This is a genomic window from Methanolobus profundi, assembly GCF_900114835.1.
GTDB lineage: Archaea > Halobacteriota > Methanosarcinia > Methanosarcinales > Methanosarcinaceae > Methanolobus > Methanolobus profundi.
On record NZ_FOUJ01000003.1, the window covers coordinates 1 to 57,671 of the forward strand.

Sequence of the window (57,671 nt, forward strand, 5' to 3'; positions counted from 1 at the left end):
GAGAATGAAGCATCCTCATCACGGATCTTTTCAACAGTATAATACTTCTGGGAGTTAGTTAGGTTATCGCTTCCAATCGTAGTTACACCAGTAAGAAGAGTCACAAGGTTTGTTGCTGCACTATCACCAAAGGAGCCCATAGCACCATTAGATTGACCTGCTTCAGAATAAGATTTTGTATTTCCTGCATATACAAGGTTGTTCGCTGTGGTACCATCAGTGATGGAAACAACTACCTGATTGACATCTACAGGAGAACTACCGACATTAAGTCCTACTTTAAGCTTAAGAAGGTCAATTGTGTCTGACATATTTGTTGCTGAGTTCTTGGCACGGACACCCTCGATGGTCTTTACCATCAGGTTGGATGATACTTCCTGTGTAGCCTGCTTACCGGTTGACTGTGCCTTCTGCTGAAGTGTACCGGAAGTCTGAATCAATACAGCAGCTGCAACTGCTGCTACAAGAACCATGGCGATGAATATGATAAGGGTACCAATACCCACCTGAGCCCTGGTGTCTTTTTTCATATGTAATACTTTGTTTGCTTTCATGTACGATCCTCCTCTTTATATCCTTCGATTTTTGGATATACTACTATTATAGTAGTGAATAATATATATACCATTTGGTTGGAAATATCAAACAACAAACTAGTCGCAATTGCACAATGAAAATATATAAATAAAATAAAACTAATGTGTGTATGATATAGAGATGAATCCAGGACTCCTGCTGAACGGCACCATCAGTTTTGCAATAACATTGTCGTCCTTTGCATTCGCCTGGGTCTTATCCAGGAACCAGGACCAATACAAAGAGAATAGCAAACCTGCTCTTTTTTCGCTAATCATATTCTGGACAATTGTAGCAATAACATACCTGCCTACTTCACTCAGGATGTTCGCTGCATATTTTGGGAACCAGGAAATGGATGCTATATTATACTTCATAGCAGCAGTCCCATTTGCTTTTATTTCAGTTCCGCTGGTCTTTTTCATAATATATGTGATCACAGGAAGTATGAAGATCGGAGAATATACATCACTGATATTCACATTCATAGGAGCAGCTTATCTGGCATTCCTTTACAATAGCGGAATAGTCGGACCTATAGTAACTGACTGGGGTTCAATCTTTATGATCAACAGTGATGCTGCCATCAATCTATATCTGATGGGACTCTTTGTAATACCCACTTCAATGATACTTGGGCTTTTGTTGCTCATATTGTTGCAAAGGATGCCAAAGAGAATACGCTATAGAACAGCACTCCCACTCGTTGCAATATCATTCGTTTTTGATTTCATGCTTACGGACATGATAGCAATAGTTGATGTGATGCAGATGTTTGCACGCCTGTTCGTTCTTATAGGCACAGTGCTTGCATACCTTGCTTACTTCCCCCCACACACCGTACAGGAGAAGTTAGGCATCCAGGAACAAATGAATAACACTCACATAAACCCCATTGACCATAACATCGAATTCTTTTTGAAGGATAGGAATTAGAGACCTTAATATCAGACCTGTGCATTAAAAATGAAACAAAATATTGTTTCATTTAAAAGGTACCGATATTTTTAAATACATTAACACTTATGTACATGTTTGTACATTAAAGAACATACGTGGTTATTCGATGCACTCGGTTATAAATGATATAGTCAATTCTACAGAAAAGAGGATCCTGCAAATTGATAACGGAGATACCCTGAAAAGAGATCCAGAAAAAAGAGATATTGTCAATGCGATCAGAACTAAGAGGTCACTGAACAAAGTTGCTGTCATCTCAGAAGTTAAACCAGCATCTCCTGGCAAGAAACTAAGAGACATATCCCCGGAAGATGCAAAGGAGATAGCAAGCGAGATGGAAAGGGCCGGAGCAATCGCAATATCCGTACTTACTGAACCTGAGTTCTTCCATGGATCCCTCGACAACCTGAAAGCTGTAAGAAGTAATGTGTCCATCCCGGTACTACGCAAGGACTTTATTGTTGATAAGATCCAATTTGAAGAGACACAAAGCGACCTTATTCTACTGATAGCCGGAATACTTGGAACGAAACTTGAGGAAATGGTGCAATTAGCGATTTCAAAAGGATTCGAGCCCCTGGTAGAAGTACATAATAAAGAGGAACTTGAAGAAGCCCTAAAAACAAAAGCAAGAGTTATAGGTATAAACAACAGGGACCTCAGTACACTGGAGATCGATCTGGATACTACTCTTGAACTTGTTCCAAGAATAAAAGAATTCGATAATGAGAACGGAACTGAGCACATTATAATAAGTGAAAGTGGTATGCATACCACAGACGATATCAGGAAGGTTATAGAAGCAGGTGCTGATGCAGTACTTGTAGGCACCTCGATAATCAAAAGTGGCAAGATATATACCAAGACAAAAGAACTGGTTGATGCACTTGATGAATAAGACAGATGGAGGAAGAATATGAAAAGATCGATGTATGGCAAGTTTGGGGGGCAATTCGTTCCTGAGGTACTTATGCCTGCACTTACAGAGCTTGAAGAAGCCTATGACAAATATAAAGAGGATCCTGAATTCCTTGCAGAACTTGACTATTATATGAAGGAGTTCGCAGGCAGAGAAACACCACTCTATTTTGCGAAGAACCTGAGTAAAAAATACGGCATCAAGATATACCTTAAGAGAGAGGATCTTGTACATGGTGGTGCCCATAAGCTGAACAACACACTGGGACAGGCACTTCTGGCCAAATATATGGGAAAGGAAAGGCTCATTGCTGAGACAGGTGCAGGGCAGCATGGAACTGCAACTGCAATGGCTGCAGCTAATATGGGATTCATTTCCGAAGTATACATGGGTGCAAAGGACGTGGAACGTCAGCACATGAATGTTTACAGAATGGAGCTGATGGGGTCCAGGGTAAATGCAGTCGAATCCGGTTCAAAGACACTGAAAGATGCCATCAATGAGGCACTGAGGGACTGGGTCACCAATGTTGAGAACACGCACTACCTGATAGGTTCTGTGGTAGGACCACACCCATATCCAATGATAGTACGTGATTTCCAGAGTGTGATCGGGAAGGAAGTAAAGGAACAGATCATGGAGAAGGAAGGACGTTATCCAGATTCCATTGTTGCATGTGCAGGCGGTGGAAGCAATGCAATGGGCATATTCCATCCATTTATAGAGGATAAAGAGGTCAAGCTCTTCCCTGTTGAAGCAGGTGGCAAAGAGATGAAGACCACCGAAAAGGAAGCATTGCACTCATCCTCGCTCTGTGCCGGTGAAGAAGGTATACTTCAAGGCGCACACACAATGATATTACAGGATAAGTACGGACAGATACTTGAATCAAGTTCTGTATCTGCTGGCCTTGATTACTCTGGCGTGGGACCTGAACTTGCATATCTGGCAGATATTGGCCGGGTAACACCATGCAATGTCAATGATGATGAAGCACTTGAAGCATTCTACGAGCTCAGTCGCCTTGAAGGTATTATCCCTGCTCTGGAATCATCACATGCAGTAGCATATGTCATGAAGATGGCAAAGACAGGAGAACTTGGAGATCTTGTGGTCATCAGCCTTTCTGGCAGAGGTGACAAAGACCTCGAGACAGTATTTAAACTAAAAGAAGAGGAAGAGGCAAAAGAAGGAAAGGAGGCCTCCCTGTGAGAATAGCAGAGAAATTCGCAGAACTTGAAAAGAAAAAAGAGAAGGTACTGATCACTTACGTATGTGCAGGTGATCCTTCTGCAGAAGCAACAAAGGACATTGTCCATGCACTTGTAAAAGGTGGCGCTGATATAGTAGAACTTGGACTTCCATTCTCTGACCCTGTTGCAGATGGACCTACAATACAGGCTGCAGCTACCAGAGCACTTGCAGCAGGTATGACCCCGGACATCTATTTTGAGATGGCTGCATCGATCAAAGAAGATGTTCCACTTGTATGCATGACATATTACAACCTGATATACAAGAGAGGGACGGAAAAGTTTGCAAAGGACTGTGCAGAATCAGGAATTACAGGAATAATCGTTCCCGATCTTCCTGCAGAAGAATCAGATGAACTGCACGATGCATGCAAAAAGAATGGTGTTGACCTTATTTTCCTGATAACCCCTGTGACCACAGAATCAAGGATGAAGAACACACTTGAAAAGACATCAGGTTTTGTCTACATAGTCTCAAGACTTGGAGTTACAGGTGAAAGAGTAGATGTGGCAGATTCCACCAAGAAGATACTTGGACGTATCCACACAGATGTTCCAAAAGCTGTCGGTTTTGGCATATCCAATCAAAAACAGGCTTCTGAAGTTATCAAAGCAGGAGCAGATGCAGTTATAGTAGGATCTGCTTTTGTCAGCATCATTGCTTCAGGCGATAATGTCAATGAGAGAGTAGAGAAACTTGCATCCGAACTAAAAGAAGGCTGCAAAGAATAATAGTTAGATATTGGGAATAAAATAAAAACAGAAAGGAGTGGGGACTCATTCTGCAAATAGCTGATCCACGAACCATTTGGGATCGAATTTGCGCAGGTCATCATATCCCTGCCCCATTCCTAAGAACAATATTGGTTTTCCGGTGATGTATGCAATTGATATTGCTGCGCCACCTTTAGAATCGGCATCTGTTTTCGTAAGGATAGAACCATTTATCGCAACAGCATCATTGAACTGAGCTGCCCTTTCAACCGCATCATTACCTGCAACTGCCTCATCAACAAATATGATGAGATCTGGCGGAGCCACACGGCATACTTTCTTCAATTGCTCCATAAGGTTGATGTTCGTATGCATTCTTCCGGCAGTGTCTGACAGGACAACATCAACATTATTTGCCTTTGCATGCTGTATAGCATCATATATCACAGCAGCAGGGTCACCCTGTTCCTGATGTTTGATTATCTTCACACCGATCTTGTCGGCATGTATAGCAAGCTGGTCTATAGCACCTGCCCTGAATGTATCACCTGCAGCTACTACTACTGACATACCCTGATCCTTGAAGCGCTTTGATAATTTGGCAATGGATGTTGTTTTACCGGTTCCGTTGATACCAATGAAAACAATGTGTACTGGCTTATCAGCATCTTTTACGTAGTCATCGAGGTCGAATACATTTGCACTCATCACATCATAGATAGCTTTTTTGAGAGCATCTTCAACGATATTCCCGGTGTTGCTTCCTATACGACGCCTTGTCCCTACAAGCTGATTCTTGACGGACTCCACAATAGCCTCTGATACGGAAAGAGCGATATCGCTTTCAAGAAGTGCCATCTCAAGGTCCCATAATGGTTCTTCGAGATCATCTTCTTCAAGGATGAATTCCCTTTCAAAAACAAGAGCCTTTGCTTTCTGAGCAAAACCAAATTTCTTAGCGCCAGAGGACTCATTTTTAACTGATCCCGCCTCCGAGACCGGTTCGGACACTGGTACGGCTTCCTCAACTTTGGACTCGACAGTTTCCTGTGCGGAAGGTACTGGAGTTGATGATGTAGGCTCTTCCTGAGGAGCATCTGCAACAGCTTCCGGTTCTATAGCAACTGCCTTCTCATCGATCTTGCTGCTGATCTTATCTTTGAAGCCAGTAAGTTTTGACTTAAGCTTATTGAACACGTGATACAACCCGTAAATTTGTTAAAAATAGAAAAAAAAGGTTCACTGGGAACCTGGCATTCCCTGAGCCTGCTGCTGCTGGCTAAGGAATGATTCAATAGCCTGCATCTGCTGACTTATCTGAAGCAGGGCATTGTTCATATTGTCGAGAGCTGTCGTGAGCCTTTCCTTACGGCGCTCAAGAATAACCTTTGCATCCGCAATTGGCCTTTCGACACTTATACCTGCCCCGACATCAACCACTACATTATCAGAGCGGCTGATATTGGCATATACAAATGAACCGGAACCGATCGGGAACATCATCTCAGAACCATCAGAAACATTGCTGAGTTCTTCAATGGTGCCCAGAGCACGATTGCAATCCTCCATGGAGATCTGGACCATGCCTACCTGTTGCTGTAACATCTCCGCTCGCTTCTGGAACTCGCGGTGCTGGTTCGCAAGGACCCTTGGGTCCTGTCCATTCATACCTGCCATAGAGATCATGCCTCTGTAATACTTTCGATCTTTATCATGTTCCTTTTAAGACCATGCTGACTGCCAAAGAGTGAATACGCTTTGTCAAGTGCATTCTTCTCGTTCTGGCTCTCAATGGTCTTTGCGAACTTTTCCCATGCTATTCCGGCCCTGAATGTGCCTTTGACCTGAAATGTCTTCATTTGAATCACCTGTAACTGTTATTAAATAAAGCCCAGTGCGTCCTCTATTCTTCCAAGTTCATGACCCGTGGTCTTTGAACCTGCAACGTATCCTTTGGAATTGGCCAACAAGCCTGAGCCCACCATCTGTGTGCCGTAATTTGATGTGCCGATATCCACCGGAAGTCCGAACAGTTCTTCAAGAACCTCCAGTTCCGAAGCGGTAGCCCTTGGATTTACAAGCAGACCTTTGTTAGTAGCAACAGCGGCCATTCCTACGGTCTTGGTGCCTCCGATCGTGCCACGCCTGACATCGACCTTCAGAGCCTTTCCTATAGCTTCAATGGACCTGTCGCTGAGCTCTGGATGTACCAATGCAGCTGAATCGTTAGCCAGGACTACATTTCCTATGGCATTCAATTTGCCAGGGATCTCAAAGACGGGTACATCCATCTTATCCTGCCCCCTCACATTGGAACCTCTAGAAACAAGCAATGCATTGGAGTTTCCACGACAAAGTGAACCCACAATAGTACCTCCATTGATGAGAGTCTCCACTACATTAACCTGTAACAACTGCCCAAGGGCGTTTCTGGTATTCTCTGAAGTGTTCGGTGGCACAAGTGCCATATCTTCAGTACACGTTGCAAAAGCCCCAATAATGGGGCTTTCCTGAATAGTTATAGTTCTTAACATTATATTACGATCTATAGACTGGACTTTTCATGAGGAGCGATCATGCAAGTTCTGCCTGAACTTCGCCATCCTCGAACTTTGCAGCTCTTATACGAATGGACAAAGGTGGCTTCTCAGCACCGCGTTCCCATATCTTTTCGTTGATCGTCTTGTCTATCTTGATCATATCAGGTTCTGCCTTCATATGCTTTGTAAGGTATGACCTGATAACTTTCAGAGCGTGTTTGGACCTCTTCCAGCGAGGAGCTTCCTTCACTTCACGGAGAGGAATTGTGTATATCTGCTCTTTTACTATGTCGTCTGCCATTATGATCACCTGCTTATTTCACATCGAGACTGCTTCTTCTCCAGTGTCTTCTCTTTGGATGGCTTACAACCTTACGGTTGGTCTTGATGATGACCCAGGTAGGAACCCTGTGGTTCTGCCTGTGTGCCTTAGCCAGCCTTGTTTTCTGTCCTTTTGTATTGTGGCTCACTTGTCTCACCTTATACTATGATTGATATTGTTAAATTGATAGATCTTGAACTTTTTAGTTCATGATCGCTTTTTTGCGTTCGATAATATGCGACTGCACATGTGTTGGGAAGATATCCCTGACCTTTTCCGAACCATTGCGCTGTTTGATAAGTTCCCGAAGTTCGGTCTCATAGTCCGCTTTCAGGACATTCTCGCTCAGACCTTCCTCGATAACCAGATGTTCCTTCACAAGTTCATTGACCGCAGCACGCCCGAACCCTTTAAGGGGACATACATAATGAACCCCAAAACGGTCCTCAATACTCCTTATCTGAGAATGTTCCAGCAAAGGAACACGATCATCGCGACGGATACCGTCTGCAATGAAAGAGGTATTCTCATCAGAAGCAAGATGCTCGATCACACTTTTGTGAATGAAATTTATGGCATTCTTTGGAAAACCATCCTGCATGATAATATCATATGCCTTTTCAAGGATCGATATGTCAGGCCTGATAACCCTGTGAGGAAAACCAAGCGTTTCTGCAGCCTCTGAAGCTACCTCCCCTACAGGAAGTAACGAAAAACTGCATGTGACCAGTTCGATCTCGAAGAACGGCTCCAGCAATATTGCAGAAAGGGAACTATCCTTTCCACCGCTGAATAGGACTGATACCTGCATGAGAATTCTCACATACGCTTAATGGTGGGTTCCCTCTTCTTAGGTTGCATCTGAACCAGAAGCTGTTTGAGTTTCTCGTCATCGATCATTGATTGAAGCCTGCCACTTTGTGCAAGCATGATCAACTGAGATTCAAGCTGCTCTACCAGTTCCTTTCGGGACATACGTAGATTGGTCAGCCTCTCACGTGCTTCCGGAGTGAGGATCTGACGCATCAGAGCCTGCTTCTTTGCTTCCATCTCAGCCTGCGCCTGCTCCTGCTGCATTGCTGCCTGCATATCGGCACCGCCCATCTGTTGTTGGGTCGCCTGTTGCTGCTGCATTTGCGCAAGCCTTCTTCTTCTTATTTCTTCAAGGTCGTCCGTCATGAAAGTCACCTGTGCTTTACAGAAATGTAAGCAATGATCCCTTATAGGAGTTATCGAACACGAATTCTGCGATCAGTACTTAGCAAGACCAGGAATTGTTTCCACGAGGTCCTGTTTAACCTGATATGCAACGTTGTCAAGCATGGACTGTCCCTGTGGGGACACTACACGACCGCTCTTAAGAGCACGTACGAAACCTGCTTCTTCAAGCTGCTGAAGAGCTGTTCTTGCAATAGAACCGCTTCCCTTTGCTTTAACACCAGGTGCAGCTCCTCTGTCCTTCTTTCCACCGTAGACGGATCTAAGTCTCTCGACACCGATAGGACCCTGTGTGTAAACGGTCCTGAGTACTGCGGCACACCTTGTGTACCACCAGTCTTTTTCGCTAGGTGGAAGCTCTTTGTGCACACCGGTCTTTGCGTAAATTGCCCACTCAGGCGGATTTACTTTATCATTCTCTTTCAACTTTTCTGCTACCTTTGTTATTAACTCGGCTGCAGGAACGTCATATACAGTTGTCATTAATTATTCTCCTGAATTATAATATCTGTTAAGATACCCACCTTCTGCAGGACTCAATTGCATCAGGTATAGTTCAGCTGGATTTGTGATGTTTAAACTATTGAGTAGTATATACGTGTTTCGGCAGTTTTTGCTTATCCGCCCTATTTTTTGAAGGTTTGTTCCCTTGCAGGACCAACTGAGACGTATTCAACAGATACACCCATCTTCTCTTCAAGATAGGTAATATAGTCCTGTGCTGCCTGTGGAAGGTCAGCAAACTCCTTCACACCAGTAAGATCATCATCCCACCCAGGAAGGTCCTCATAGACAGGCTTGCATCTTGCAAGTGCAGATGTATCCTCTGGAGGATAGTCAATGATCTGCCCGTCAAGTTCGTATGCAACACATACCCTTACAGGGTCAAGGTTGGACAGGACATCGATCTTAGTAAGAGCAATTGATGTGTACCCATTGAGATAGATAGCTTTCTTAAGGAGCGGAAGATCGAACCATCCACATCTTCTTGATCTGCCTGTGGTTGTTCCAACTTCGCCACCGACTTCCTGTATCTGTTTTCCGACATCATCGAAAAGCTCTGTTGGAAGTGGTCCTTCTCCTACACGAGTAATATATGCCTTGACTATAGCCAGCACATTGTCGACCCTTGTAGGACCTACTCCGATATTGGCACATGCTGAACCTGCAATTGTACAGGATGATGTAACGAACTTCTGTGTTCCGTGTATGACATCCAGGTGAGTACCCTGTGCACCTTCAGCAAGGACATTCTTGCCTTCATCGATCGCTTTGTTAACTTCATATGATACATCAGTGATATAAGATGCAAAACGTTCACCGAGTTTCACATACTTATCTATAAGTGCCTCGTCCCTTACAATAGAAGGATCACCACCAAGTTCCTTTATTGCTGCTTCCTTTGAAGGTGCTATCTCTTCAAGTCTATTCAGGAACCGTTCCTTGTTTGTAAGATCTGCCATGCGGATCTCATCCCTGGCAACCTTGTCAATGTATGCAAATCCAATACCACGTTTTGTTGTTCCGATCTTCTCGGTCCTCATGGCCTCCCTGAGACCATCAAGTTCAATGTGATATGGCATTATTACACTGGCCTTGGCATCAACACCAACCCTCTTTGCATCAAGCTCGATACCACCCTCTGCAAGCATATCGATCTCTTCTGCCAGAACCCCTGGGTCAACAACAGTACCCGGACCAATAAGTACCCTTGAATCTAAAAGAAAACCTGAAGGAATAAGATGGAGCTTGTATACATCCTCACCCACCTTTACGGTGTGTCCTGCATTGTTCCCGCCCTGGAAACGAACGACCAGATCATACTCACCGGACATGAGGTCAACTATCTTACCTTTACCTTCATCGCCAAATTGCGCACCTGTGATTATCGTAAACATGGGTGCAGGATTATTCTGTTGGCTTAATAAAGTTTTGATTGGCCCTCAAAGGTCCTCTTCGAACACCAGCATGCGAGCCCCTTCATCAAAGAATCCGGAGGAATCTGCTCTACGACATCTGAGTGCCTTGGTGATACCCATATCTACCAGAGTATCGATGAGTTTTTCAGCAACCGTAATACTTACATTGAATTCAGACTGGAGCATATAGATGGCATCAGGCCGCTTTACCGAGTAGAAGCAGGCACGTGATCTCTTGTCGGAACTGCAGTCCCCATAACCATCACATTTCATTACACGAGAACTGTTCTTGAAGTGGATAGCAAGTCCCTGCCAGGAATGAACGTTATGCATCCCCTTGATACCGTATATAGTGGCCTTTGTTCTTTCTTTAGGTCGTATCACAAACAAGTATTGTGGCTAATTATATAATTATATTACGTATTTTAATTTCTAACTAATTTGACTTGCGAGTAAATAAACTTAAAAGTTTGACAATATAAGTTCAGAAGGTTTTAATACCATTAGATTGTTCATTAATAACGAGTGGAGATCAAATGCTGACAAGCACAATAATAACCACAACAACCAGTACGATATCTTCAACTGCAGCAGGTATTGCGATGACAACATCACCAGGGCTGCCCGAATACGGTGTGCTGGCGGTCATTGCACTGATATTGTTGCTTTCGGCAAAAGAGATCTTATCTGCTTCCGAGAAGTGGAACAGATCCCTTGATTGTTCATTAAATATGACGATCATGCCGTTGTTGGTATCGTTTGTAGCAATAGTGATCTTTAAGATATCAGAGATAATCTGATATCTTTTTCTTTTTTGATATTCATTAGCTACTGCCATTTAAAATAAAAAAGAAGACAGGACAGACCCACATAGTGGGCCCACGGTTATAGATAATTCGTGAACTTACTTATACCGATTCTTTCTGTATCCGAGCAATATTGCACCAAGGCAGACCACACCAATGACCCCACCTACAATCCCAAGATCAGGTAGCTTACTTTCCACACCTGAGGCAGACTCGTTCAGAATATAACCTTCGTGTGTTTCTGAGTCAGCAGTGCTTTCAAGGCTTTCAGAACCATCATCAGAGGTTGATGCCTCACTTTCAATATCTTCACCAATGCCATCCGAATCGCCCGTATCCTCACCAAGTGATTCTGCCGGAACTATCTTCAACTCAGTACCAGTATGACTGCTACTGCTTTTCTTTGTACTTGAAGAAGATGAAGAGGAGGAAGAAGAAGAACTATCATCATCGGTCTCTTCTTCGATATCACCAAGAGAGAGCTGTCTACTCTGGCCACCGATATTTAGATCAAAAACTCCTTCCGGCATATTCTCTGTAGTATATGTATATTCAAAATCACCATTAGAATCTGCAGTTATGGTGGCCTGTGCACCAAAAGTAAAAGTCACTTCACTACCAGAAGACGTACCACTTAATTTGATGTTGTATGTTCCACTGTGGATCTTCCCCGTTCCAAATGTGGCCACATTATTGTTTATCGAGATATAATTCCCAGGAACAGATATTGGAATACCCAATAGGGAGATAGAGATATCAAGATCATCCACACCTTCCGCTCTCAGGCTAAATGAATCAGAACCATCAGGAATTGTAACCTTTCCAATATTATATTCATACTCTCCATCTGAAACTGTCTGCACATTACCAAAAGAAACTGAAGCAGATATCTCTTCATTAGGATCTGCCTTGCCTGTGACGGTCACAGTATCTCCAGGCTGAGGATCCTCAGGAGATATCGTGAGCTCTGTCACCTCCGCATAAACAGGAGAGACCAATAAACTAAGAACAATTGCCACGATATATGATATGAGTATCGTTCTTGAATAAACTTTTGAAAGATGGAAAGGAAAAATATTTTTTATCATTATAAATGCATCTCCATGGATGAACCTCTGAGAGGAACGGAATTATGTTGCAACGTTCCATATAAAGGCATGTATTTATTTAATGCTTACTGTAAATTTTTTAGTCATTATAAAAAATAATGAATAATAGACCGGACCATACCAACTCATGCATCAGTTCATCAGAGGTATGATCCCGAACAGGAAGATATTGACAAGACCGTGTGTCAGAGTGATAAGCGGAAAGCTATTGGTCCTCTGGAACATATAACCAAGCAGGAGCCCTGCAAAAGATGTAAAGAATATCTCATAGATAGTCCCATATCCGGAGTGCATCACACCGAAAAGGAAACTTGCAAGCAACAGTCCTTTGACAGGACCGAAAGAATCTGAAAGCCTTGTCTGCAACAGTGACCTGAAAACAAGCTCTTCTCCCAGACCTACAAAAAATATCATAACTATAGATATCTTCAAAATACTGTCAAGGGACAGATCAGGGATCAGATTCCCGGCATGTATAGTAAAATTCTCACCCTGTGCTATCAGGAATCCAACCAGTACAGCAAGTGGAAGAAGCTTGAGCATACCCTGAAAATGGAATCCCAGAGTATCTTTTTTGATAGACTGATGTTTTATAATGAAATAAGCTGGCAGTACCATTGGTGCATAAACGTAGACATAGAGATAAAGTGTCATCTCCGAGAACACAGGCATGGACATATTCAGAAGCCTCAATATAGGAAGCAGTGAAAGTACCTGAAGTGAACGGGAAACATGCGTGCCATCTATCCATACAGAAGAAATGGACAATGCAACAAGTGTAACTACATGTAACATTACGCCTGCCCGGATATTCCCAGAATACAAAAGGAGTTCTGCCAGAACTACCATTAACATTGCGATGCCAATGATATAACCATCAGTGAGCCCCGGAACCACAGAAGAACTTGTTTGTCCGATATCATGAGGATCTGAGCCCAGTTGTTCATGGTCTGTCATTGTGCCTCCGTAACGTTTATCCATAAATGAAGGTCTCTGTAGGGTTCTGTCATATTATCATCCCTGTAAAGCAAGTACTGCAACTTCATATCAGTACCTGTCACAGCAGGAACGAAAGATACAGGTCTTTCCCATGTTACATTATGAGCCAGAGCCACATGCTGTAAGTTTTCAGGAGTGTCCATAGTCTCATTGTCAAGCTTGATAACTATCGAATAATTGACCACATCATACTCATGGTTCACTACACCTACGATGACATCAACACTATTCCCTACAACCAGCTCCGTCCTGTAATTATCTGCCATACGCTCAGGTCCGAGTATATAGAACTCGGTGAACTTCTCCCCCTGTTTAGGAGTTACGACAACATATACAAGGGTCATCACCGATGCAAGTATAGATATCACCAGAATGATGGTCAGTATACGATCCAGTCTTGACTCCGGTCTCTCACTTATCTCTGCTTTGACCGAGTCGAACATTTCCCTGAAAGGAACGAAAAAGGCATCATCTCCAAGGGATTCTCTTCGGAAGATGGCGATCAGGGCCATGATAATAGTGAAATTTGTAAGGAATACAAGAATAGGTACAAGCCTGATCCCCCATGGAGTATAGTTCAATCCAAGACCTATAAGAGGGACCACAGCAATACTAAGCCCAAAGCTCAGTGCGATCCTTTCAATGCCATCAAGATCATCCTTTCCCGGGAACAGAGCAGCGATAAGAGCATAGCCGGGTAGGAAAAGGACCATCGGTAGACCCAGAACAGTACGTAATGGACTATCGCTAAGAAACGGGACAAGCACGAATATATCAGTGAGCAGCACAAGGGCTATCACCAATTTAATGTCAGCAGGGGTTTGTTTTTTATCCGGCATTTTATTCTCACATAGGTACAGTTTATAATATATTTAATGTTTTGGAGATCTTTATGCCTTAATTGACATAAAATATAGAAAATAAGCTTTCATCCATGGTACAACTAAACAGGATGCAATGACTTAAAAGATGTCGTACGCCAATTTATAATGCAATATTATATAAAGATAAGGATCATAAAATAAAGGTAGAACTGGAAAACTATTATCCTGAAGATCCTACCATGATCGAACAGATATTCTTCTAACAGACTGGACAAAAGAGGGCTTTATGTATATTCCTACATCAAATGTTCATGACATCATTAATGCCATAGAAGAGCTTAACGTTCCAAAAAATGAAACTGTATTCATTATGCTTGCTGAGCAAGAGCTACCTGACATCACACATCTGCTATCTGAACTTAACAAAAAAAAGATAGATTTTATTGGTGCTTTATTTCCGGGGCTTATCTACGGACCTAAAAAATACAAATCAGGAGCAATAATCTACCCACTTCCTGTAATGCAAAGACCAATTCTGATACAGGATCTGAGCAAATCCAATCTTGAACTGGAAAAGATGATACAGCAATTCAAACCAGATAAAAAAAAGAGTGCTACAGCCTTTATAGTAGTTGACTGCCAGTCATCGAATATTTCCTCGTTCCTTTCTTCATTCTTCAATCTCTTTGCAAATTCCATTGAATACATGGGATGTGGCGCGGGTTTTCTCGATGTGAGCTCCAGAAAATGCATATTCACCCCTGATGGCTTTTTTCAAGATTCTGCTGTTATTTCCTTCATTGATATGAAATGTAAATTAGGCGTACATCATGGATGGATCAGATCCATAGGTGCAGCAGTTGTAACAAAAAGTGAGGGCAACATTATTAAAGAACTGAACTGGAGAAATGCCCTTGAGGTCTACACAGAAATAGTCACTCCGGATATGGGGACAAAGTTCGATGATACTAATTTCTACAAAATTTCAAGGCGTTACCCATTTGGGATATATACTGAAGGACATGAGGACCTTATCAGAGAAGTTCTTATCGCAACTGATGAAGGATATCTTGTTTGTGCAGGAGATATGCCAGAGAATGCCATCCTGAATATTCTGAAAAGCGATAAGAGATCACAGATAAATTCAGCAGAAAAAGTATTGGATGATTGTTTTAAAGAAGATGACCTTGACGTTGAACATTGTCTTGTTCTGGATTGTATAGGAAGGGCACTTTATCTTCAGGAAGGTTTTGAAGAGGAACTCATCGCAATATCAAATGGATTGAAAAACCGGAATGTAAACATAATCCCCGAAGGAGTGATGTCACTTGGAGAGATCGCTTCAATGGGTGAAGATATGATCGAATTCCTGAATAAGACGATCGTAGTAGGGGTATTTCATGAATAAGCCCATGCAATACACAGACATATTCAATCAGGTATCTTTGCTATATGAACTGTCATTGTCCATTGGCAACTCACTTGATATCCATGAGAATTGTGATACGTTCCTAAAAAAGCTCATGGCCAGAAAACGAGCAAATTATGTGTCTGTTTGGATAATGGATGAATATCTCACATTTGAACAAAAGGATACTGCAAGCCTAGTATATGCCCATCCGGAATATTACATTCAGGAAACAGAGCTCAAACTGTCCCACCCCATCATTTCTATCATCTCCCATGATAGCCCACTTATTCTTAACTCCCGGGATAATGAACTAAATGACCATATAGCCGAGAAAAAGCTAACATCAGGCTCCTGTATACTTTTCCCACTAAAGGATATTGGGGTATTGAGCCTATACTGGATAAATGAGCTCAGTGATTCACAGACCATGGCCAACCAATTAAGCAAGGTCGTATCAAAATTCGCATTCTCACTTGAGGCATGTCTGCTTCATAAAAGGGCATTGTGGGAAATAGAAGAAAAGAACAGGGAATTCGAAGCAAGATTGCATGCAGAATCCTCGAACCGTGCCAAAAGCGAGTTCCTTGCCATCATGAGCCATGAGCTCCGCACCCCCCTCAATTCCATAATAGGATTCTCAGACCTGCTTACAGACGGACTTGCCGGAGAGCTAAATGAGAAGCAAGAGCATTATGCATCTAATATCTCAAACAGTGGGAAACATCTCCTTACTATAATAAATGATATTCTTGATCTGTCAAAGATCGAGGCTGGAGAGATGGAGCTCAACTATGAAGAGGTATTTGTGACCGATATCATCGACGAAGTTGTGATGAACATCAGCCCGCTATCATCACAGAACAATCTGTTGATAGACACATCAAATATAGATGACGTCATCATAACAGCAGACAGGAAGAAGATCAGACAGATACTTTTGAACCTTGTAGGGAACTCAGTTAAATTCACACCCTCAGGAGGAACTATAAAGATATTCACGTTCCTGAAGGATGAAATGATAAACATCTGTGTGCAAGATACAGGGATCGGCATTTCATCAGATGATCAGAAAAAGCTCTTTGAGCCATTCCAACAACTGGATTCTGCCCTCAGTAGAAAATATGACGGGACAGGACTTGGACTATCACTTGTCAAAAAGCTTACTGAAATGCACAATGGAACGGTTTCTGTTGAAAGTGAGCTCAACAAAGGCAGTACTTTTACAATTTCATTACCTATGGATCATCGGGAAAAGTACTGATAGATACAATAAGAACACGGCTTTATTTCTTCTTTTTTCTCTGTTTCTTTTCCTTCACCGGAAGTGAAAGAACGTAAGTATAAGAGATGTCAAGCCACTTTTGCATCTGTTCATCATCGTCATAAACAGACGGTGGAAGAAGAACATATTCCTTCATCCTGCGACCCATTGGTTCAAATGGGACTGCTTCATCATGTTCTGCAAAAAGGGTCTCCTGATCATCAGGTTCAAGGCGCAGCATGATGCTGTCCTGATGCACACCTACGAACATATTCCCCCGCACAAAATATACAGGGCTGCCGAACATTTTCCTGAACTCTACATCAAGATCTGCCACTGCACCTTCTAATAGGTGGGTCAGTTCTTCAGATGCTTTTTTCCATGCCATTTAATCTCTCCCCATTAATAGGTGTATACGAACATCTATTTTAGATCACTGCACCAGACAATGGAGATATACGGATAATTCCCCGATCATGAGAAGTGATCTCTTTCCACAGTACGATAACTATTTAAGTAATAATCTCAGAATGAAATTATATTATCTTTGAAAGAGATAATAAGGGAGTGATAGAAAATGTCAGCTATTATTGATAAGAGTACATGTACCGGATGCGAACAGTGTGTTGATACCTGCCCTGTAGATGCCATCACAATGGCCGAAGGAGATGTTGCATTAGTTGATGCAGATGCCTGTGTAGATTGTGGTGACTGTGTGGATATCTGCCCTGTAGAAGCAATAACAATGAAGTAAGTTCCTTTTCTATTTTCATTCTATACTACAGAGGGAAAAATGGTATTCCCTCTGAAATAATATCAAGCTGTTCAGGCATAGCCCCTTCATGATCCTATGTTGATCCAGAGTGAGCACTACATGTTATGCATTCCTGCAGTCTACCAGTTACCAGTCATTATACCGCCTGGTCCGCTTAATGGATATCACATTATAGAACAAGCTCACATCATCAAAATAAAAGAAGTAAGTGCCTTTCTAAAAGACACTTATCGAAGGATCATGTATTTACTTATCAAGTATCACTACATGTAGTGAATTACCTCTCCAGATGCTCAGAGTATCGAACTCCCAGTTGCTGGCAAGCCCTCCTGTAGCATTGAAAGCCCGGCTGCGTCCCTCGAGATAGAACCTATAACCACCTTCATCAACCGATGATGGAACAGTAACGGTCCAGTCAAGTGTCTTATTATTGTCACTTACAGTCTGATGCCAGTAGCTATCGCTTCCTACAGAACCGGAACATCCGGTGAAACTAATGGTTATATCCCTCAGATGAGCTGCAGCCACATTGTAGCTGACCCTCAGATCAATATCAGTTCCTGCCGTCCTTTTAATGATCGGACAATGGAGAGGAGCTTCTGTCCACGTACCTCCTGATTCCTTGTACTCAAGCTTGAGGAAGTCCACCGGAGCAGGTTTGCTGTTATCGATGACAACTTTTACAGGGTCAAGAACAGCAGCTATCGGGTTATGAGCTGCATCATAGAGTTCCAGTCTCAGTTCATATTTACCATCTGGATACCGGTGTGTTCTCCAGTTGATCAGCGTGTGGTAAGGGAAATAGTCGTTAGGTGGCGTCAATACCTCATAGAAACCACTTACATCCGGCTTTACATGATGAGATGTACCGGCACTGATGTTATAAACATGCCAGGATTCATTGAAGTGTGTCTCACTTCCACCCTCATACTTGTAGAACACCTTGTAATAGCTTGCAGTACCATATTCAGGACAACCGACGATCCTGATGGTCTTACAAAGTGGTGTTTCAGCATCCGGACGAACGATGTGAGGCAACGGGAAAGCAATGAACTGCTTTGGTCTGTTAACTCCTTTGACGTAACCTTCACTATCAAAATACATTGGATCGATGGCAATATCATTGAACCCTACGATCCCTGCTTTGGTACATGGTGCATAGGACTGACCGCATGGGACACAGATCGCATTGGACCATGCCTCTATCTGGACATCCGTGGTAGACTCGCTCAGGTTCCAGTTAACATCGAAATATCCCTCTTCATAGATCGTCTCAAGCACGCCATCTGCATCAATGTCCTGTTCGACCTTGAATACAATATCAGGCACATCAAGGAAAAGGTTCCACTCAGGAACGATCTCAGGCCAGCAGCGAAGCAGCCTTACAATAGGCTTTGAAACACGGATCTGCGCCATGGTAGCAGCAACATCCTTCTTTTGCTTCCCTAGCATCTCCATCATCAGATCATCATCCGGCAGAGATGGAGGAGCGATCGAATGAGGGAAAGCCGGCTCATCAAGAACTGAGGAACTTTCCTTGCTTACAGGCTCGAAAAGAGCATCCTTTTTGAACAATGTCTCACGGACAGCCTCAAAACGTGACTTTGTGAACAGGGCACTTGTATTGTCAATGCTTCTTTCACTGGAACGTAGCTCATTCCTTATATTGACAGATATCTTCTCGACCACATCATCGTTTGTGACCTTCAGGTTCCTGTACTCGGTCTCTTTGATAACCGGTTCCGTTGGTGGCCATGGTTCAGGTCTTGGCTTTACCTTCATCTCAGGAAGTTGTTCCAGTTCAGGATAATACCTGATATCAGGCTTCACCCCCAGATCTATAGCCTCAAGTACCGTTGGCCGCTTAAGGATCTCCCAGAGACAACGGTAACGTAGTCTCCACCTCAACACAGCATCGATATCGAAATACGGGATATTCACACAGAAATAACCACATTCATCCGTCTTTGTAGTAGCGATCTCTTCCCTGCGGTGAGGGAAGAACGGAAAGATCCAGCCCCATGGAAGACCGGGTGTTGGGTACCACCAGAAAAAGTTGAGGTCTACATCATAAACACGAACTGTAGCCCCAGGTACCGGACATTTCTCACCCGTTGTCGGATCTGTCTTAAAGACGCGTCCACATACTTTGTGCTTCAGTTGTAAAAGACCAAGCACAGTATCCACCGGCTTCAAATATAGGTCTGCCTCCTTCAGCACACCCTTATTAGAGATGACCGTTTCTCTGGAAATACTTGCAGTAGCTGCATTATCCGACCCGGCAAGCCTTTTTATCTGAGTACCTTGTATCATATCCTCAGGAACTATCGAGATCTTCGTATTCTCAGGCAACTTTGAAGCATCCACATTAAGTGCAATATCCACTTTATCTGTTGTCAGCTTCTTCTCTGCCAGTATCTTTACTTCATCCCCTTCTTCTGAAAAAACCACTGCTTTTAATGGAATTGGGGAATTCCTTACGCCTTCCACCTTTGTTGATATTTTGACTCCACTTATTTTTCTGGCTCTTGCCATAACCTTCACTCCTTTATGCACATTAAGAGAACAGAGGTTACACCTAATGGATGTAGAGATCAGACATGGCAGGCCATGGGATCATATCGTCTTTTCCCACAATGACGATATTCCATAATAACAGTCTCCCCGTCTGTTAAAACACCCTTGCTATCAGTATTGCGATACAACCCCTGTATCCCACTGAATGGTAATAATTACCTGATTAAAAGTCGGTTATATTCTTATTTATAAATAACCGTGCTAAAATAAAATTGATAGTCTACTATCACATCTATCCAATTTTTACTATGACACATTTTTTTATATATCAATAGATCCAATTAGAGGCAATGGCTTCTATTTCCTTTGCTAACGAACTCATGAGAAAGGGCATACACCTAACATCGATACTGATCATCCTTGTCTATGCATTTCTGGGGAAACAGGAAACACAGACATTGCTTATCGTCTATCTGGTGATCATACTAAGCATAGAACACCTGCGACTTGACAGAGGCATCAAACTTCCCGTATTCCACATACTGCTACGCCAAAAGGAGAAGCAAGGACTTGGATCACACGTTTATTTCACCCTTGGTGCACTGGTAGCGGTCTCAGTTTTCAGCAAGGATGTTGCCTTTACAGCAATACTCATGACCACCTTTGGAGATATGAGCGCTGCACTTATTGGAAAAAGATTTGGTAAGATCAGGATATTCAGCAATGGTAAAAGTCTTGAAGGATGCATCGCCGAGTTCATAGTAGACCTTACAATAGCTGTCCTCTTACTTGGCAATCCACTTGTAGCGATCCTTATGGCCTTTGTTGCCACCTATGTGGAAACCACATTTGTTAATATCGATGATAATCTGGCAATAGCTGTATTTTCCGGTATCTTTGCAGAAGCGGCGTTCCTATTGATCGCACATACATAAAAATGAAAATAGCGGTTTGTGATGCCTGTGAACAGAAGAAACATTCACAGGCATCTATCCCAAACCAGGGATTCCCCACGAATCCCCTGTATCGTTGAACCCGACACCCACGAATATTTGTCTATCTCAATAATATTTAAAATAGCCCTATTATTTTTCAGATCAAGAATAAATTAAATTATAAATATGCCAGATATCAACCATATATTACATAATATCGGAAAATACATAAAATATTCAATGTGTAATAGAAAGGTTTATAGGCAACTTCAAAAAAAAGGTTGACCCATTTCCCAGTTCGCTCTCCACCCAGACCTTGCCCTTATGCAGTATAGCAAGTTCCTGAACAATGGATAATCCCAGACCTGTTCCTTTATATCCTGTTTCCTCAGTGGTTCCGAGCTGTTCGAAAGGTTCGAAGATCTTCCGAAGCCCTGCCGCATCGATCCCATGCCCGGAATCAGTAACTCTGATGAGGACCATATCCCCATCCTTTTTTGCTTCCAGCTTAACATGACCTTCTTCAGGAGTGAATTTTATCGCATTGCTTGCAAGATTGAACAACATCTGTTTCATTTTTACCTTATCAGCATTCAGAATATCGAGTTCTGCATCTATATCATATGTCAGATCGACCTTTTTCTTTCGGGCCAGCACTTCAAGTATTGAGCCCACCTCATCAAAGAGCTCCTGAACATGGAATTCCTCAATGTTCATCCCTACTTTCCCGGATTCTATCTTTGCAAGATCAAGCAACTGATTGATCAGGTGAAGAAGATGAGAGCCGCTCATTGAGATATTCCGCACATAATCCATCTGCTTTTCATTGAGCGGACCGAATGTATCATCCTGCAGCATTTCCGAAAAACCTATAACAGAATTAAGAGGGGTTCTCAGTTCATGGCTCATATCTGCAAGGAACTTGCTCAATCTCATATTTGCAATGTCAGCCTCATTCTTAGCCCTTATCAGGTCTTTTTCAAGTTCCTTCCTTGATACGAGCTCCCTATTGGCCTCTTTCCACCTTCTGTATGAGAAAATAAGCAGGGCTACTGTAGTATATGCGGTCAATGTGAAGAATTCATCTAATTCCCATGCTTCGTGAGTTACTAGAAATTCAATGATATGATCAAAAAGATCGAATACCAGTGTGAGAAAAAATACAATTATCCCACCGACCACCACTAAGAATGTATCCCTTTGTAAATTATGCTCATTACTCAACAAATAACCCCACATTATCGATCGTTCAAGCACCCATCAGCCTCAATTAAAGAGGCACATATCACCGTTCTTTGATCTTCTCCCTCAGTTTAATGATAGCAGTTGTCGGCGGTACTTTCTTCGGGCACACAGCCACACACCTGTAAACAACATCACATCCCCACACACCTTCATGAGAATCGATATCCGATAAAAGTTTCCCGACATCTTCTTCATCGTTGCGAGGATCAATGAAGAAGCGCCATGCTTTGGCCAGAGCGGCAGGTCCGAGATATTCCCCATCCCTCTCTGCTGCCGGACAACTCCCATGACATGTGGCACACAATATGCAATTGGTGTACTTCTCTATCTGCATCTGTAAAGCAGGCTCCATCAAGGTCTGTTCATTACCTGCATCTTCCGGCACACCTAACCATGGTCCAATTGAGTCCACCAGTCTGAAGAAATGGTCCATATCAACTATAAGGTCCCTGATGACCTGCAGGTTAGGAAGAGGTTCAACAAGGATCCCCTCTTTGTCCTCATCCTTGCTGTCGTGCTTTAAAGATACATTTTCACTTTCAGGATCATGAACAACTTCGGTCCTTGCATCTGACAACTGTGTCCGACATGCAAGTCCGGGTTTCCTGTTAATTAGCATTGCACAGCTTCCACAGACAGCACCTCTGCATGAATACCTGAAACAAAGACTTCCATCCTGTTTCTCCTGTATCTGGAACAATGCTTCAAGTACCGTCATCCCCGGCCTTTCCTCAACCTCAAAGGTCTCATACCAGATAGTATTCCCATCCTGCCTTCGGATCGTCAGCTTAACCATCAGTATTCCCTCCTCTTTGGAGCGAAAGTACCGATATTCACTTCTTTGTATTCAAGCCGTGGCTCTTTATCCATAAAGGCAAGAGTATGCTTCAACCACTTCTCATCATCCCTTTCAAGATGGTCTGTCCGGTAATGTGCGCCTCTGCTCTCTTCCCTTGCAAGTGCTCCAAGAGTTATAATATATCCAAGTTCAAGCATCCCCTGTAATTCAAGAGCATTGACAAGCTCGAAATTAAAGACCTTTACATTGCTCTGGACCCGCAGCTCCAATGCCCTTTTTCTGAGATGCTTAATCTCTTTCAATGCATGTTCCAGTCCTTTTCGGTTCCTGAAGACACCAACATGTTCCTGCATTACCCTCTGAAGGTCATCCCTTATGGAAGCAAAGTTCTCACCCTCGCCGCCGATCATCCCTGATATCCTGTCCTCTTCCATCCTGAAAGCTTCCATGAGCTCATCTTCATCAGGTCTTGATACAGAACGTGCATATCCGACTGCATCCATGCCTGCCCTCCTGCCAAAGACAACTGTATCCAGAAGTGAATTACCACCAAGACGGTTAGCACCATGCACACTGATGCAGGCACATTCCCCCACAGCATAAAGACCCGGCATCGGCGTTCTGCCATCCTTATCAGAGCTCACCCCACCCATGGAATAATGCTGGCCCGGCTGAACTGGTATTGGTTCCTTCACAGGGTCGATACCTGCAAAGTCAATGGATATCTGCCGGATACCCGGAAGACGCTCGTTGATCTTCTGCTTTCCAAGATGTGTAAGGTCAAGATGGACATAACCTTCTGGGAAGCCTCTGCCTTCATCTATCTCTTTCTGTATGGCCCTGGCAACGATATCCCTTGGTGCAAGTTCCATTGCATCCTTTGCATATCGCTCCATGAAACGCTCGTGTTCCCTGTTAAAAAGATAGCCACCCTCACCACGTGCACCTTCTGTTATCAGTATATTAGTACCCCACAAAGTAGTGGGATGGAACTGAACGAATTCCATATCCTCCAACGGAACTCCGGCATTGTATGCCAGACTTATCCCAAAGCCCCTGTTTATTATGGCATTCGTAGACCTCTGGTAGATCCTGCCATATCCGCCAGTGGCAAAGATCGTTGCTTTTGCACGAAAGACCTCCAGCTCAGAATCTGCCAGGTCCATTGCGATACAACCTGTACATTTGCCATTATCGGTAACAAGTTTTGTCACAAGACGTTCATTGTACACTTTGATCTTGTACCTGAGAACCTGCTCATATAGAGTGTGTAAAAGGTTATGTCCTGTCCTGTCCCCTGCAAAACACGTCCTTGGAAATCCTGCTCCTCCAAAAGGTCGCTGGGCTATCCTGCCATTCTCCTGTCTTGAGAAATTACAACCCCAGTTCTCCATCTCGATAACCCTTTCAGGAGCTTCCTTACAAAGTACTTCAACCGTATCCTGATCAGCGAGGTAGTCGCTACCTTTCACAGTGTCAAATGCATGTCCCTCCCAGCTGTCATCAGAACCAAGCGATGCATTGATACCACCCTGTGCTGCACCGGAGTGACTTCTTATAGGATATACTTTGGAGATCACAGCAACATCAGCACCCAGTTTGTAAGCTTCAAGAGCTGCTCTGAGTCCGGCAAGTCCTCCGCCTATCACAATTATGTCGTGGTCTATCATTTTTTTACTCCCGTCAATTCCATGGGATCAAGCAGATGCTCTACACCATGATCATCAAGTAACCCCATCTCGATAACCACTTCCTTTATAGTACGGCCTTCATTATGTGCCCGGTATGCTACCTCAGCAGCTTTGTCATATCCAATTACAGGAGCAAGTGATGTTGCGATCGCAAGACTGGAAGCAGCAAGTTCTGCACATCTTTCAGTATTGACAGTCAGCCCGGAAAGACACTTTCTGTTGAAAGATGAGATCGAACCGGATAGTATCCTGATAGAACCCAGTATATTGTGTGCCAGAAGTGGTGTGAATACATTGAGCTCAAGTTGTCCGGCCTGAGCGGCCATCATAATAGTGGTATCATTGCCCATCACCTGAAAACATGCCATGTTAAGCATTTCCGCCATTACGGGATTGACCTTTCCCGGCATTATAGATGATCCCGGCTGAACTGCCGGCAGATCCAGCTCACCCATGCCAGCCCTTGGACCACTTGAAAGCAGGCGAAGGTCATTTGCGATCTTGGTCAGGCTCACTGCAAGTCCCCTGAGTGCAGCAGAACAGGCAAGTATGGAGCCTGCAGCCTGTGTAGCCTCAAATGGATCTTCGGCCAGTCTGAAACCGATACCTGTTATAGAGTTCATTTCCCTGATCGCGATCTTCGAAAAACCCTGTGGAGCATTCAGACCTGTACCAACTGCAGTTCCACCCATGTTCAATTCCAGCAGACCGTCCACAGCTTCCAGTAAACGTTTCATGTCAAGTTCTATCATTCTGAAATATCCACTGAACTCCTGCCCCATTGTCAGCGGAACTGCATCCTGTAAGTGCGTTCTTCCGGGTTTGACAATTGACATGAGCCCGACCTTCTTCTCATCGAGAATAACAAGAAGTTCATCGATAGCAGGGAGCAGCGATGAGTAGACAGTTTCGACAGCTGCAATGTGAATAGCAGTATGTGTCGTGTCGTTGGAGGATTGGGACATGTTAACGTGGTCATTTGGATGGATGATATCATAGCGTCCCTTTTCATAGCCCATGATCTCAAGTGCTCTGTTGGCAATGACCTCGTTAGCGTTCATATTCTGTGATGTTCCTGCACCTGACTGGAAAGCATCTACCACGAACTGGTCACTCAATTTCCCTTCTCTTACCTCATATGCAGCTTCGACCAGACTCTTGCCAATATGCGTGTCAAGCTTTCCCAGTTCCATATTTGCCTTTGCGGATGCTATCTTTATAGCTGCCTGGGCCTTGATGAACTCAGCAGGTAATCGCTCACCACTTACCTGGAAATTATCCACAGCCCTTGCTGTCTGTGGACCATAATAGACATCTTCCGGCACTTCCACCTCTCCAAGAGTGTCTTTTTCAAGTCTCATAGGACCTCCTTTAAAATGAACTCAAGAAAATCACTTGTCAAGTTCCCCATAAAAATACTGGAGTTTTTGTGTAATAAAGATATGCACTGTGTTTTCTGCATATATTCCATGAAAGTGCATCGAAAGGGATGCTATCCATCTATTCCACTTGCCAGAATCCTTTAATAACTATAAAGCCAATCTAGTAACATATGACAGAGAACAAAACCGAAGAGCAGACATTAACAGAAGAGAAGAGCAAAGGGATATCTGGCCGCGAACTTCTTCAGGACACATTGAAGAGCCCATCCATTGGCAATGCTTCAATTCCTGCTTTTGGGATCGAGTATGCTCCTCACAAAGCTCAGGGTCTGCAGAGCTCATCAGATATGTGGATCGACAAGGGCAGGCTCTTTGAAGGGATCCCGGTTGAGAAGAGGGACCTCGAAAGCGCCAAAAGACTTTCACGCCAGTAATTATCAATTTTAAAGGACTGTGTGCTGATCACACCTTGCAGACAACTTATCGATCTTGTCCTCATAAAGGCATAATCACAATTTATTTTCTTTGACCTGCTTTTGATCGAAATGTAATTCTATCGTTATGCTTTTGGTACCCATTGAAATCAAATAAAATTGATTTGAACGCAAGCTTGTTTTTTGACAAGTTATTTATATAACGCGATAATACGATATTATATACTCAAATTAAACATCAGTTATAAAGAGGTTAGAAAATGGCACCATGGGAATATGATATAAGGTCTGTCCGCTATGGAGAATGGGACAGCACGAAAGAAGATCTGAACGAGCTAGGCATGGATGGCTGGGAACTTATACGTTTTTCAGAGGATGTAGATGAGAACGGTAACATCAAAGCATTCTTCAAAAGGCCAGTCGATTGCCTGGAATGCTAGATCCTTTTTTCTCTCTTTTCTCTTAATTATTTAGTATTAAACCTGACTTGTTTTATTTTTATGGTCCCGCCTCTGCTAAAGATCATTGGCTATCATACTCATCCCGGTCATCAGAGATAGTTCTCTCTTTGTGATCAACAGGGAGAATGACATGGACCATTGTTCCTTTATCTTCGCTACTCTCGACCCAGATATCCCCACCATGTGTTGAAATGATCTTCTTACTAATGAAAAGACCAATACCTGCTCCCCCATATTTCCTGGTAGGGGAACCGTCGACCTGATAGAAATCATCGAATACTGAGGCAAGTTTCTCTTCAGGGATGCCAATGCCATTATCCTCTACGGATATGTGCACCTGGTCACCTATCAATGATGCCTTCAAAGATACGGACCCACCCCTTGAAGTGAACTTGATAGCATTGTTAAGCAGGTTCCAGAAGACCTTACCAAGATGATCCTCATTACCCTCTATCTCAGGTATTGAAGATACGATATCCATAGACATTCTTATTCCTTTGGAATCTGCATCCTGTAACAGGTTCGAATATATATCCTCAAGCAAAAGGTTCAGGTCTACCATTGAGAAACTACAACTAAAGGTCTCTTTCTTAGAGCTTGCCATGTAAAGCAGCGAATCGATCAGCTTCTCCAGTTTATAGGAAGCATTGATGATCCGATCAAGTGCTTTCTTCTGTCCGGGGTTTATCGTGCCTACACTTTCACTATGCAGCACCTCTGCAAACCCTTTTATCGAATTCATAGGCGTCCTTAGCTCATGACTTATGTTCGATATGAACTCATCCTTCATCATATCAAGGGACTTTAGCTGTTCATTCTTGATCGATACTTCCTCTGCATATTTCTTGAGAGCATCTTCGTTCTTCCTGATTTCGGTGATATCCTTACCTGCAGCAAGTATTCCTGTAAGTTCGCCATCCTCGTCCCTGATCGCTGAATTATGCCAGAGGACAAGTTTTTTCTCCCCACTCTTTGTGATAGTAGAACACTCACAGTACTGACTTTCTTCAGTACCACTATCCATTAGTGAATGGCATATATCCCTCATCATAGGCCGGTCCGCTTCAGGAATTATCCTGTCGACCCAATTTGTTCCCATGACCTCCTCTTCCTCGTATCCAAGAAGCTCCGTTACTTTCCTGTTGATAAGGATAACAAGACCCTCGGCATTGACCATTATGAACATCACACCGGAATCATCAAGATACCTCTGAGTAAGTTCTTTCTCCATTTTTAGTTCCCTGGTCCTCTGGGCTACCGAAGAAGTAAGGTCCTCCTGTCTGCTCAGTACAAAATAGGCCATCAGACTGAGCAAGAATACAGGAAGGAGGGTGATAGCTTTGAACACATAGGTCTGCTTAAGGATAGCACGTTCCCATCCACCTTCCGGGATCCGGGCAATGGTCAATTCCTTGTTATAAAGGTAAATGGTCTGAACGACCGGATCCTTTAAGAGAACATCAGGATTACCGAATACAGTCCCATTGCTGGCACTTAAAACAACATTATCGCTCTCGGGATCGATACCAACCTCTTCAAAAACAACCGGCATATCGATCACCATTGACAGGATCCCAAAGAACTCACCATCTATAAATGTAGCCTCTCTAGCTACAAGACCCAGTCCACCTTGCCTCAATTCATATGGACCGCTCAAGATCACCTTACCTGAACTGATAGCAAGTTCGACATCGTTCCTCACGTCCTCACGACTGTCATTTATAAGGTCATGCCCCTTGACGTTCGCTGCCTCCTCTGGAGGATACACATACTGCTGGACCCCCCCGGGAGCAATGGCAAAATTACGTATACCCCCGGGTCCTGTATACAGCACTTCCGCATAATCGAAAAAATGTTCTTCCATACTCTCACAAGTATTATGAAGCTGAGTGAATGAGGCCAGGCTATCGAGAAGGACTACTCTTTTGTTTACACCCATTGATAATGCATTTGCCTGCAATATGAGTGTGTTCTCCTCTTCTGACCTCAGGTCATGTATCAGATCCTGCTCATACCAGAAATTCACCTGTGTCCATATAACCAGAAGAAATAGGAATAGGAATACAGTTATCATTACTTTATCAGGACGAAATAACAGACCATGCGGTCCTGTCTTTCCTTGATCACCCAAGGTATTCACCTCTCCCCATAATACCCGTTTATAAGATAGAGGCCAAACATTATAAATATACAGGTCAATTAAATAAATTATTATATAGGAGTTTATTATTTTATAGATAATTATAATCATATTGCGTATAATCAATAGTTTTAAATAGTATTAATACGGTAAAGGGATTCTGTGTTCCGGTAAAAAACGACCCAAAAACGTCCAACTGGAATAACTCAAAAATAACAGGTAGAATAAAAATGACTCAAACAGTCACAAATATGAACAATATACATATCCCGGAAGGTTACAGCCTCAGAAGGATCCAGTTCTATTTCTGGTTAGGAATGTTCTCGGCGATCTTTCTTAGACTAATAATAATAGCTGATTATTACAATGGTATATTGTCAAAAGCTCTGTTCTACCTGGGTGTTATAGGATACCTGGTGTTCTTTGCACACAGATACCACGTAGCAACACGCCGGGTAGGTGTTCTAAAGAACCTCGACCTACTTGGAAAGATAGAGAGCAGGACATCTTTGACAGAAGAGGAGTATCGCGGATTGGAATACATCATGTGGAGTCTCTCAGTCTCAAAGGAACGTATGAATTACCTGGTGATATTTGCCTTCTCGGTAATAGCAATTGTATTATCACTGGCACTTGACCTGGGCCTTGTATAAGAACAAGAAGAAATAACGATCAGAACGACACAAATAAAGAAAGAAGAACTACACCAAAGATCAGGTGAGATATATGAACCCAACAAAGGAAGAGATCATCGATAAGGCAAAGCATGCTGTAATGGATCTCGACGAAAGCGCAGTCGAAAGTATAGCCTATGAAGCTCTTGAAGCAGGCGTAAGTCCTGTAGAACTTATAGAACAGGGATTCATCGAAGGCATGAAAGCTGTAGGCGACCTTTTTGAAGAAGGTAAGTCACAGCTCGCCCAGATATTCGAAGCCTCCCACATCGTGGAGTCAGGCATGAATGTGCTCAAGCCAACTATTATGGGTTCCAAAGATGAAGTATGCTGGTTCGGAAACCTCGTCGTTGGAATGTAATACTACAAATAACAACATTTGTTCTGTCACTGACAGAACACTACCTCCTTTTTTCTCCACATTTTTAATTGATCGGTCACAATAAGGCAGATCAGTATACATATAAAAAACTTCAGGGTCTCCCTTCTGTAGGGCAAACTTATTTATTTCAATGCGGGTTTTTATTCCCTAGTCTGAACACCCTGCGGACAGTTGACATCATGGTCAGCAAAACAGTTGATATCGGTAGGGAATTATTTGAATGGATAGGAATGCCACAGGCAAACGGTACTAACAATTCCGGCAGAATGGCCGGTCCTGATCTTATAGAATATCATTATCAAATTATATGTAACAGGTGACATTATGACAAATGACGATCTCAAAGATCCATTTGGATCCAAACAGACCATCAATATCGGTGACAAGAAGGTAAACCTCTATCGCTTGAAAAAGCTTGAAGAGCAGGGAATCACCAACATTTCCAGATTACCTTACTCCATCAGGGTCTTGCTCGAAGCAGTATTAAGGAACGTGGACGGAAGGGTGATCACAGAGGAAGATGTGAAGAACCTGGCAAGCTGGAGTCCGAAAGGGGTTCTTGCAGTCGACATACCATTCACTCCTTCAAGGGTACTTATGCAGGACTTTACAGGAGTGCCTGCTGTTGTAGATATTGCTGCTATAAGGTCAGCAACCCAGAGACTTGGTGGCGACCCATCGACCATCAATCCTGTGATCCCTGCAGATCTGGTCATCGACCACTCCATACAGGTAGATTACTACGGCACATCATATGCCCGTAACTGCAATGAGAAGTACGAGTTCCACCGCAACCAGGAAAGATATGAACTGCTCCACTGGGCACAGAATGCCTTTGACAACATGAGAGTGGTCCCACCTGCAAGCGGCATCATCCATCAGGTCAACCTTGAGTACCTTGCATCCGTGGTCCATCTCAAAGAAAAGAATGGCGAACTTGTAGCATATCCTGACACACTTGTAGGTACCGACTCACACACTACCATGATCAACGGACTTGGTGTCCTTGGTTGGGGTGTTGGTGGTATCGAGGCTGAAGCCGTAATGCTCGGTCAGCCATATTACATGCCTATCCCTGAAGTTGTAGGATTCAAGCTCACAGGAGAGCTCAAGGAAGGCGTATCATCCACCGATCTGGTACTTACCGTTGTAGAGATGCTCAGGAAGCATGGTGTTGTCGGTAAGTTCGTAGAGTTCTACGGACCAGGATACAAGGCACTTGAACTCACAGAGAGGGCAGTACTTGCTAACATGGCACCTGAATACGGTGCTACAATGGGATTCTGTCCTGTTGATGAAGTTACACTTGCATATATGACAATGACAGGAAGAAACGAGGAGCAGGTCAGCCTTGTCAGACAGTACTGCAAGGAACAGGGACTCTTCCTTGAGGACGATGCACCTGAACCGGAATTCACTTCAACACTTGAACTTGACATCAGCACAGTAACACCATGTCTTGCAGGACCAAAGAGACCTCAGGACCGTATACCTGTACAGGATATGTCAAGGGCATTCCACCAGACCATGAAGGACGTATTCGCTTTAAAGAGCGGAAAGGCTCCTAATGGGGATGACGAAGATTACAGTCGCTGGCTCGGAGAAGGCGGATACAGTGTTTCAGAGATCACACATCCACATCACACCGGCATCACAAAGATCAAATGTGCAGACGATGTCGTAGCAGTGACACACGGTTCTGTTGTTATCGCATCCATCACATCATGTACCAACACATCCAGCCCTGCACTTATGATCGGTGCAGGAATACTTGCAAAGAAAGCTGTTGAGAAGGGACTGAAGGTCAAGCCTTTCGTCAAGACAAGTCTGGCACCTGGTTCCCGTGTAGTTACAGACTACCTTGAGAAAGCAGAACTTATGCCATACCTCGATGCACTTGGCTTCCACCTTGTAGGATATGGATGTCTTACCTGTATCGGAAACAGTGGCCCACTCAATGAAGCTGTCTCGAACAAGATAGAGGAAAAGGACCTGACAGTTGCAGCAGTTCTCAGTGGTAACAGGAACTTCGAAGGAAGGATCAACTCACAGATAAAGGCAAATTACCTTGCATCACCAATGCTTGTTGTTGCATATGCACTTGCAGGTAACGTTGACATCGATCTTATGAACGAGCCAATTGCCTGTGACCCTAACGGACAACCAGTATACCTTAAAGACATATGGCCAGGTAAAGAAGAGCTTGATGAGGCTATCAGTAAGGCTGTAACACCAGAGATGTTCATGGAACAGTACTCCAATGTATATCAGGGAACAGACCTCTGGAGAGAACTTGAAGCTCCTAAGGGACTGCTCTATGAGTGGGATAATGACTCAACATACATCCAGGAACCACCTTTCTTCAAGGACTTCCCACTCGAGGTGGATGGTCTGGCAGACATTAAAGGAGCACGTGCTCTTGTAATGGTGGCTGACAGTATAACCACCGACCACATTTCACCAGCTGGTTCAATTCCATCAAGCTACCCTGCAGGCCAGTACCTGATCTCAAAGGGCGTTGATGAGAAGAACTTCAACTCATACGGATCCAGGCGTGGTAACCACGAGGTCATGATGAGAGGAACATTCGGAAATGTCCGTCTCAAGAACAAGCTCGTTGGCAGCAAGGAAGGTTCATGGACCATACACCAGCCTGATAACGAGGAAATGCCGATCTACGATGCTGCTATGAAGTACGTGGAAGAAGGTACTCCACTTGTCGTTGTAGCAGGGAAAGAATACGGAACCGGTAGTTCACGTGACTGGGCTGCAAAGGGAACCCAGCTCCTTGGTATAAAGGCAGTTATTGCAGAATCATTCGAAAGGATACACCGCAGCAACCTTGTAGGTATGGGCGTTCTTCCACTCCAGTTCAAGGAAGGAGAATGTGCAGAGTGTCTCGGACTTACAGGAAAGGAAACTTTCGATATTACAGGAATAGACGAGCTCAAGCCATTCGGTGAGGTAACAGTTACCGCAAGATCGGAAGACGGTGCAGAAAAGACCTTCAATGTTGATGTTCGCCTGAACTCCGAGGTAGAGGTAGAGTATTACATGAACGGTGGAATACTTCACAAATTCCTGAGGGACAAAGTAAAGGGAGAATGAACTTTCATTCTCTTATTTTGTACACGGTTGTTCATACATTAAAATAATATAATTATATTGTGGCGCTGGAAAGCCAGCAAAGTATATATATGGACAACCGAAAGGTATTATTGAACATATTTTAATAAAACGTGTACTTCGATCCATCGGGGGATTTTTATATGGAAGAGATGAAAAAAGGCCTAGAAGGCGTAGTAGCTTTGGATACCAAAATATCCTATATTGATGGTATTCAGGGGATCCTTATGTATAGGGGCGTCAAGATAGAGGATCTTGTTGACCTGCCTTATGATGCGGTTTCCTACCTGCTTATCAACGGAAAGATCCCCAACGAATCTGAATTATCTGAATATTCACAGGAATTAAAGGACAACCGTATCATCAATGGTAAACAGATAGATGTCCTGAAGGAATTCGATTTTGGTGTTGAGGCTCTTGATGGCCTTAGAACGGCTATTTCCTGCACAGCACATTTTGATCTTGAGAATAACCATCATTCTCCTGACGCTAATAAGAACAAGACCATAAAGCTTGTTGCAAAGTTCCCAACTATTGTTGCGGCTCTGCACCGTGCAAGTTTTGATAAGGAACCCATAGAACCAAAGGACGATCTGTCCCATGGTGCAAATTTCCTTTACATGCTCACTGGAAAGATACCTACTGATCTTGAAGCTGAAGCAATGGAAAAGGATCTCATACTTAGTGCAGAACATGAACTGAACCCATCAACATTTTCATTGAGGATCGCAGCATCCACTTTATCTGATCTTTACTCTGCAGTCATATGTGGCCTTTGTACTCTCAAAGGACCATTGCACGGAGGAGCCAGAAAAGGTGTAATGGACATGCTTGATGAAGTTGGGAACATCGAAAATGCAAGACCGTATGTTCTTAACAAGCTTGAAAGAAAAGAGAAGATAATGGGATTCGGGCATCGTGTTTACAAGACATATGATCCAAGGGCAAGGATATACAAGGACGTTGCCAGAAGATTATCAATAGAGAATGGCGATACATCCTGGTTCGACCTTGCAGAAGAACTTGAGAACATCCTGTATCATGAATTTGTGGAGATCAGGGGAAAGCCGATCTATCCTAACGTAGATTTCTATTCGGCAGTTGTTTACAAGTACCTGAACATACCAGCTGAACTTGCAACATCCATATTCGCAATGGGCAGAGTATCAGGATGGATAGCTCACTGCATGGAACAATATGCGGACAATAGAGTGATAAGGCCAAGGGCACATTTTGTCTAGGCCTACTTAATTTCTTTTCTCACATTCCCTTTTCAGACTATAGTTCATACTTTCAAAGCCCTTTCTTATCTTTACACCGATCATGTGTAGTACAAGAGGAGCCAGTATACCTCTGAACCTTTCGCACTGGATCATACGTGTCCTGTTATTCTCCAGTTCTTCAAGTCTGAAAGCGTGTTCACCGTCAAATATACCTTTTACCCAAAGATTACCCTTCCACCTGAACTCATTGATAGGTTCCACTTTTGTGACAAGGGGAACGATACGCATACCTTTTGTTTCAGGTGGCTGCAGGAAGATATCAAGTCTTGAGCCTTGCTCAAGCTTTCCACTGATATTAGTTACAAAAGGATTCCATTCGCCATAATTATCAAAATCTGTCAGTAGGTCCCAGACCTCGTTGATAGGAGCTTCAATTGTTACATCGGTACAGATCTTATTCATCGTGAGGTAAACCTCCGGAAAAAAGGAAGTCGTAAGAAAGAATTATTTGGTCGTTCACACTAAATACCCGCTTTTATACTACCCGCTTTAGCGTTCATTAAATATATAATTTTAGATGATATGAAAATAAAGAGCATAAAGAACATGATCACCTGCAAACCGGGAAAGAATAGATAAAGAAATCAATTATGAACATTTATATCGTCGCCTACTCCTGCCTAAGGTCTGCATGGATTAAAAAGTTTACTCTTTGATCAGAATATCCAGCAATATCATTTATTAAAAGAACAACTCCAAGTAAGCATTTTTATATTTCCTGCATCATTGTAGCTTCACTTACAGTAAAAGAATTTAATTCAACAAAAAGGTAATTATCATGGGTGGAAATCAAAAACACGGTGTTCCGGCACTACTTTCATTTTTCATACCGGGACTGGGACAGATAATAAAAGGCGAGATATTCAAAGCGATCGGCATATGGGTGGTCCTTGGGATCTGCTGGTTCCTACAATTCATCCTTATAGGTTACATAATAGGACCTATTGTCTGGCTCTGGCAGATATACGATGCTTACAACAATTAAATGACCAATTAAGGAAAAGAGATGATCAGAATATATCTCTTATTCCTGTAACCTTTTCTCCTTTTGAACCCTGTACAGTAGCCTCAAAGTCCTTGAATTTAGGAACACCTGTGCCACCGGTCTCATCTGGCACAAGAGCATTGGACCATGGACCATTCACCATGTAAGCGATCCCCTGATGAGCTTCTTCGTGTCCTGAGCTTTGTGCTGTAACAACTACTTTTCCAAAAGCATTCTTAACAACAACGGTCTCTCCTTCCTTGATAGAAAGTTTGACCATATCCTTTGGGTCGAGTTTGATAACTGCTGAGAGCTTTTCGTAATCCTCACCAAAACGTGATGTCTCCTGAGCAGTGTTCTGGAAAACATCCCTGTAGGTCACTATCTTCAATTTGATCTCCGGTGCAGCAAGGAATTGTCCGAATCCCATCAGATCGCCTCCGTTATCCTTGTAAGTATTTCCTCGTCAGATAGCTTGTCTGTATCGACTATCTTTTTCATTTCGATCTCCACACCATCCATTCTGATGGCTGTGCCACCTGCTTCAACACCACCGAGTGCACAGGGAATTGTTACCGTGGACCTTGTTGCTGTAAGGTTCTGGCACGGGTCTATGGTAATGAGTGGGATCTCCGCAAGATAACGTGAAACTGAAAGTGGCAAACTCGACAACGGATCGGAACCGATGATAAGAGCAGCATCTACTGACCTGTTCCTGAGAGCCTCGACAACCGACTGTTCAGCACCATGTTCTGCCTCACCTGTTTCGGGGTTGAACTTGACGCGGTTGATGTATCCGGTCTCTTCAAAGAGATCATGGTTGAAACCTCTCATATTATACTGCCCGACCATAGGGATCAGATTGAAATCAGATACCTCATTGAGCTTGTTCATCAACTTGAACAGAGGTTCAAGTTCTTCAAGGGAATAGACAAGTCCCAGACCAACGCAGATGACACCGAACTTTGCCTTTTTCAGAACGCCTGACAGTTCCAGTATCCTTTTAACATCAAAACCATAGGATGTTTTTGGAACTTTTCCTGACAGCGCACTTACAAGAGCATCCATGAACTCCGCATCCCCGCCCATAGGGATCTGGTAGAAGCGGTTGTCACCGGATATAACAGCAGTATCGGACTTCCTTACATCAATGGTTATTGCGGTCCTGTCCTCTTCCCATCCTCTCTGGCGTTCCTTGCCACGTGGGAAATAGGAATATCTTGAAAGGTGACGTGGGTGTGAATTGGAAGGGTCTGCACCCCAAAAGATTATGACATCGGCCTTATGCCTTACATCATCGAGTGTGCACGTCTTTATTTTATCCTGAAGTATCGCCTCGACAATAGGACCCTGACAGAAAGAGGATGTATCATCGATGTATGCACCTGTCTTCTTTGCAAGGGCTATCGACCTCTTTTGTGCCTCTGAACTGGAATTACCATGACCGAATATCAGGGGGTTCTTTGCATCACTGAGTATTTCCGCAGCTTTTGAAATTGCTGTATCTACTTCTGCTTTTTCCCCGTCAACGGTACATTCCATCGGATCACTGCAGCCTTTCATACGTGCAACACCTTTCCGGCATGCAGCATGTACCGTAGCTACCTTGTTCCCTTCTATGTCTACCTCTATATCATCACAGAGGAGAGCACAGCCTGTACAAACATAATATTCACTCAAATGATCACCACATTTTAAAAATAAGGAAAAAAGCCGATCAAACGAATTCGATCGCCTTTGTAGGACACGTATCTATACATGCGACACAGAGTATCTTGTTCTCTCCGAAACGACGGCATTCCTGTACATTCCTTGCCTTCACCACACCATCTTCTACCTTGAAGATGACCTTATCAGATGTCGGAGCTTTTCCACTTCCTGCTCCCAGCGGGTCATTGGCAACATTTACAGGACATGCTACAACACAATTCCCGCAACCGATGCATTTCTCATCATGAACGATCAGCCCGGTCTCAGTGACATTCTTTACAGAAGCGAACATCTCCGATAACGTCTCATAATTGGCCTTGTGTTTTGCATCATTTACAAGCGGAGTACAATCATCCACTTTTACCTTGCGTGCCAGAAGATCAACGGCAAATGCCATACATGTACTCTTCCCGCATTCCTTACAGTTAGTTTTTGGAAGTAACTGGTATATTTCCATCACACTTGCCATTACATATCACCTTACCAAAAAGCCAATTAAGAGCATACAAATGAATTGATCACTGTTTTGTCTGATAGACTCAAACCTTGAAGAACAGTGAACAGTGGCAACTGCCATCATTTTCAATTTCATCATGGTGGAAGATACATGGACAGATGATCTTTCGATCCTCATCTTCATTACCAGTTCTCAGCCTGCATGGACAGTATTGTTTTCCATGCTCTTGCTTGTTTCTGGAAAGGCCCTCAATGACCATATTAAGAGCTTCTTCATCCGGATTTAAAATAAAACCTTTCTTCTGTGCATATTTTGATGCCCACTCGTGTGTTTTTTCCATTATTGGTGCAAGGTCTGTCATAGATTATCTCCGATATAGCAATTAAAAAGTATGCTTGATATATTCAGGATATCATTATTTATCTATTTCCCACAAGCAGCAGTCACTGACCAGTGCCTGATCGCTGATAGAAAAAGATGGAGAAGCCAGATAGCTGGCTTACACCATTTTTGTCGGTTCGGTCTGACGAGGGACCTTCGTCACAAGAACACGGAAAAGTCCGTCGCTTTCGTTCAAAAGCCTGTGTGGGATCTTTGCAGGACTTTCAATGAGCATGTCCTTTGTGACGGTCTGCTGTTCATCACCGATCTCAACTATGCCTTCACCTTCCAGTACATAAAAAAAGACATCCACTGGAGTAGAGTGCTTTTTAAGAGCATCGCCAGGTTTTAACTGCATGTGCATGACCTGGGCATGCTCAGTATCATAGAGCTTGTGCACAGTAACTCCATGAGGGTTGTCCTTCTTCTCTGCATTGTTGTAACTTGTTATTATCATTTATTCACTTCCTAAAATAAGTATAAAATTAAAAGCAAGGGTTTCAATAAAAGCCTTGCTAAGAACTGCTGTTAAAAGCTTAAATGAGAAGGTTGAGGTCTTCTTCAACTGTTGAGTTCGGCCTGATGTTGAAGTTCTCTACAAGCACATTCAGGACGTTCGGTGAAACAAATGCCGGAAGGGTAGGACCAAGCATAATGTTCTTGACACCAAGACTCAGCAGTGCAAGAAGTACAAGGACAGCTTTCTGCTCATACCATGCAATGTTGTATGCTACCGGAAGATCATTGATATCCTCAACACCGAATGCTTCTGCAAGTGCCTGTGCGATGACAACCAGTGAGTAGGAATCATTACACTGGCCTGCATCGATAACCCTTGGAATACCTCCGATATCTCCGAGATCAAGCTTGTTGTAACGATACTTTGCACATCCTGCTGTAAGGATAACAGTGTCCTTTGGAAGAGCCTCTGCAAAGTCGGTGTAGTAATCCCTTTCCTTGTGCCTGCCGTCACATCCTGCCATGACAACGAACTTCTTGATATCTCCTCCCTTTACAGCCTCTATGATCTTGTCTGCAACTGAGAGTGCAGATACGTGAGCGAAACCGCCCATGATGGTTCCTTCCTCAAGCTGTTCAGGTGCTTTGCATGCCTTTGCCTGCTCGATGATGACTGAGAAGTCCTTTCCTCCATTCTCACCGGCATCAATGTGAGTGACACCATCAAAACCAACTATTCCGGTCGTGTAGATCCTGTCGATGTAGCTTTCCTTTGGAGGAACGATACAGTTAGTGGTCATGAATATAGGACCATTGAACTTCTCGAACTCCTCCTTTTGCCTCCACCATGAGCCTCCGTAGTTACCAACGAAATTATCATACTTCTTGAAAGCCGGATAGGAGTTTGCAGGAAGCATCTCACCATGGGTGTAGACATCAACACCGGTCCCCTGGGTCTGCTCCAGAAGCTGGGCAAGGTCATGCAGGTCGTGTCCACTGATCAGGATACCCGGATTGTCCCTTACACCGATATTTACTGCAGTTGGTTCAGGGTTGCCGTATGTCTCGGTGTTAGCCTTGTCAAGCAGAGCAAGAGTAGTAACCCCCATTGAACCACATTCAAGCACCATTGGGACCAGTTCATCTATACCCATTTCCTCATCCATTGTTGCAAGGAGGGCTTTCTCGATGAATTCCATTACAGTGTCATCTTTATAACCAAGTACATTTGCATGGTGAGCATAGGCTGCCATTCCTTTGAGACCATATATCAGCAGTTCTCTAAGGGAACGTATATCCTCATTCTCGGTGGCAAGTACTCCGGTATTAATGTTAGCAATGCTCTCTGCTGTGACCTTTGCCATTACAGGTATTTCCTCTCCTGCATTTGGAGCTGCACCGAGAAGCTTCTCTTTTATCCACCTTGGGAAAGAAGAACCTGACTTCTCATTGAGAACCTTGGCATCAAGAAGTTTCTTCTTAATTCCATCCTTTATCTCAAAACCCTCATTAATGAGCTTTTCAAAATCAACTTTACTGAAATTTGTATTTGTGACAGTGGCAAAGAGACCATCAAGGATGAATTCATCGGTCTTTGCGTCATTAAGATTGTTTGCCCTTGCCTTTGAATTGTAGAATGCAATACTTTTCAGGACGTAAATAAGGTCATCCTGAAGGTCTGCAACTTCGGGCTTCTTTCCACAGACACCGCTCTTTGTACATCCGGTGGCATTAAGAGTTTCTTCACACTGATAACAGAACATTTTATTCACCATGCTTCCTATATTAGATATCTTTAAGATACTGCTATATTAGGGATACTTGCATATAAGGAGAATAGTTTCTAAGTGGATACCTGCATATAAAGATCATAAAGTGCTCATTCACGAACGTCTTATTATCACATCATCAACGAACATCTTTCATACATACAGATGCATCTCTCCATTCCCATACATTTACCCGATTAAAATTAGTGACCACAACTTTATAAATCTATCTGGACTGAGCACAGCCAATGATCTGTGTCCGAATGCACAAAATTTAAAAAAGAAAAAATGAGGAGCTTTACTCCTCTTTTCTGCTCTGGAATATGAAAGCAAGTCCTATAATTGCTGCTATTGGAAGAGCAATTGTCGGGAACTCAGGGATCTCATTAGGATCTTCGTTGCTCTCATTTACCCAGGTCTTTGTTACCTCGTTGGAGGAAACGGTTTCCTGCTGGTCGTTGATAAAGCTTGCAACTATGACATCAGTACCTTCGCTGATACCAAGGTACGTAAATGTTGCTTCACCATTCGCATCGGTGAATGCTGTTGTCACAAGACCTGCGTGAGGACCGGAAACGATCTCAAAAGTAACTTCCTTTGATACTACAGGGTTACCAGCATCATCCTGAATTATTGCTGTTACCGTGTTGTTATTGCCCAGAGGATCTGTTGTGGATGCAGGACCCAGGACTATACCTTCACCTACAATAGCCACTGTTGACTTAAGGTCGAAGTATGCGAAGAAGATATTGTCATCACCAGATGGGTTCTTTGTGTAAACAGTGATAGTATCATCACCATCTTTTACGAAAGGCAGTATGTTGTAAAGTTCATCATCAAGACGAGGATCAATTGAGGAATACTGGTACGGATCTACTGGATTCTTATTGCTGTCATCCAGACCACCTACTGTAATCAGTGCACCATTTGCCGGCTGACCATCATCTTCACCGCCTGCTGCAGATGTAAGTCTCTTGCCGTTCACATCGATGATGCTGTACTGAGCTGAACCTGACTGATAACTGAATGATATACCAACACCCATATCCATACTTATACCAGAGTTGTTTGTGTCAACAGGGTCTGCAAGGAGCAGGTTGAAAGTGTCGCCTGCAGGGCTCTGTGCACCAAAGAGAAGAACTATAGTATTATCAGCTGTCTGAGCAGGATCATCAAAGATCACCACAAGTATTGTTCCGTCGATGTTATAGGAATTATCTTCGATTATTGTGAAGTCGACCCTTCCTGCCGGAGCATTGTCGATCTTTGTCTTTACCAGGGATGTAACATCTGCCCAGTGGTTATAGGTGTCACCGTGGACAAAGTAGTCCCAGTTCACATTCTGATCATCGATCTTTACCTGACCATTGACTATTGCTGATGCACCCCAGAGTGAAGCTGCAGCCATGTATGCAGACCTGACAGTTGCACCTGCAGGCTTTTCAACCTGAATTATACCGGTACCTGTTGTTCCCAGTCCATCAACAGAGATACTGATCTTTCCTGTCTCTGTGACCTTTGGTGAAAGGCTTGTTGTTGAAGATACTGCTGGCCCTACAGGTTCACAGGATATGCTGAACGCTGGTGTCGTTACTGTTCCAGGTGTATTTTCGTCTGCGTCTGCTGGCAGCATAAAAGCTGATGACAGGACAGCCAAACACACGAAAAATGTCATTATGTTCGTTATTTTATCTTTCAAATCCATATGGATACCACCCTCACTTTTTGCTATCTCAAAATCGATAAGTGAGTAAGTGTGCACATATGCGCAGGACATATTTAAAATGATGTTTTTATATCAGTATGACAATAATAAAAAAACAGTTTGAAGATAGATGATAGTAAATAAATTTTTACATAATTATAAATAAATACGAAGAGATGAGAGTAAATGTACACACAGATATAAAATTTTAATACATACTGATATTAGATAATTATTCTAAGCCACCTTTTCAAAGAAAGGTAATTTATCAGGGTGATGACCTGCATCAAGGTAATAGTTCTTGAACTTACCACTTGATTCGATAACAAGACAACCCATATCTTCCAGTGTCCTTATATGGGAAGCAACCGCGGACCTGGTTATTCCTAAAGTATCCGAGATCTCCGTATTGGTTATGCCAGGGTTCTCATAGATCAGACTACATACCTTCTTGCATGTCATTCCCTGAAGATGAGGTTCTATGGTCTTCTTGTGGTCCTTATCCCAGAGATCAGTACCGTTGCGGAATAAACTAACATAGTTCCCGTTCTTGAATAGAAGTATCTTTCCAGATTCCTTCAAAGTATTAACATGATAACGAACAGTACCCCTTTTAAGCCCAAGGTCCTTCTCGATCATATTGACCGTACTGCCCGGATTATCCTCTATAAAATTAAGAATATTCAGGCGATTCTCATTCTTTGGATCCTTCTTGACCCATGCCGTGAGAAGTGCTACAAGTTTCCAGCCGAGTGCCAGGATAATCGCAATGATGGTTATTAATTGATAATTCAATGGTAATTCCCAAAATGATAAATTTGTATCAAAACCATCATCATCTATAATTAAATTATCATCTTCATGATAAACAATAGAATATTCGCCATTACAAGGCATTATAAGAAGAAGACAAAAAGATAAAAAAAGAAAATGGGATTTTTTCATAAGTCCCTTATAGTTTTTTTATATTGAATAATCTTCTGTTCCACTTACAGAATAACCATATACCCTACATCTCCAGGTTCCCTGTTCAATACCATTATTATTGTTAATGTACAAAGTTATTCTTCCATTTATGCTACCATCAGCAGAATCATAAAAATAACCTATGCAGTTATCACTTGGATCATAGATATAGAGCTTAAGAGAATCACTTGTGTCGCCCCAATTAAGATCAACCTTCAATGATTCGGTATATGAACCTACATATTTTCCATGCCAGTTGGTCTCTCCCTGAGTAATGGTATCAGTAATTGACATAATACTAATTCCACCATCATCTGACTTCACCGGAACCACTTTGTATCCTAAGTCCTTCGCATCGATCAATACGAAACCATCATCTGTATTCTTGTCAGCCTGACTTGCACTTGCTATCGATATACAGAGTAAAAATACTATAAATCCTATTGCTATCTTTCTCATTGTTTGTACTCCTACTAGTTATTTTTTACTAGTTAACAGAAAAAAGATGAAAATTTGTACTATATAACTTTTATAGCCATTGATCAAACTGTAAAATAAAACCAGAAATAGGAGGAATTTTATTGTGGAGTTGACCCGGGATTATGCAAGGTTGGGAGAAGAGAACAGAAACATTCTCTCCGTCCCTCAATTCCCGTGCAAGTTTGTTGGTTGGGTACAAACAATTCTTTCAACACAGAATTATAATAAAACCATTATGGCCATTGATCTAACTGTTATTTTTTTACAATGAGAGATCCTTGCGTGTTAGTTGTTAATTGGAGCGCCGGTTAGATAGGAAACATATGAAATAAACTTGTCGTATGTTTAAATTATAAATGATTAAATAATTTAATATATCCATAAATAAGAACAAGTAGATATCGACCCAGAAAGGAAAGTGAAGAGGACAACATTTGTCCTCTTACATATTTCTGCGCACATGTGCGCGGAAGGTAAAACAAAACTTAATACGAACAATTTGCTTAAATCCATTATGGCCATCTATTAAACTGTTCATATATCATAATATAGAGGGAGTACGTGATCACCACCGATGCACAATAAACATTGAAATTACATACGACTTAATGGTTTTTCACCATTCATCCAAAACTATATCTTGCTACAGGTCATCATTTCCTCTCGGAAGGAGTCAACTATATGCGAATTGGAGTTTACATCTGTCATTGCGGACTGAACATCGCACATACCATTAACGTCGAGTCATTAAGAGAAAAGGTCAGTGAGCTTGATGGTGTAAAGGTTGCCAAGAACATACAGTTCATGTGTTCTGATTCAGGACAGGAATCCATTGTCCAGGACATAACCGACCTTGATCTCAATCACATACTTGTAGCAGCCTGTTCTCCCCACCTGCACGAGCAAACCTTCAAGAGAGTGCTCGAAAAAGCAGGTCTTAATCCTTTCATGCTGGAAATGGTCAACATCCGCGAGCAGTGCTCATGGGTACATATGGATGACCCTCAGATGGCAACACAGAAAGCCTTTGACCTTATCAGGATGGGAATTGCCAGGCTCAAGTTACTGGACCCGCTCCAGCTCAAGAAAGTACCAGTGAAAAAAGATGTGCTTGTCATTGGAGGCGGCGTTGCCGGAATCGAAGCCTCCCTCACGCTTGCAAACTCAGGACACCACGTATATGTAGTTGAGAAAGAGCCAACCATCGGTGGAAAGATGGCACTGCTCAATGAAGTGTTCCCCACCAACGACTGTTCCATCTGTGTGCTTGCTCCGAAGATGACCGATGTGGACCAGCACCCCAATATAGACCTCATCACACTTGCAGAGGTCACTGATGTATCAGGACCCGTAGGGAATTTCCATGTGACTATTACCAGAAAACCACGATACGTCCTTGAAGATAAATGCAAGGGCTGTGTTGACGAATGTGGTCGTGTTTGTCCAGTAGAAATAGCAAACAGATTCGATTCAGGTCTTGGAAGAACGAAGGCCATCAACATGCCGATACCACAGGCGGTCCCACAGGTAGTCTATATTGATAATGAGTACTGTGTAGGCTGTGGACTATGCAAACAGGCATGTCCTGCCGATGCTATCGATTATCATCAGAAAGAGGAAAAACTGGAATTCACTGTGGGAGCCATAATACTTGCAACAGGTTACAACCACTTCGATGCTTCCCGCAAACAGGAATATGGTTATGGCATCTATCCCGATGTCATCACTAACATGGAGCTGGAGCGACTATTGAACGCTGCTGGTCCAACAAAGGGAAAAGTGCTCTCACCTTCAACAATGGAAATCCCGAAGAAGGTATCATTCATACAATGTGTCGGTTCAAGGGACGAGAAAGTAGGAAACCCGTATTGTTCAAGGGTATGCTGTATGTCAAGCATGAAGAATGCACAGCTTCTCAAGGAACGTTATCCTGAGATTGATATTACTATTCATTACATAGATATCCGTGCAGGCGGTGAGATGTACGAAGAATACTACATCCGCAGCCAGGAAATGGGCATCAGTTTCATTCGCGGGAAGGTAGGAGAGATACTACAGGACACACAGGGTAAACTACAGCTTCGTTATGAGGACACCCTGAACGGTGAGATATACGAGGAAACGTCTGACATCGTAGTTCTTGCAACAGGCATGGAGAACGTAAAAGATGCAGACCGCATCTCCAGAGTGCTTAATCTCACACGACGCACAGACCGCTTCTTCTCAATAGCCCACCCAAAGATGCGACCTGTTGACTCCCATGTAAAGGGTATCTACATAGCAGGCTGTGCATCCGGTCCTAAAGAGATACAGGTATCAATTGCACAGGGAAGTGCTGCTGCTGCCAAGGCAATGCAACTCCTGTCAAAGGGCGAACTGGAGATGGACCCCTTAAGTGCACATGTAAACCCGGACAAATGTATCGGATGCGGCATATGTGCTGATGTCTGTAAGTTCAACAAGATCACTATGGTCGATGGCAAAGCAGTTGTTGACGAACTCTCATGTATGGGATGCGGAGCATGCAGTGCATCATGTCCTGCCGATGCCATATGGATGCGTAACAGCACCGATGAGCAGATAATAGCTCAGATCCACGCTGCTACAGAAGTTAAATCAGAATTCCCGTTGGTCGTTGCTTTCCTCTGTAACTGGTGTAGTTACACATGTGCAGACCTTGCCGGAACTTCAAGGATACAATATCCAACCAATATACGAGTTATTCGTGTCATGTGTGCAGGACGTGTGGACCCATCCTTTGTCCTTGAAGCACTTGAGAACGGTGCGGACGGTGTGCTTGTGGCAGGATGCCGTCTTGGAGAATGTCACTACATCTTTGCCAACTACAATGCAAAGAACAGGATGGAAGCCCTGCAGGAAGTCCTTGGTGACGTAGGAATTGACCCTAAACGTCTAAAAGTGGAATGGATATCAGCTTCCGAGGGCGAAAGATTTGCCAGTTCCATCGAGGATTTCGTAGACTATCTGGAAAAGATAGGACCTATCGGCTCCGAGCTAAAGGAGGGAGAGCAATGACCGAGGAATGCCGTGAAGGTTCCCTCTGCGTCGATAAGGATATGGATCTCGATGGCTCCCATTTCATCTATCGCCAGATAAGCAGTAAGTCTGTCAAGTTCCTCGATTATGATTACAAAAGATGTGTGGGCTGTGGCATATGTGTAGGACTCTGTCCCACAAAGGCACTGGAACTTGGTCCCATGCAGGAGATATCCACAGGACTGGATGCACCACCTGTGATGATGGACCTTGAGAAATGCACATTCTGTTCCATGTGTGCCAACTTCTGTCCTGTGCATGCCTTTAAGATGACCGAGGAGGGAGAGCTCCCTGAGAAGGACGAATTCCCAACCTATGATTCCTATGTCAGGATGAATGAGAAATGTCTCCCATGCGCCCTCTGTAAGGCTGCATGCCCCGAGGAGGCAATATATGTCGAGTTCACCTTCCAGAAGAAAGAGGAGATAGCACCCTTTAAAGAAGGAGCAGAAGGTGAGATAGAGATAGATACGGACAAATGTAACTTCTGCGGCCTCTGTGCTGAATTCTGTGAGGCATTCCTGCTTGTGGAAAAAGAAAAGACACCAACCGATATCCAGCCATTTGACCTGCTTCTGGTGGATGAGGATAAGTGTGACTACTGTGTGCTGTGTCAGGACCTCTGTCCCGAGGATGCCATCAGGGTCAAAGGCGAGAAAAGAGGTGAAGCTCCTGAGATAGAGGGAGTCGTCACAGTTAACGACGATAAATGCACACGGTGTACCTGGTGTCAGGCTGTCTGCCCGTATGATGCTGTTGACCTCAAGAAACAGTTCGAGGGAGAGCTTAGTCTCATAGAGATAAATGTGGACAAGTGCGACCCACAGGGCTGCCATGGCTGTTTCAATGTATGTCCTTCACATCTCTGGTATGTACCCGAGGACGGAGCGAAGATAGCCGCACTACACGACTACTGTACCTATTGTGGTGCCTGTGTCAATGCCTGTCCAAAGGATGTAATGACAGTAAAACGTACAAAGGTCCATCATACCGATATCCCGGATTCTCCATGGGCACAACAGTGGCGTGATGCCATTGATTCCATGGTCACTGGTAAAAGGGACCATCCTGATATCTCAAGGACACTTGAGGTCGAAAAGGAAGAACACAAAGAACATGTTGAAGTGGAGCTTCCTAAGATCGACGGCTCATTGCTCAAAATGGCAAAAGAGCGTATCGAAAAGGCAAAACCATTGCTTGATAATGTTAAACTTCGAAAGATGCTCGAAGATGAGAAAAGTGAGAAGCTCAGTGATGAAATAAAAAAGAGACTGGACTGAGCCTTCGGTGACTAAGATACTACTTAAAAAGTAACATAAAAGAGTATGAAAGGCAGGAATATCCTGCCATTATCATTTTCGACTATTCTACCATCAAAGGTTCAGTGTGACTGTGCGTACCTTTCAGCAAGTATAGCCCTTTTGAGCTTGAACTGAACTCTCTGCTGGTCCCACTGGTATTTCTCAGCAAGGAACCTGATGAGCCTCTTTTTGGAAGCTCCCTTGAGTGCGTTCTTAAGCATCATCTCTTCGATGAAGGCTTTCTGCTGTTCGGTGTCAAGTTCAGGCATTAGCATACCTCCATGGATATAGCGGTTGAAACTCCCTTAGCTATAGGCAGTTTCTTTGCTGTCAGTACAAGACCATCAGGAATTGCTTCCACACGGAATCTCATCTTCAGTTCACCCATCTCACCTTTCAGGTTCACACAGCCGCCCTTCTTAAGACCGAGCTTTTTGACCGTGTTCCTGTTGAGAAGGACAAAGTCATTGTCATCCTCCCTGTCGGACCACATGAAAGGATTGTACAGATACCTTAGTTCATACATGTCCTCAGGAATTTCAACTAAAGATAGTTCAATTTCAGAACCTTTACATTGTGCAGTTCCTGTTTCACGAGATCCTATAGTTTTCATCACAAGATAGTTCATCTCGTCATGGGTGAAGGTCTTCCCGCCGATACCTGCATTGAGCAGTGACAGGGCATCCACACCGGCCTTTCCTGTACCGCTGTTCTCCTGAAGGCTGTCCTCAACGTTCAGGAAGGTACCTGCCTTGCTGTAAACTGGGTCAGTGGCAATGACAACATCGGCCATCTCTGCAGCCGGACCGTTAACTGAACCGATGACTATCAGCTTATCGAGATTCTTCAGTGCCTCAATAGCTGCTTCAGCATCAGGCATGAGCTCCACAGGGTCACTGTCAAGCGTTACGAGTGTCCTGATATTGCCAAGCTCGATATCCTCCATTAGTTCTGCAAGGCCCATCATATTGCCGTCCTTATTTGCAAGAAGTGCAGCTCCGTTGCTGTTCATGAAAGGCTTCATGAACTGAATTCCTGCACCTGTTCCCTTTGCCAGTGATTTTACAGACTTTAATATTCCGGCATCTGAATTAGGGTGAACATCAGCTATGATCAACGATTCACTGTCAAGTTCCAGTTCACCATATTGCTCAGGCTTCAGGTCAAGTGTCTCATCAGCCAGATTCAGTGGGTTTGTACCGACTGAGATAATGTGTGCCCCATTCTTCTTTGCTGCAAGCAGTCTCCTGACAATGAGAGGATACTGGACATATGGATCTACGAAAAGGACTATCTTTTTTGCCTTTTCGATCTCAGCCAGTGTTCCCGGTTCAGGCATACACATCTTCTGAATACCGGTCTGAACAACAGTACCCAGTGTTTCAGCAAGCTTTGTGAATGCCATCTGTTCCTCGTTACTGGTATTGCCCACGGACAGCAGTGCAACACTGTCAGTGTCAGCATCCTTAAGGATCTCAACTGCTGCTTTTATGGCAGTTTCTGCATCCACAGCAGAGCCATCTGTCATATTTACAGCATTATTAGCTTTAGCGTAATAGTGCGGGAGTTTCATCCCGAACCTGCAGAGCTTTCCAAGATTCACTGGGCTGCTCTTCATGTGGTCGATACTTAACTTACCTTCATCGTTCTCTCTGATGAAAAGTCCGCATCCTACACCACATCCGGGGCAAATCGTCTGATATATCATTTCCTTCATCTTGGCATCACCTCCAGGAAAGGTGGTCTCTCAAGTGTCATTCCGGCCTTGTAGTTGTATTTCTTCTGTGACTTTTCAGCAAAGCGTCTGAATATTGTTGTTACCGGAATATCTGCAGGACAGACATCAGTACACTGGCCACAGCCTATGCAACTATCTGACAGGTGCATCAGGCGGACCATGTGGAACATGCTCATCCTGTAATTGTCCTCAAGATTGTGATACATGGTACACTTGGAATCCTCACCACAGGTACATGCAGGACATACCTCCTTACAGGCACCACAGTCGATACAGTCAGCAAATTGCTCCATGTAGTATCTGGTACGTTCACCATCCGGTATCTCGGTGAATATCTTCTCTGACCATTTTTCGCTCATGGAGAGCATGACATTGTTCACCTTCTCCCTGATTGCGATGGCCTTGTCACTTGCAGGTTGGATCTCTATGAAACCAGCCTCAATGGCATTCTCCAGTAGACGGACACCCTTCTCGTTCATTACTTCACAGAAGGTCGCGTTTCCTGAAAGTTCACCGATGACACCCCAGTTACCACATGCAAGGTCTGCATTAACTGGTATCTTGACATCACAGTAACGGCAGCTCTCACGCCTTCCGTAACCTGCTTCCTCAAGCTCATCAATTGAGATACCTTTCTCCTCACCGGACCTTGTCCTGAAGATAAGATTACCCTTCTCGATGTTCTCGCCTGTGACATCCTCAGGGTCTATCTCATACATGTTGATGAGCATCTCCTGGGTCTGTACCGGGTACATGGTCCCACCGCAGTTGAGACCTATAAGATATGCATTGTCGATATCGACCTCATTGCGCTTTGCCTGTTCGATGACACCTCTGATATCACATGCTTTTCCAGGCATGGCAACGTTCTTACCCACAGCGTACTTTGCAAGGTTCACAGGAACTGTGTGCATACTTCCTGCTGATGCAAGGACCTCGTTCACATCGCTGGTTATGATGGGTACAGCCTCGTACTCGCTTATGTGTTTGAGTACAACGACCTCTTCAACAAGTCCCTTTTCAAGAGCTGCTGCCAATACTGCAGTTACAAGACCGCCGGAAGCTCCCTTGTTACGAACTCCGGTGTCTGTCGAATAGCCTATTATTCTGTCTCCAACTTCTACCATATCAGTTCACCCCCTCTGGCTTAAGAGGACTTGGTCCGAGCTTTCTGACCTGTTCAGTTACTTCCCTGACGAAGTTTGCGAACTTCTCACCTTCACTGGCACTTATCCAGCTAAGATGAAGCCTTTCAGGCTCAAGGCCCAGTTCCAATACCATATCTTCCATGAAATCATACCTGACCTGTGTCTTGTAGTTACCATTGACATAGTGACAGTCACCAAGGTGACATCCTGTTACAAGGACCGCATCCGCACCTTCAAGGAATGCATTGAAAACGTGGAGCGGGTCGATACGACCGGAACACATGACACGGATGATCCTCAGGGATGCAGGCTGCTGGAATCTTCCCATACCTGCTGTGTCGGCACCGCCGTAACTGCACCAGTTACAGCAGAAAGCGACTATCTTTGGTTCCCATTGTTTGTTCTCTGTCATTTTCATTCCTCCCCGAAGGTGAATACATTCTTCACCTGTGCCAGTAGCTGATCGTTCTTGAAGTGGTTCTGCTGCAATGCACCTGTCGGACAGGCCACTGCACATGTTCCGCAACCCTTGCAGAGTGCCTTGATAATATTGAGTTTGCCGTCCTCCAGTGAAAGGGCCTGGAAAGGACACATTGGTACGCAAATTCCACAAGCAACACAGATATCGTCATTAACATCGACGGTGATACCTTCTGTTATCGCTTTACCCTGTGCCAGATAGCGTGATGCACGGGCAGCGCATGCACTTCCCTGTGATACGGAATACGGGATGTCCTTTGGTCCCTGGGTGACACCGCCTATGAATATACCATCCAGTGTGGTGTCCACTGGCTTGAGCTTTGGATGTGCTTCCATCATGAAACCATCAGCAGCCCTGCTTACCTTAAGGATCTGCCTGATACGTTCAGTGCTCTCACCTGAGACAGCACCGACACTGAGGACCAGAAGGTCAAGATCAAGGTCGATGATATCGTTGGTCAGTGTATCTTCAACACGGACCTTCAGATCACCATTCTCAACTTCGGTTACCTTTCCTGGTTTACCTCTGATGAAACGGATACCCATGTCCCTTGCACGGTCATAGAACTCCTCATAGTTCCTGAAGGGGGTCCTCATGTCCATGTACATTATATAGACCTCAGAATCAGGATATTTCTCCCTGATGAGCTGAGCGTCCTTGAGAGCGTACATGCAGCAGAAACTGGAACAATATCTGTTACGCTTCTTGTCCCTGCTTCCCACACACTGGATGAAACCGACCTTCTTTGGTGGTTTTACATCGCTGGGTCTGACTACTTTACCCATTGTAGGTCCGCTGGCATTTATCAGGCGTTCGAGCTCCATGCCCGTAATTACATTATCGTAAAGTCCGTATCCGAAATCATGGGTTGGTTCAGGGTCATATACATCAAAACCTGCTGTAACAACTATGACACCAACATCAAGTTCGGAGAACGAGTCTTCCTGCTCCATTATAACAGAATTACTGCTGCATGCTCTGGAACATGCACCACAGTCGATGCATACTGACCTGTCAACAACAGCTCTCAGAGGAACAGCCTGTGGGAATGGAACGTAAATTGCCTTACGTGTACCTATACCCTCATTGAACTCGGTGTTAGGTACCTCTACAGGACACTTCTGAACACAGAGACCACAGCCGGTACAGGTATCAACATCTACATAACGTGCCTTGTGCTTTACCTTCACCTTGAAGTTACCGACATATCCGTCCACTTCCTCTACTTCGGAATATGTCATCAGTTCAATGTTCTTGTTCCTGGCAACCTCTACCATTTTCGGACCAAGGATACAGATACTACAATCGTTGGTCGGGAAGGTCTTGTCGAGCTGTGCCATCTTTCCGCCGATGGATGGGTTCTTTTCCACAAGGTAGACCTTGTAACCCATATCTGCGATATCAAGAGCTGACTGCATACCGGCAACACCGGCACCGATCACAAGTGCTGTGTCTGTTACCGGAACCTCATTTGACTGCAGAGGTTCGAGCTTAGATGATCTTGAAACACCCATGCGTACAAGTTCGCAGGCTTTCTCTGTTGCCTCTTCCTTTTCCTGCATGTGTATCCAGCTGCAGTGTTCCCTGATGTTAACGAATTCGAAAAGATAAGGATTCAGACCTGCTTCTTCCACACATGCCCTGAAGATAGGTTCGTGTGTCTTTGGCGTACATGCTGCCACAAGCACACGGTTGAGCTTGTTATCTTTAATTGCCTGCTTGATCTCGGACTGACCGGAATCACTGCAGGTATATTTGTTGACCGAGGAGCGTACTACATCGGGAAGTGTGCCTGCATAGTCTGCCACTTTCTGACAGTCCACGACACCTCCTATGTTAACTCCGCATTCACAGATGAAGACACCTATTCTGGGCTCATCCATGTCATTTGTATCATCTGTTATTTCTATTAAAGCCAAATTTCATCACCCGTTTTTTATGGCGCAGACTACCGCCCGATAATATGATAAAAAATAAAAAAATACGTTTTTCTGTTTTTCCGTTTTTGATGTCGTTTTTCCGTTTTTACAATCGTGATGGAATAAAAGATAGGATCAGGCCATTAAAGAGCCATCATTTATCTTTTCAATGAATTCAGAAGTGCTGGTGACATTAAGGTCGATCCCAAGCTCCTCAGGGGACAGTCCCATTGCAAGTCCCAGAAGCTGGGTGTAATGCAATACAGGAATTCCATAGCTTGTGCAGGATCCCTCGTTTATGTCCTTCTGGCCGGAATCGAACTGAAGATGACAGAATGGACATGCATTGATGATGCAGTCGACCTGTGCATCGGCCATGTTCTCCAGTTTCTTCTCGGTGATCCTGAGTGTTGCATCGTGGGCAGCAGCTCTTGCTCCTCCACCGGCACCACAGCACATCATCTTGTCCTCATAATCAACGCTTGTAGCACCTGTGGCTTCCACAAGTTCGTCGAAGAATGTGATATCGCCACTGACAAGTCTTGAATCAGCTTCTTTGAGAGGTTGTACAAGGTGACATCCATAATGCACGGCCACTCTCATGTTGAGCGGAGCAGTTACCAGTTCCCTGATACCTTCCACACCGATCTCCTGATAAAGATACTCTATCACGTGGCGAACATCATGCTGGCCCCTGAACTCATGACCTGTCTCGAAGAGTTTCTCATTGACATCCTTCTTCAGATCAGCATCACTTTTCAGTTCATGATCAGCTTCTTTCAATGTACTGTAACATCCATTACAGATAGTAAGAACATCATCGTCCATTTCCTCGGAGAGAGCGATATTCCTGGAAGCAAGTGTCAGCCAGGTAACTTTATCGAAGGACCTGAACACACCGGGAGCAGGACAACATGATGCTCCTTCCAGGTCGTCAAGCTCTATGCCGAGTTTTGAAAAGGTCTTCTTTGTTGCAGCCTCAATACCTGGATAACGGTTCGGTGCCACACAACCGAGGAAAAGGGACAGGTTGCTCATGCACCCTCCTCTACTACCTGCTGCTGAGTGAAGCATGTCTGATGCATCATTGCAGCACTCTCTACATGTTCTACAGGTTTGCTCTCTGCTACAAGTTCATCAAAACCTGTGAGTCGAAGAAGGGTCTTTATCTCACTCAGGCCCTCTATGGAAGCCTGAACGGTTGGAGGTCTCTTGTCAAGACCGAGATGAACTCTCTTTTCCATGGCATCTGCATTGGTTGGAACAGCATGGCCGTAGTTCACAAGCATCTGACCGACCTTCTTGTGGGCCTCAAGCATCTTTCCTTTATGAACTGCTTTTTCCCTGATGGCCAGAACCGCATCCACGAGATTAACATCCTGCGGACAGTTGTCCTGACAGCGGTAGCAGGTGGTACAATAGAATATGAAAGGAACCATCATGCTCTCTTCAGTTTCCAGCCCAAGTTTTTCCATCTGCAGGAACCTGCGGATCCTGTATGTTTGTTCCTGTTCTCCCATTGGGCAGACAGATGTACATTGACCACATTGATAGCAGCGTTCTATATTGGATGACATTTTAAGATCCCGTCCTTTTATCACGATTAATAATTGATTTTAACAATGGAATCAATATAATTTTAACATATAAACGCTTCGCATATCGTTTTCATTAATTCTCATAAACTTTAATTTACCAGCATAATCTCAAATTTGTTTCAATTGAAAAAGAGGGTAAATTTGTTTTCTCGCCGTGAACTGTGTAAAGAGTGCGGCACGTGAGATGACACGCTCACGCAACAATAAGTTTATACATCCTGAGGCTGTTTGTTGTGTAAACCGACGTATGCGAAACTAATTTGGTGAGATCATCCATGAGTGACAAATTCGATTACAGAGAACTTGGCCTGAAATGCGGGCTTGAAATTCACCAGCAACTTGACTCTAAACAGAAGTTGTTCTGCAGGTGCCCTACACAGATAAGGAATATTGAGGAATCGAACCATGAGTTCTTCCGTTATCTCCGTCCAACAGCAAGTGAGATGGGAGAGACCGACAGGGCTGCCCTTGAACAGTCCAAACTAAGACGCAAGTACGTCTACAAGGCATATGATACGACCTGCCTGGTGGAGAACGATGACGAGCCTCCAACAGAAGTGAACAGGGAAGCACTGGACATTGCCCTTAGTATCACAAAACTGCTCAAGATGGTGCCTGTGGACCAGGTACATATGATGCGTAAGATAGTAGTGGACGGTTCTAACACCTCAGGTTTCCAGAGAACAGCATTCCTTGCAAAGGACGGATACCTTGACACATCAGTTGGTCCTGTCGGGGTCGGTGTGCTCTGTCTTGAGGAAGAGGCCTGCCAGAAGATAGAGGACCAGGGAGATTCTATAATATACTCTCTTGACCGTCTGGGTATCCCACTTGTCGAGATAGGAACTGATCCTGATATCATCTCACCACAGCATGCAAAGGAGACTGCACAGCAGATCGGTATGCTCCTGCGTTCCACCGGAAAGGTGAAGCGTGGACTTGGAACCATACGCCAGGATGTTAACATATCAATTGCAAAAGGTGCACGTGTAGAACTGAAAGGTGTTCAGGCACTGGATATGATAGAGACCATGGTAGAGCGTGAGGTCGAGCGTCAGGTCAATCTCCTTGCAATGAAGGATGAACTGCTCGAACGTGGTGCATCCGTATGCGATACTATTTTCGATGTTACTGATATTTTCAAAGAGACACAATCCAAGGTCATCAAGAAGACGATAAAGAAAGGAAAGGTCTATGCTGTCCTGCTCCGTGGCTTTGATGGCTATGTCGGCAGAGAAGTACAGCCGGGAAGACGTCTTGGTACCGAGTTCTCAGACCGTGCAAAGACATCAGGTGTCGGTGGCATATTCCACACAGATGAACTTCCTGCATATGGCGTGAGCGAAGAGGAAGTACAGGCACTTCGTGCTGAGGTCGGTGCGGAAGAGAACGATGCTGTGGTAATGGTCGCAGACCGTCAGAACAGGGCGTGGGGAGCTATGGAAAGTGTGATCATACGTGCAAAGGAAACACTTGAAGGTGTTCCGGAGGAAACACGCAGAGCACTTCCTGATGGTAACAACTCCTACCTGAGACCACTCCCAGGTGCTGCAAGGATGTACCCTGAGACCGATGTTCCACAGGTGAACATCTCTCCTGAATATTTCGATGCAGTGGAGATACCTGAACTGCTCACAGAAAGGGCAAAACGTTTCGAGTCCGAGTTCGGACTTCACAGGGAACTTGCTGAGAAGATAGCCTATTCCACATACCTTCCTCTCTTTGAGGAGATCATGGGTATGCTTGGTGACAATGAGAATGTCAATGCCACACTTGTGGTCAGGACACTTACAGGAACACTACCTGAGCTGAAACGTGACGGTGTCGAGATCGATAATCTTGAGGACAGACACTTCATAGACATATGCAGCTTCATTGCAGAAGGTGGAGTGCCAAAGGAAGCTATCGATGGCCTTTTACGTGCTATGGCGTGCGAACCTGGCATCTGTGCAAAGGATGCAGCTGAGAAAATGGGACTTGGTAGCATTGATGTGTCAGATGTAGAGGACATGGTGGAAGCTATCATCAAAGAGCGTCAGGACTTCGTGAAGGAAAAGGGCATGGCTGCGGTCGGTCCTCTCATGGGTGTCGTGATGGCAGAGGTCCGTGGGAAGGTAGATGGTAAGATTATCAGCGAGATATTAAAACAAAAGATTAATCAATATCTAAGTACATAATATATTTTTGATGTGGTTATCTTTTACTATTCGGTCCAGAGAATTATTAAGCAGGGGACTGCTCCTGCTTACTTTTTTGACATTATTGATGTCATGTGCGTCCGCTGCGGTCATTATCGACAGTGATGTTAAACTTACCAATACTACAAATGCCAACCATCCGGCGTGGAGTCCTGATGGCAGCAAAATAGTCTATGCAGCTGATCAGGCTATATGGATCATGAACAGTGATGGTTCTGATCAGAAGAAGCTCTATGACGGAATGGCATGGGAAGGAGAGCCGGAATTCAACGATGACGGCACAATGATCTATTTTGCCACAGAAAGTAAGAAAGCATTCTCCGCCCGCTACATCAGCATCCATGTGATGAATGCAGATGGTAGTGAAGGAATGAAATTAACTGAGACCGCAGATTCCAGAGCACCTTCATTAAGTCCTGATGGAAGCAGACTTGTATACACATCACGAGCTTCCGGAAATTATGATATATGGACCATGTCACCTAATGGATCGGACAGGGTCAGGCTTACGGATGCTTCAGGTGATGAGAGCTCACCATCATGGAGCCCTGATGGGAAAACTATTGTATATTCAACATCAGGAGATATTTTTACGATAGGCGTTGATGCCGTAAGACCTGTACAGCTTACCAGTGATATGTATG

60 protein-coding genes (1 of these 60 running past the window's edge) are annotated in these 57,671 nt (G+C 43.8%); 21 read left to right on the top strand and 39 right to left on the bottom strand.

The genetic code is table 11. The features are described 5' to 3' along the window. On the bottom strand, positions 1–554 hold a 554-nt coding region (locus BM008_RS07560), incomplete at its 3' end, for an archaellin/type IV pilin N-terminal domain-containing protein (RefSeq protein WP_091935699.1). A gap of 163 nt (positions 555–717) precedes the next feature. Between BM008_RS07560 and BM008_RS07565 the strand changes: the two genes are divergently transcribed. From BM008_RS07565 to trpA, 4 genes are all read left to right on the top strand, one after another. Further along, positions 718–1,512: a hypothetical protein gene (locus BM008_RS07565; protein ID WP_177188013.1), complete on the top strand. Its 795-nt coding sequence runs from the start codon at positions 718–720 to the stop codon at positions 1,510–1,512. 130 nt (positions 1,513–1,642) lie between these two features. Beyond that, positions 1,643–2,434: an indole-3-glycerol-phosphate synthase gene (locus tag BM008_RS07570; RefSeq protein WP_091935702.1), complete on the top strand. Its 792-nt coding sequence runs from the start codon at positions 1,643–1,645 to the stop codon at positions 2,432–2,434. 18 nt (positions 2,435–2,452) lie between these two features. Then, positions 2,453–3,667, top strand: a complete 1,215-nt coding sequence (gene trpB, locus BM008_RS07575; RefSeq protein WP_091935705.1) for a tryptophan synthase subunit beta — start codon at positions 2,453–2,455, stop codon at positions 3,665–3,667. After that, positions 3,664–4,440: a tryptophan synthase subunit alpha gene (gene trpA / locus BM008_RS07580; protein WP_091935708.1), complete on the top strand. Its 777-nt coding sequence runs from the start codon at positions 3,664–3,666 to the stop codon at positions 4,438–4,440. The genes trpB and trpA overlap by 4 nt, the downstream gene beginning before the upstream one ends. A gap of 45 nt (positions 4,441–4,485) precedes the next feature. Here the strand turns inward: trpA and ftsY are convergent, their stop codons facing one another. The 11 genes from ftsY to BM008_RS07635 form a co-directional block, all read right to left on the bottom strand. Further along, positions 4,486–5,619, bottom strand: a complete 1,134-nt coding sequence (ftsY, locus tag BM008_RS07585; protein ID WP_091935711.1) for a signal recognition particle-docking protein FtsY — start codon at positions 5,617–5,619, stop codon at positions 4,486–4,488. A 42-nt stretch (positions 5,620–5,661) separates the two neighbouring features. Then, positions 5,662–6,099, bottom strand: a complete 438-nt coding sequence (pfdA, locus tag BM008_RS07590) for a prefoldin subunit alpha (protein WP_091936313.1) — start codon at positions 6,097–6,099, stop codon at positions 5,662–5,664. A gap of 5 nt (positions 6,100–6,104) precedes the next feature. Next, positions 6,105–6,281 (bottom strand): 50S ribosomal protein L18Ae, encoded by a 177-nt coding sequence (gene rpl18a, locus BM008_RS07595; protein WP_245747968.1) that lies wholly within the window; start codon positions 6,279–6,281, stop codon positions 6,105–6,107. A 21-nt stretch (positions 6,282–6,302) separates the two neighbouring features. Beyond that, positions 6,303–6,956 (bottom strand): translation initiation factor IF-6, encoded by a 654-nt coding sequence (locus tag BM008_RS07600; protein ID WP_091935716.1) that lies wholly within the window; start codon positions 6,954–6,956, stop codon positions 6,303–6,305. A 40-nt stretch (positions 6,957–6,996) separates the two neighbouring features. Continuing rightward, positions 6,997–7,263 (bottom strand): 50S ribosomal protein L31e, encoded by a 267-nt coding sequence (locus BM008_RS07605; RefSeq protein ID WP_091935719.1) that lies wholly within the window; start codon positions 7,261–7,263, stop codon positions 6,997–6,999. A gap of 13 nt (positions 7,264–7,276) precedes the next feature. Further along, complete coding sequence (locus BM008_RS07610) at positions 7,277–7,432, bottom strand: 50S ribosomal protein L39e (protein ID WP_091935722.1); 156 nt, start codon at positions 7,430–7,432, stop codon at positions 7,277–7,279. A gap of 54 nt (positions 7,433–7,486) precedes the next feature. After that, positions 7,487–8,095 carry a DUF7411 family protein gene (locus BM008_RS07615; protein ID WP_091935725.1) on the bottom strand — a complete coding sequence of 203 codons (609 nt, stop codon included), beginning with the start codon at positions 8,093–8,095 and terminating at the stop codon, positions 7,487–7,489. 8 nt (positions 8,096–8,103) lie between these two features. Further along, on the bottom strand, positions 8,104–8,463 hold the full coding sequence (locus BM008_RS07620) for a DNA-binding protein (RefSeq protein ID WP_091935727.1): 360 nt from the start codon (positions 8,461–8,463) through the stop codon (positions 8,104–8,106). 72 nt (positions 8,464–8,535) lie between these two features. Beyond that, positions 8,536–8,985: a 30S ribosomal protein S19e gene (locus BM008_RS07625; RefSeq protein ID WP_091935730.1), complete on the bottom strand. Its 450-nt coding sequence runs from the start codon at positions 8,983–8,985 to the stop codon at positions 8,536–8,538. 143 nt (positions 8,986–9,128) lie between these two features. Beyond that, complete coding sequence (locus BM008_RS07630) at positions 9,129–10,400, bottom strand: adenylosuccinate synthase (RefSeq protein ID WP_091935732.1); 1,272 nt, start codon at positions 10,398–10,400, stop codon at positions 9,129–9,131. A gap of 45 nt (positions 10,401–10,445) precedes the next feature. Then, the gene (locus tag BM008_RS07635) at positions 10,446–10,805 is read right to left on the bottom strand and encodes a hypothetical protein (protein ID WP_143072311.1); all 360 of its coding nucleotides are present in this window, start codon (positions 10,803–10,805) and stop codon (positions 10,446–10,448) included. Between the two features lie 152 nt (positions 10,806–10,957). Here BM008_RS07635 and BM008_RS07640 point away from each other — a divergent pair, with 152 nt between their 5' ends. Beyond that, entirely contained in the window at positions 10,958–11,221 is a 264-nt protein-coding gene (locus tag BM008_RS07640; RefSeq protein ID WP_091935738.1) for a hypothetical protein, read from the top strand. A 104-nt stretch (positions 11,222–11,325) separates the two neighbouring features. Here BM008_RS07640 and BM008_RS07645 read toward each other — a convergent pair whose 3' ends face one another. From BM008_RS07645 to BM008_RS07655, 3 genes are all read right to left on the bottom strand, one after another. Then, positions 11,326–12,315 (bottom strand): ML domain-containing protein, encoded by a 990-nt coding sequence (locus BM008_RS07645; RefSeq protein ID WP_091935741.1) that lies wholly within the window; start codon positions 12,313–12,315, stop codon positions 11,326–11,328. Between the two features lie 153 nt (positions 12,316–12,468). After that, positions 12,469–13,293 (bottom strand): CPBP family intramembrane glutamic endopeptidase, encoded by an 825-nt coding sequence (locus BM008_RS07650; RefSeq protein ID WP_177188014.1) that lies wholly within the window; start codon positions 13,291–13,293, stop codon positions 12,469–12,471. Further along, positions 13,290–14,174, bottom strand: coding sequence for a DUF1616 domain-containing protein (locus BM008_RS07655; protein WP_091935745.1), 885 nt, complete (start codon positions 14,172–14,174; stop codon positions 13,290–13,292). The genes BM008_RS07650 and BM008_RS07655 overlap by 4 nt, the downstream gene beginning before the upstream one ends. 271 nt (positions 14,175–14,445) lie before the next feature. On the opposite strand from BM008_RS07655, the gene BM008_RS07660 reads away from it, so the two are divergent. Together BM008_RS07660 and BM008_RS07665 are read left to right on the top strand one after the other, a co-directional pair. Further along, complete coding sequence (locus BM008_RS07660) at positions 14,446–15,567, top strand: FIST signal transduction protein (protein WP_091935747.1); 1,122 nt, start codon at positions 14,446–14,448, stop codon at positions 15,565–15,567. Continuing rightward, positions 15,560–16,831, top strand: a complete 1,272-nt coding sequence (locus BM008_RS07665; RefSeq protein ID WP_091935749.1) for a sensor histidine kinase — start codon at positions 15,560–15,562, stop codon at positions 16,829–16,831. The genes BM008_RS07660 and BM008_RS07665 overlap by 8 nt, the downstream gene beginning before the upstream one ends. Before the next feature lie 22 nt (positions 16,832–16,853). Here the strand turns inward: BM008_RS07665 and BM008_RS07670 are convergent, their stop codons facing one another. Then, entirely contained in the window at positions 16,854–17,219 is a 366-nt protein-coding gene (locus tag BM008_RS07670) for a TfoX/Sxy family protein (protein WP_091935752.1), read from the bottom strand. 189 nt (positions 17,220–17,408) lie between these two features. Here BM008_RS07670 and BM008_RS07675 point away from each other — a divergent pair, with 189 nt between their 5' ends. Next, entirely contained in the window at positions 17,409–17,585 is a 177-nt protein-coding gene (locus tag BM008_RS07675; RefSeq protein ID WP_091935754.1) for an ATP-binding protein, read from the top strand. A 267-nt stretch (positions 17,586–17,852) separates the two neighbouring features. Here the strand turns inward: BM008_RS07675 and BM008_RS07680 are convergent, their stop codons facing one another. Further along, positions 17,853–20,141 (bottom strand): hypothetical protein, encoded by a 2,289-nt coding sequence (locus BM008_RS07680; RefSeq protein ID WP_091935757.1) that lies wholly within the window; start codon positions 20,139–20,141, stop codon positions 17,853–17,855. 332 nt (positions 20,142–20,473) lie between these two features. Between BM008_RS07680 and BM008_RS07685 the strand changes: the two genes are divergently transcribed. Next, positions 20,474–21,058, top strand: coding sequence for a diacylglycerol/polyprenol kinase family protein (locus BM008_RS07685; protein ID WP_091935759.1), 585 nt, complete (start codon positions 20,474–20,476; stop codon positions 21,056–21,058). A gap of 237 nt (positions 21,059–21,295) precedes the next feature. Here the strand turns inward: BM008_RS07685 and BM008_RS07690 are convergent, their stop codons facing one another. The 4 genes from BM008_RS07690 to BM008_RS07705 all read right to left on the bottom strand — a co-directional run bounded on the left by BM008_RS07690 (position 21,296) and on the right by BM008_RS07705 (position 26,154). Beyond that, positions 21,296–22,282 carry a sensor histidine kinase gene (locus tag BM008_RS07690; protein ID WP_177188015.1) on the bottom strand — a complete coding sequence of 329 codons (987 nt, stop codon included), beginning with the start codon at positions 22,280–22,282 and terminating at the stop codon, positions 21,296–21,298. A gap of 61 nt (positions 22,283–22,343) precedes the next feature. Further along, positions 22,344–23,099, bottom strand: coding sequence for a succinate dehydrogenase/fumarate reductase iron-sulfur subunit (locus BM008_RS07695; RefSeq protein ID WP_091935764.1), 756 nt, complete (start codon positions 23,097–23,099; stop codon positions 22,344–22,346). After that, a complete protein-coding gene (locus BM008_RS07700; protein ID WP_091935767.1) occupies positions 23,099–24,772 on the bottom strand; it encodes an FAD-dependent oxidoreductase in 1,674 nt (557 codons plus the stop codon). The genes BM008_RS07695 and BM008_RS07700 overlap by 1 nt, the downstream gene beginning before the upstream one ends. After that, on the bottom strand, positions 24,769–26,154 hold the full coding sequence (locus tag BM008_RS07705; protein ID WP_091935770.1) for a class II fumarate hydratase: 1,386 nt from the start codon (positions 26,152–26,154) through the stop codon (positions 24,769–24,771). Before BM008_RS07705 ends, BM008_RS07700 begins: the two co-directional genes overlap by 4 nt. A 191-nt stretch (positions 26,155–26,345) precedes the next feature. On the opposite strand from BM008_RS07705, the gene BM008_RS07710 reads away from it, so the two are divergent. Together BM008_RS07710 and BM008_RS07715 are read left to right on the top strand one after the other, a co-directional pair. Then, positions 26,346–26,609: a hypothetical protein gene (locus BM008_RS07710; RefSeq protein ID WP_091935773.1), complete on the top strand. Its 264-nt coding sequence runs from the start codon at positions 26,346–26,348 to the stop codon at positions 26,607–26,609. Positions 26,610–26,869: 260 nt separating this feature from the next. Beyond that, entirely contained in the window at positions 26,870–27,049 is a 180-nt protein-coding gene (locus tag BM008_RS07715; protein WP_091935776.1) for a Sp36 family protein, read from the top strand. A gap of 82 nt (positions 27,050–27,131) precedes the next feature. Here BM008_RS07715 and BM008_RS07720 read toward each other — a convergent pair whose 3' ends face one another. Beyond that, entirely contained in the window at positions 27,132–29,201 is a 2,070-nt protein-coding gene (locus BM008_RS07720; protein ID WP_177188016.1) for an ATP-binding protein, read from the bottom strand. Between the two features lie 260 nt (positions 29,202–29,461). On the opposite strand from BM008_RS07720, the gene BM008_RS07725 reads away from it, so the two are divergent. From BM008_RS07725 to BM008_RS07745, 5 genes are all read left to right on the top strand, one after another. Further along, a complete protein-coding gene (locus BM008_RS07725; protein ID WP_245747969.1) occupies positions 29,462–29,863 on the top strand; it encodes a hypothetical protein in 402 nt (133 codons plus the stop codon). 73 nt (positions 29,864–29,936) lie between these two features. After that, positions 29,937–30,245: a cobalamin B12-binding domain-containing protein gene (locus BM008_RS07730; protein ID WP_091935784.1), complete on the top strand. Its 309-nt coding sequence runs from the start codon at positions 29,937–29,939 to the stop codon at positions 30,243–30,245. Positions 30,246–30,445: 200 nt separating this feature from the next. Beyond that, entirely contained in the window at positions 30,446–30,586 is a 141-nt protein-coding gene (locus BM008_RS14895; protein WP_177188017.1) for a hypothetical protein, read from the top strand. Positions 30,587–30,590: 4 nt separating this feature from the next. Continuing rightward, the gene (gene acnA, locus BM008_RS07740) at positions 30,591–33,374 is read left to right on the top strand and encodes an aconitate hydratase AcnA (protein WP_091935789.1); all 2,784 of its coding nucleotides are present in this window, start codon (positions 30,591–30,593) and stop codon (positions 33,372–33,374) included. Between the two features lie 161 nt (positions 33,375–33,535). After that, the gene (locus tag BM008_RS07745) at positions 33,536–34,633 is read left to right on the top strand and encodes a citrate/2-methylcitrate synthase (RefSeq protein WP_091935792.1); all 1,098 of its coding nucleotides are present in this window, start codon (positions 33,536–33,538) and stop codon (positions 34,631–34,633) included. A gap of 6 nt (positions 34,634–34,639) precedes the next feature. Here BM008_RS07745 and BM008_RS07750 read toward each other — a convergent pair whose 3' ends face one another. Next, on the bottom strand, positions 34,640–35,077 hold the full coding sequence (locus BM008_RS07750) for an SRPBCC domain-containing protein (RefSeq protein WP_091935795.1): 438 nt from the start codon (positions 35,075–35,077) through the stop codon (positions 34,640–34,642). Positions 35,078–35,453: 376 nt separating this feature from the next. Here BM008_RS07750 and BM008_RS07755 point away from each other — a divergent pair, with 376 nt between their 5' ends. After that, complete coding sequence (locus tag BM008_RS07755; RefSeq protein ID WP_091935798.1) at positions 35,454–35,660, top strand: hypothetical protein; 207 nt, start codon at positions 35,454–35,456, stop codon at positions 35,658–35,660. A 25-nt stretch (positions 35,661–35,685) separates the two neighbouring features. On the opposite strand, the gene BM008_RS07760 is transcribed toward BM008_RS07755, so the two are convergent. From BM008_RS07760 to BM008_RS07800, 9 genes are all read right to left on the bottom strand, one after another. Next, on the bottom strand, positions 35,686–36,090 hold the full coding sequence (locus BM008_RS07760) for a molybdopterin dinucleotide binding domain-containing protein (RefSeq protein ID WP_091935802.1): 405 nt from the start codon (positions 36,088–36,090) through the stop codon (positions 35,686–35,688). Further along, on the bottom strand, positions 36,090–37,340 hold the full coding sequence (locus BM008_RS07765; protein ID WP_091935805.1) for a formylmethanofuran dehydrogenase subunit B: 1,251 nt from the start codon (positions 37,338–37,340) through the stop codon (positions 36,090–36,092). The genes BM008_RS07760 and BM008_RS07765 overlap by 1 nt, the downstream gene beginning before the upstream one ends. A 37-nt stretch (positions 37,341–37,377) precedes the next feature. Next, positions 37,378–37,839: a (Fe-S)-binding protein gene (locus BM008_RS07770; RefSeq protein WP_091935807.1), complete on the bottom strand. Its 462-nt coding sequence runs from the start codon at positions 37,837–37,839 to the stop codon at positions 37,378–37,380. A gap of 70 nt (positions 37,840–37,909) precedes the next feature. After that, a complete protein-coding gene (locus BM008_RS07775) occupies positions 37,910–38,188 on the bottom strand; it encodes a ferredoxin-thioredoxin reductase catalytic domain-containing protein (RefSeq protein ID WP_091935810.1) in 279 nt (92 codons plus the stop codon). Between the two features lie 138 nt (positions 38,189–38,326). After that, positions 38,327–38,665: a cupin domain-containing protein gene (locus BM008_RS07780; protein ID WP_091935813.1), complete on the bottom strand. Its 339-nt coding sequence runs from the start codon at positions 38,663–38,665 to the stop codon at positions 38,327–38,329. A gap of 79 nt (positions 38,666–38,744) precedes the next feature. Then, positions 38,745–40,430: a hydroxylamine reductase gene (hcp, locus tag BM008_RS07785; protein ID WP_091935815.1), complete on the bottom strand. Its 1,686-nt coding sequence runs from the start codon at positions 40,428–40,430 to the stop codon at positions 38,745–38,747. A 304-nt stretch (positions 40,431–40,734) separates the two neighbouring features. Next, positions 40,735–42,141: a PEF-CTERM sorting domain-containing protein gene (locus BM008_RS07790; protein ID WP_245747970.1), complete on the bottom strand. Its 1,407-nt coding sequence runs from the start codon at positions 42,139–42,141 to the stop codon at positions 40,735–40,737. Positions 42,142–42,378: 237 nt separating this feature from the next. After that, positions 42,379–42,936: a winged helix-turn-helix transcriptional regulator gene (locus tag BM008_RS07795; RefSeq protein WP_177188018.1), complete on the bottom strand. Its 558-nt coding sequence runs from the start codon at positions 42,934–42,936 to the stop codon at positions 42,379–42,381. 168 nt (positions 42,937–43,104) lie between these two features. Further along, entirely contained in the window at positions 43,105–43,566 is a 462-nt protein-coding gene (locus BM008_RS07800) for a peptidase domain-containing protein (RefSeq protein WP_177188019.1), read from the bottom strand. A 702-nt stretch (positions 43,567–44,268) separates the two neighbouring features. Here BM008_RS07800 and hdrA2 point away from each other — a divergent pair. Both hdrA2 and BM008_RS07810 read left to right on the top strand, forming a co-directional pair. After that, positions 44,269–46,623 carry a CoB-CoM heterodisulfide reductase HdrA2 gene (gene hdrA2 / locus BM008_RS07805; protein ID WP_091935821.1) on the top strand — a complete coding sequence of 785 codons (2,355 nt, stop codon included), beginning with the start codon at positions 44,269–44,271 and terminating at the stop codon, positions 46,621–46,623. Further along, positions 46,620–47,924, top strand: a complete 1,305-nt coding sequence (locus BM008_RS07810) for a 4Fe-4S binding protein (RefSeq protein ID WP_091935823.1) — start codon at positions 46,620–46,622, stop codon at positions 47,922–47,924. The genes hdrA2 and BM008_RS07810 overlap by 4 nt, the downstream gene beginning before the upstream one ends. Positions 47,925–48,025: 101 nt before the next feature. Here BM008_RS07810 and BM008_RS07815 read toward each other — a convergent pair whose 3' ends face one another. The 7 genes from BM008_RS07815 to BM008_RS07845 form a co-directional block, all read right to left on the bottom strand. Then, entirely contained in the window at positions 48,026–48,214 is a 189-nt protein-coding gene (locus BM008_RS07815; protein ID WP_091935826.1) for a hypothetical protein, read from the bottom strand. Then, positions 48,214–49,662, bottom strand: a complete 1,449-nt coding sequence (locus tag BM008_RS07820; protein ID WP_091935829.1) for a molybdopterin-dependent oxidoreductase — start codon at positions 49,660–49,662, stop codon at positions 48,214–48,216. The genes BM008_RS07815 and BM008_RS07820 overlap by 1 nt, the downstream gene beginning before the upstream one ends. After that, positions 49,659–50,810, bottom strand: a complete 1,152-nt coding sequence (locus BM008_RS07825) for a Coenzyme F420 hydrogenase/dehydrogenase, beta subunit C-terminal domain (RefSeq protein WP_091935830.1) — start codon at positions 50,808–50,810, stop codon at positions 49,659–49,661. The genes BM008_RS07820 and BM008_RS07825 overlap by 4 nt, the downstream gene beginning before the upstream one ends. A 1-nt stretch (position 50,811) precedes the next feature. Further along, the gene (locus BM008_RS07830) at positions 50,812–51,249 is read right to left on the bottom strand and encodes a hydrogenase iron-sulfur subunit (protein ID WP_394328922.1); all 438 of its coding nucleotides are present in this window, start codon (positions 51,247–51,249) and stop codon (positions 50,812–50,814) included. Then, on the bottom strand, positions 51,246–53,195 hold the full coding sequence (locus BM008_RS07835; protein ID WP_091936319.1) for a CoB--CoM heterodisulfide reductase iron-sulfur subunit A family protein: 1,950 nt from the start codon (positions 53,193–53,195) through the stop codon (positions 51,246–51,248). The genes BM008_RS07830 and BM008_RS07835 overlap by 4 nt, the downstream gene beginning before the upstream one ends. 171 nt (positions 53,196–53,366) lie before the next feature. Further along, positions 53,367–54,269: a CoB--CoM heterodisulfide reductase subunit B gene (hdrB, locus tag BM008_RS07840; RefSeq protein WP_091935833.1), complete on the bottom strand. Its 903-nt coding sequence runs from the start codon at positions 54,267–54,269 to the stop codon at positions 53,367–53,369. Beyond that, on the bottom strand, positions 54,266–54,808 hold the full coding sequence (locus BM008_RS07845; RefSeq protein WP_091935835.1) for a 4Fe-4S dicluster domain-containing protein: 543 nt from the start codon (positions 54,806–54,808) through the stop codon (positions 54,266–54,268). Before BM008_RS07845 ends, hdrB begins: the two co-directional genes overlap by 4 nt. A 296-nt stretch (positions 54,809–55,104) precedes the next feature. Here BM008_RS07845 and gatE point away from each other — a divergent pair, with 296 nt between their 5' ends. Beyond that, on the top strand, positions 55,105–57,006 hold the full coding sequence (gatE, locus tag BM008_RS07850; protein ID WP_091935837.1) for a Glu-tRNA(Gln) amidotransferase subunit GatE: 1,902 nt from the start codon (positions 55,105–55,107) through the stop codon (positions 57,004–57,006). A gap of 88 nt (positions 57,007–57,094) precedes the next feature. Further along, positions 57,095–57,671 carry the 5' portion of a DUF5050 domain-containing protein gene (locus tag BM008_RS07855; protein ID WP_177188020.1) on the top strand. The gene runs 419 nt beyond the window's last position, so 577 of the gene's 996 nt are visible here — the first part of the coding sequence; it begins with the start codon at positions 57,095–57,097; the stop codon falls past the right edge of the window.

Coding starts and splice junctions, on each gene's coding strand:
- BM008_RS07835 (WP_091936319.1), bottom strand. CDS start 53,195: ATGGATGAGCCCAGAATAGGTGTCTTCATCTGTGAATGCGGAGTTAAC.
- BM008_RS07760 (WP_091935802.1), bottom strand. CDS start 36,090: ATGGGATTCGGACAATTCCTTGCTGCACCGGAGATCAAATTGAAGATA.
- trpB (WP_091935705.1), top strand. CDS start 2,453: ATGAAAAGATCGATGTATGGCAAGTTTGGGGGGCAATTCGTTCCTGAG.
- pfdA (WP_091936313.1), bottom strand. CDS start 6,099: ATGGCAGGTATGAATGGACAGGACCCAAGGGTCCTTGCGAACCAGCAC.
- acnA (WP_091935789.1), top strand. CDS start 30,591: ATGACAAATGACGATCTCAAAGATCCATTTGGATCCAAACAGACCATC.
- BM008_RS07830 (WP_394328922.1), bottom strand. CDS start 51,249: ATGAAAATGACAGAGAACAAACAATGGGAACCAAAGATAGTCGCTTTC.
- BM008_RS07605 (WP_091935719.1), bottom strand. CDS start 7,263: ATGGCAGACGACATAGTAAAAGAGCAGATATACACAATTCCTCTCCGT.
- hcp (WP_091935815.1), bottom strand. CDS start 40,430: ATGTTCTGTTATCAGTGTGAAGAAACTCTTAATGCCACCGGATGTACA.
- BM008_RS07705 (WP_091935770.1), bottom strand. CDS start 26,154: ATGAGACTTGAAAAAGACACTCTTGGAGAGGTGGAAGTGCCGGAAGAT.
- BM008_RS07600 (WP_091935716.1), bottom strand. CDS start 6,956: ATGTTAAGAACTATAACTATTCAGGAAAGCCCCATTATTGGGGCTTTT.
- BM008_RS07680 (WP_091935757.1), bottom strand. CDS start 20,141: ATGGCAAGAGCCAGAAAAATAAGTGGAGTCAAAATATCAACAAAGGTG.
- BM008_RS07655 (WP_091935745.1), bottom strand. CDS start 14,174: ATGCCGGATAAAAAACAAACCCCTGCTGACATTAAATTGGTGATAGCC.
- hdrA2 (WP_091935821.1), top strand. CDS start 44,269: ATGCGAATTGGAGTTTACATCTGTCATTGCGGACTGAACATCGCACAT.
- BM008_RS07800 (WP_177188019.1), bottom strand. CDS start 43,566: ATGAGAAAGATAGCAATAGGATTTATAGTATTTTTACTCTGTATATCG.
- BM008_RS07645 (WP_091935741.1), bottom strand. CDS start 12,315: ATGATAAAAAATATTTTTCCTTTCCATCTTTCAAAAGTTTATTCAAGA.
- BM008_RS07660 (WP_091935747.1), top strand. CDS start 14,446: ATGTATATTCCTACATCAAATGTTCATGACATCATTAATGCCATAGAA.
- BM008_RS14895 (WP_177188017.1), top strand. CDS start 30,446: ATGGTCAGCAAAACAGTTGATATCGGTAGGGAATTATTTGAATGGATA.
- BM008_RS07565 (WP_177188013.1), top strand. CDS start 718: ATGAATCCAGGACTCCTGCTGAACGGCACCATCAGTTTTGCAATAACA.
- BM008_RS07730 (WP_091935784.1), top strand. CDS start 29,937: ATGAACCCAACAAAGGAAGAGATCATCGATAAGGCAAAGCATGCTGTA.
- BM008_RS07630 (WP_091935732.1), bottom strand. CDS start 10,400: ATGTTTACGATAATCACAGGTGCGCAATTTGGCGATGAAGGTAAAGGT.
- BM008_RS07650 (WP_177188014.1), bottom strand. CDS start 13,293: ATGACAGACCATGAACAACTGGGCTCAGATCCTCATGATATCGGACAA.
- hdrB (WP_091935833.1), bottom strand. CDS start 54,269: ATGAGCAACCTGTCCCTTTTCCTCGGTTGTGTGGCACCGAACCGTTAT.
- BM008_RS07640 (WP_091935738.1), top strand. CDS start 10,958: ATGCTGACAAGCACAATAATAACCACAACAACCAGTACGATATCTTCA.
- rpl18a (WP_245747968.1), bottom strand. CDS start 6,281: ATGAAGACATTTCAGGTCAAAGGCACATTCAGGGCCGGAATAGCATGG.
- BM008_RS07710 (WP_091935773.1), top strand. CDS start 26,346: ATGACAGAGAACAAAACCGAAGAGCAGACATTAACAGAAGAGAAGAGC.
- BM008_RS07615 (WP_091935725.1), bottom strand. CDS start 8,095: ATGCAGGTATCAGTCCTATTCAGCGGTGGAAAGGATAGTTCCCTTTCT.
- BM008_RS07725 (WP_245747969.1), top strand. CDS start 29,462: ATGAACAATATACATATCCCGGAAGGTTACAGCCTCAGAAGGATCCAG.
- BM008_RS07780 (WP_091935813.1), bottom strand. CDS start 38,665: ATGATAATAACAAGTTACAACAATGCAGAGAAGAAGGACAACCCTCAT.
- BM008_RS07625 (WP_091935730.1), bottom strand. CDS start 8,985: ATGACAACTGTATATGACGTTCCTGCAGCCGAGTTAATAACAAAGGTA.
- BM008_RS07570 (WP_091935702.1), top strand. CDS start 1,643: ATGCACTCGGTTATAAATGATATAGTCAATTCTACAGAAAAGAGGATC.
- BM008_RS07825 (WP_091935830.1), bottom strand. CDS start 50,810: ATGGTAGAAGTTGGAGACAGAATAATAGGCTATTCGACAGACACCGGA.
- BM008_RS07845 (WP_091935835.1), bottom strand. CDS start 54,808: ATGTCATCCAATATAGAACGCTGCTATCAATGTGGTCAATGTACATCT.
- BM008_RS07750 (WP_091935795.1), bottom strand. CDS start 35,077: ATGAATAAGATCTGTACCGATGTAACAATTGAAGCTCCTATCAACGAG.
- BM008_RS07695 (WP_091935764.1), bottom strand. CDS start 23,099: ATGGTTAAGCTGACGATCCGAAGGCAGGATGGGAATACTATCTGGTAT.
- gatE (WP_091935837.1), top strand. CDS start 55,105: ATGAGTGACAAATTCGATTACAGAGAACTTGGCCTGAAATGCGGGCTT.
- BM008_RS07620 (WP_091935727.1), bottom strand. CDS start 8,463: ATGACGGACGACCTTGAAGAAATAAGAAGAAGAAGGCTTGCGCAAATG.
- BM008_RS07815 (WP_091935826.1), bottom strand. CDS start 48,214: ATGCCTGAACTTGACACCGAACAGCAGAAAGCCTTCATCGAAGAGATG.
- BM008_RS07685 (WP_091935759.1), top strand. CDS start 20,474: ATGGCTTCTATTTCCTTTGCTAACGAACTCATGAGAAAGGGCATACAC.
- BM008_RS07770 (WP_091935807.1), bottom strand. CDS start 37,839: ATGGCAAGTGTGATGGAAATATACCAGTTACTTCCAAAAACTAACTGT.
- BM008_RS07665 (WP_091935749.1), top strand. CDS start 15,560: ATGAATAAGCCCATGCAATACACAGACATATTCAATCAGGTATCTTTG.
- BM008_RS07745 (WP_091935792.1), top strand. CDS start 33,536: ATGGAAGAGATGAAAAAAGGCCTAGAAGGCGTAGTAGCTTTGGATACC.
- BM008_RS07755 (WP_091935798.1), top strand. CDS start 35,454: ATGGGTGGAAATCAAAAACACGGTGTTCCGGCACTACTTTCATTTTTC.
- BM008_RS07715 (WP_091935776.1), top strand. CDS start 26,870: ATGGCACCATGGGAATATGATATAAGGTCTGTCCGCTATGGAGAATGG.
- BM008_RS07775 (WP_091935810.1), bottom strand. CDS start 38,188: ATGACAGACCTTGCACCAATAATGGAAAAAACACACGAGTGGGCATCA.
- BM008_RS07700 (WP_091935767.1), bottom strand. CDS start 24,772: ATGATAGACCACGACATAATTGTGATAGGCGGAGGACTTGCCGGACTC.
- BM008_RS07670 (WP_091935752.1), bottom strand. CDS start 17,219: ATGGCATGGAAAAAAGCATCTGAAGAACTGACCCACCTATTAGAAGGT.
- BM008_RS07790 (WP_245747970.1), bottom strand. CDS start 42,141: ATGGATTTGAAAGATAAAATAACGAACATAATGACATTTTTCGTGTGT.
- BM008_RS07675 (WP_091935754.1), top strand. CDS start 17,409: ATGTCAGCTATTATTGATAAGAGTACATGTACCGGATGCGAACAGTGT.
- BM008_RS07810 (WP_091935823.1), top strand. CDS start 46,620: ATGACCGAGGAATGCCGTGAAGGTTCCCTCTGCGTCGATAAGGATATG.
- BM008_RS07820 (WP_091935829.1), bottom strand. CDS start 49,662: ATGAAGGAAATGATATATCAGACGATTTGCCCCGGATGTGGTGTAGGA.